The 57,309-nt window shown below is 70.5% G+C and carries 49 protein-coding genes and 7 pseudogenes (1 of these 56 cut by a window edge); 25 read left to right on the forward strand and 31 right to left on the reverse strand.

Annotated features, from left to right (window positions below; translation table 11 throughout):
• Positions 1-54: 54 nt before the first annotated feature.
• Positions 55-1,311 carry a hypothetical protein gene (locus OG352_RS18265; RefSeq protein WP_329223879.1) on the forward strand — a complete coding sequence of 419 codons (1,257 nt, stop codon included), beginning with the start codon at positions 55-57 and terminating at the stop codon, positions 1,309-1,311.
• A 149-nt stretch (positions 1,312-1,460) separates the two neighbouring features.
• On the opposite strand, the gene OG352_RS18270 is transcribed toward OG352_RS18265, so the two are convergent.
• Positions 1,461-1,724: a GntR family transcriptional regulator gene (locus OG352_RS18270; protein WP_329218206.1), complete on the reverse strand. Its 264-nt coding sequence runs from the start codon at positions 1,722-1,724 to the stop codon at positions 1,461-1,463.
• A 148-nt stretch (positions 1,725-1,872) separates the two neighbouring features.
• Here OG352_RS18270 and OG352_RS18275 point away from each other — a divergent pair, with 148 nt between their 5' ends.
• From OG352_RS18275 to OG352_RS18305, 7 genes and pseudogenes are all read left to right on the forward strand, one after another.
• Positions 1,873-2,181, forward strand: coding sequence for a hypothetical protein (locus OG352_RS18275; protein ID WP_329218207.1), 309 nt, complete (start codon positions 1,873-1,875; stop codon positions 2,179-2,181).
• Positions 2,178-2,441 carry a hypothetical protein gene (locus OG352_RS18280; RefSeq protein ID WP_329218208.1) on the forward strand — a complete coding sequence of 88 codons (264 nt, stop codon included), beginning with the start codon at positions 2,178-2,180 and terminating at the stop codon, positions 2,439-2,441. The genes OG352_RS18275 and OG352_RS18280 overlap by 4 nt, the downstream gene beginning before the upstream one ends.
• A 160-nt stretch (positions 2,442-2,601) precedes the next feature.
• Positions 2,602-2,783: pseudogene (locus OG352_RS18285) on the forward strand (hypothetical protein); the annotation flags it as partial.
• Positions 2,784-2,909: 126 nt separating this feature from the next.
• Positions 2,910-3,266, forward strand: a complete 357-nt coding sequence (locus OG352_RS18290; RefSeq protein WP_329218209.1) for a hypothetical protein — start codon at positions 2,910-2,912, stop codon at positions 3,264-3,266.
• On the forward strand, positions 3,263-3,514 hold the full coding sequence (locus OG352_RS18295) for a hypothetical protein (protein WP_329218210.1): 252 nt from the start codon (positions 3,263-3,265) through the stop codon (positions 3,512-3,514). The genes OG352_RS18290 and OG352_RS18295 overlap by 4 nt, the downstream gene beginning before the upstream one ends.
• A 275-nt stretch (positions 3,515-3,789) precedes the next feature.
• The gene (locus OG352_RS18300; protein WP_329218211.1) at positions 3,790-5,385 is read left to right on the forward strand and encodes a serine/threonine-protein kinase; all 1,596 of its coding nucleotides are present in this window, start codon (positions 3,790-3,792) and stop codon (positions 5,383-5,385) included.
• A 79-nt stretch (positions 5,386-5,464) separates the two neighbouring features.
• Positions 5,465-7,600, forward strand: coding sequence for a UvrD-helicase domain-containing protein (locus tag OG352_RS18305; RefSeq protein WP_329218212.1), 2,136 nt, complete (start codon positions 5,465-5,467; stop codon positions 7,598-7,600).
• A gap of 176 nt (positions 7,601-7,776) precedes the next feature.
• On the opposite strand, the gene OG352_RS18310 is transcribed toward OG352_RS18305, so the two are convergent.
• The 5 genes and pseudogenes from OG352_RS18310 to OG352_RS18330 all read right to left on the reverse strand — a co-directional run bounded on the left by OG352_RS18310 (position 7,777) and on the right by OG352_RS18330 (position 13,783).
• Positions 7,777-8,436, reverse strand: coding sequence for a hypothetical protein (locus OG352_RS18310; protein WP_329218213.1), 660 nt, complete (start codon positions 8,434-8,436; stop codon positions 7,777-7,779).
• Between the two features lie 263 nt (positions 8,437-8,699).
• Positions 8,700-9,526, reverse strand: a pseudogene (locus OG352_RS18315) (IS3 family transposase); the annotation flags it as partial.
• A gap of 198 nt (positions 9,527-9,724) precedes the next feature.
• Entirely contained in the window at positions 9,725-11,077 is a 1,353-nt protein-coding gene (locus OG352_RS18320) for a caspase family protein (protein WP_329218214.1), read from the reverse strand.
• A 5-nt stretch (positions 11,078-11,082) separates the two neighbouring features.
• A complete protein-coding gene (locus tag OG352_RS18325; protein ID WP_329218215.1) occupies positions 11,083-11,463 on the reverse strand; it encodes an effector-associated constant component EACC1 in 381 nt (126 codons plus the stop codon).
• Positions 11,464-13,489: 2,026 nt separating this feature from the next.
• Entirely contained in the window at positions 13,490-13,783 is a 294-nt protein-coding gene (locus OG352_RS18330; RefSeq protein ID WP_329218216.1) for a hypothetical protein, read from the reverse strand.
• 188 nt (positions 13,784-13,971) lie between these two features.
• On the opposite strand from OG352_RS18330, the gene OG352_RS18335 reads away from it, so the two are divergent.
• Positions 13,972-15,249, forward strand: a complete 1,278-nt coding sequence (locus OG352_RS18335) for a TolB family protein (protein ID WP_329218217.1) — start codon at positions 13,972-13,974, stop codon at positions 15,247-15,249.
• A 22-nt stretch (positions 15,250-15,271) separates the two neighbouring features.
• On the opposite strand, the gene OG352_RS18340 is transcribed toward OG352_RS18335, so the two are convergent.
• The 5 genes and pseudogenes from OG352_RS18340 to OG352_RS18360 all read right to left on the reverse strand — a co-directional run.
• On the reverse strand, positions 15,272-18,142 hold the full coding sequence (locus tag OG352_RS18340; protein ID WP_329218218.1) for a helix-turn-helix transcriptional regulator: 2,871 nt from the start codon (positions 18,140-18,142) through the stop codon (positions 15,272-15,274).
• 377 nt (positions 18,143-18,519) lie between these two features.
• A complete protein-coding gene (locus OG352_RS18345; RefSeq protein WP_329218220.1) occupies positions 18,520-19,101 on the reverse strand; it encodes a hypothetical protein in 582 nt (193 codons plus the stop codon).
• Positions 19,102-19,431: 330 nt separating this feature from the next.
• Positions 19,432-19,662 carry a hypothetical protein gene (locus tag OG352_RS18350; protein WP_329218222.1) on the reverse strand — a complete coding sequence of 77 codons (231 nt, stop codon included), beginning with the start codon at positions 19,660-19,662 and terminating at the stop codon, positions 19,432-19,434.
• Positions 19,663-19,862: 200 nt separating this feature from the next.
• Positions 19,863-20,807: a hypothetical protein gene (locus OG352_RS18355; RefSeq protein WP_329224189.1), complete on the reverse strand. Its 945-nt coding sequence runs from the start codon at positions 20,805-20,807 to the stop codon at positions 19,863-19,865.
• Positions 20,808-21,050: 243 nt separating this feature from the next.
• Positions 21,051-21,278 (reverse strand): annotated as a pseudogene (locus OG352_RS18360) (helix-turn-helix domain-containing protein); the annotation flags it as partial.
• A gap of 847 nt (positions 21,279-22,125) precedes the next feature.
• Here OG352_RS18360 and OG352_RS18365 point away from each other — a divergent pair.
• Positions 22,126-22,737, forward strand: a complete 612-nt coding sequence (locus OG352_RS18365; RefSeq protein WP_329218223.1) for a DUF4232 domain-containing protein — start codon at positions 22,126-22,128, stop codon at positions 22,735-22,737.
• An 895-nt stretch (positions 22,738-23,632) separates the two neighbouring features.
• On the opposite strand, the gene OG352_RS18370 is transcribed toward OG352_RS18365, so the two are convergent.
• From OG352_RS18370 to OG352_RS18390, 5 genes and pseudogenes are all read right to left on the reverse strand, one after another.
• On the reverse strand, positions 23,633-24,538 hold the full coding sequence (locus OG352_RS18370; RefSeq protein WP_329218224.1) for a hypothetical protein: 906 nt from the start codon (positions 24,536-24,538) through the stop codon (positions 23,633-23,635).
• A gap of 752 nt (positions 24,539-25,290) precedes the next feature.
• On the reverse strand, positions 25,291-26,349 hold the full coding sequence (locus OG352_RS18375) for a hemolysin family protein (RefSeq protein ID WP_329218225.1): 1,059 nt from the start codon (positions 26,347-26,349) through the stop codon (positions 25,291-25,293).
• Complete coding sequence (locus OG352_RS18380) at positions 26,346-27,668, reverse strand: hemolysin family protein (protein WP_329218226.1); 1,323 nt, start codon at positions 27,666-27,668, stop codon at positions 26,346-26,348. Before OG352_RS18380 ends, OG352_RS18375 begins: the two co-directional genes overlap by 4 nt.
• Before the next feature lie 198 nt (positions 27,669-27,866).
• Positions 27,867-28,085 (reverse strand): annotated as a pseudogene (locus OG352_RS18385) (M56 family peptidase); the annotation flags it as partial.
• Positions 28,086-28,225: 140 nt separating this feature from the next.
• On the reverse strand, positions 28,226-28,639 hold the full coding sequence (locus tag OG352_RS18390; RefSeq protein WP_329218228.1) for a BlaI/MecI/CopY family transcriptional regulator: 414 nt from the start codon (positions 28,637-28,639) through the stop codon (positions 28,226-28,228).
• A 141-nt stretch (positions 28,640-28,780) separates the two neighbouring features.
• On the opposite strand from OG352_RS18390, the gene OG352_RS18395 reads away from it, so the two are divergent.
• The 4 genes from OG352_RS18395 (at position 28,781) to OG352_RS18410 (ending at position 30,675) form a co-directional block, all read left to right on the forward strand.
• Complete coding sequence (locus tag OG352_RS18395) at positions 28,781-28,981, forward strand: twin-arginine translocase TatA/TatE family subunit (RefSeq protein ID WP_329218230.1); 201 nt, start codon at positions 28,781-28,783, stop codon at positions 28,979-28,981.
• 10 nt (positions 28,982-28,991) lie between these two features.
• Entirely contained in the window at positions 28,992-29,426 is a 435-nt protein-coding gene (locus tag OG352_RS18400; RefSeq protein ID WP_329218231.1) for a DUF6153 family protein, read from the forward strand.
• Between the two features lie 119 nt (positions 29,427-29,545).
• The gene (locus tag OG352_RS18405) at positions 29,546-30,154 is read left to right on the forward strand and encodes a DUF305 domain-containing protein (RefSeq protein ID WP_329218233.1); all 609 of its coding nucleotides are present in this window, start codon (positions 29,546-29,548) and stop codon (positions 30,152-30,154) included.
• Between the two features lie 86 nt (positions 30,155-30,240).
• Positions 30,241-30,675 carry a MarR family winged helix-turn-helix transcriptional regulator gene (locus tag OG352_RS18410; protein ID WP_329218234.1) on the forward strand — a complete coding sequence of 145 codons (435 nt, stop codon included), beginning with the start codon at positions 30,241-30,243 and terminating at the stop codon, positions 30,673-30,675.
• On the opposite strand, the pseudogene OG352_RS18415 reads toward OG352_RS18410, so the two are convergent.
• Positions 30,656-30,937 (reverse strand): annotated as a pseudogene (locus OG352_RS18415) (MFS transporter); the annotation flags it as partial. The gene OG352_RS18410 and the pseudogene OG352_RS18415 sit on opposite strands and share 20 nt — an antisense overlap.
• 117 nt (positions 30,938-31,054) lie before the next feature.
• Here OG352_RS18415 and OG352_RS18420 point away from each other — a divergent pair.
• From OG352_RS18420 to OG352_RS18430, 3 genes are all read left to right on the forward strand, one after another.
• On the forward strand, positions 31,055-32,029 hold the full coding sequence (locus OG352_RS18420) for an ArsR/SmtB family transcription factor (RefSeq protein ID WP_329218236.1): 975 nt from the start codon (positions 31,055-31,057) through the stop codon (positions 32,027-32,029).
• Positions 32,030-32,209: 180 nt separating this feature from the next.
• Positions 32,210-32,713: a glutathione peroxidase gene (locus tag OG352_RS18425; protein ID WP_329218237.1), complete on the forward strand. Its 504-nt coding sequence runs from the start codon at positions 32,210-32,212 to the stop codon at positions 32,711-32,713.
• 100 nt (positions 32,714-32,813) lie between these two features.
• On the forward strand, positions 32,814-33,692 hold the full coding sequence (locus tag OG352_RS18430) for a MerR family transcriptional regulator (protein WP_329218239.1): 879 nt from the start codon (positions 32,814-32,816) through the stop codon (positions 33,690-33,692).
• Positions 33,693-33,757: 65 nt separating this feature from the next.
• Here OG352_RS18430 and OG352_RS18435 read toward each other — a convergent pair whose 3' ends face one another.
• From OG352_RS18435 to OG352_RS18445, 3 genes are all read right to left on the reverse strand, one after another.
• Positions 33,758-33,946 carry a DUF397 domain-containing protein gene (locus tag OG352_RS18435; protein ID WP_329218241.1) on the reverse strand — a complete coding sequence of 63 codons (189 nt, stop codon included), beginning with the start codon at positions 33,944-33,946 and terminating at the stop codon, positions 33,758-33,760.
• 182 nt (positions 33,947-34,128) lie between these two features.
• Complete coding sequence (locus tag OG352_RS18440; RefSeq protein WP_329218243.1) at positions 34,129-34,986, reverse strand: helix-turn-helix domain-containing protein; 858 nt, start codon at positions 34,984-34,986, stop codon at positions 34,129-34,131.
• Between the two features lie 297 nt (positions 34,987-35,283).
• Entirely contained in the window at positions 35,284-36,039 is a 756-nt protein-coding gene (locus OG352_RS18445; protein WP_329218244.1) for a GOLPH3/VPS74 family protein, read from the reverse strand.
• Between the two features lie 235 nt (positions 36,040-36,274).
• Here OG352_RS18445 and OG352_RS18450 point away from each other — a divergent pair, with 235 nt between their 5' ends.
• Together OG352_RS18450 and OG352_RS18455 are read left to right on the forward strand one after the other, a co-directional pair.
• On the forward strand, positions 36,275-39,163 hold the full coding sequence (locus OG352_RS18450) for a D-alanyl-D-alanine carboxypeptidase (protein WP_329218245.1): 2,889 nt from the start codon (positions 36,275-36,277) through the stop codon (positions 39,161-39,163).
• A gap of 170 nt (positions 39,164-39,333) precedes the next feature.
• Positions 39,334-41,286, forward strand: coding sequence for an MFS transporter (locus OG352_RS18455; RefSeq protein ID WP_329218247.1), 1,953 nt, complete (start codon positions 39,334-39,336; stop codon positions 41,284-41,286).
• Here OG352_RS18455 and OG352_RS18460 read toward each other — a convergent pair whose 3' ends face one another.
• Positions 41,287-42,162, reverse strand: a complete 876-nt coding sequence (locus tag OG352_RS18460) for a hypothetical protein (RefSeq protein ID WP_329218248.1) — start codon at positions 42,160-42,162, stop codon at positions 41,287-41,289.
• Positions 42,163-42,259: 97 nt separating this feature from the next.
• Between OG352_RS18460 and OG352_RS18465 the strand changes: the two genes are divergently transcribed.
• Positions 42,260-43,048 carry an SDR family oxidoreductase gene (locus OG352_RS18465; RefSeq protein ID WP_329218249.1) on the forward strand — a complete coding sequence of 263 codons (789 nt, stop codon included), beginning with the start codon at positions 42,260-42,262 and terminating at the stop codon, positions 43,046-43,048.
• Between the two features lie 136 nt (positions 43,049-43,184).
• Positions 43,185-44,753 carry a sodium:solute symporter family protein gene (locus OG352_RS18470; protein WP_329218250.1) on the forward strand — a complete coding sequence of 523 codons (1,569 nt, stop codon included), beginning with the start codon at positions 43,185-43,187 and terminating at the stop codon, positions 44,751-44,753.
• 32 nt (positions 44,754-44,785) lie between these two features.
• Here OG352_RS18470 and OG352_RS18475 read toward each other — a convergent pair.
• Positions 44,786-45,334: pseudogene (locus OG352_RS18475) on the reverse strand (ADP-ribosylglycohydrolase family protein); the annotation flags it as partial.
• Here OG352_RS18475 and OG352_RS18480 point away from each other — a divergent pair.
• Complete coding sequence (locus tag OG352_RS18480) at positions 45,270-46,871, forward strand: transposase (RefSeq protein WP_329218251.1); 1,602 nt, start codon at positions 45,270-45,272, stop codon at positions 46,869-46,871. The pseudogene OG352_RS18475 and the gene OG352_RS18480 overlap by 65 nt on opposite strands.
• Positions 46,872-46,890: 19 nt before the next feature.
• On the forward strand, positions 46,891-47,421 hold the full coding sequence (locus OG352_RS18485) for a DUF2165 domain-containing protein (RefSeq protein WP_329218252.1): 531 nt from the start codon (positions 46,891-46,893) through the stop codon (positions 47,419-47,421).
• Positions 47,422-47,520: 99 nt separating this feature from the next.
• Here the strand turns inward: OG352_RS18485 and OG352_RS18490 are convergent, their stop codons facing one another.
• From OG352_RS18490 to OG352_RS18500, 3 genes and pseudogenes are all read right to left on the reverse strand, one after another.
• Complete coding sequence (locus tag OG352_RS18490) at positions 47,521-48,102, reverse strand: hypothetical protein (RefSeq protein WP_443072297.1); 582 nt, start codon at positions 48,100-48,102, stop codon at positions 47,521-47,523.
• A gap of 99 nt (positions 48,103-48,201) precedes the next feature.
• The gene (locus OG352_RS18495) at positions 48,202-50,817 is read right to left on the reverse strand and encodes a bifunctional FO biosynthesis protein CofGH (protein WP_329218256.1); all 2,616 of its coding nucleotides are present in this window, start codon (positions 50,815-50,817) and stop codon (positions 48,202-48,204) included.
• 217 nt (positions 50,818-51,034) lie between these two features.
• A pseudogene (locus OG352_RS18500) lies at positions 51,035-51,877 on the reverse strand (LLM class F420-dependent oxidoreductase); the annotation flags it as partial.
• Positions 51,878-52,135: 258 nt separating this feature from the next.
• Here OG352_RS18500 and OG352_RS18505 point away from each other — a divergent pair.
• Positions 52,136-52,942, forward strand: a complete 807-nt coding sequence (locus tag OG352_RS18505) for an SDR family NAD(P)-dependent oxidoreductase (RefSeq protein ID WP_329218260.1) — start codon at positions 52,136-52,138, stop codon at positions 52,940-52,942.
• Positions 52,943-53,083: 141 nt separating this feature from the next.
• Here the strand turns inward: OG352_RS18505 and OG352_RS18510 are convergent, their stop codons facing one another.
• Positions 53,084-53,692, reverse strand: a complete 609-nt coding sequence (locus OG352_RS18510) for an ALF repeat-containing protein (RefSeq protein ID WP_329218261.1) — start codon at positions 53,690-53,692, stop codon at positions 53,084-53,086.
• A 194-nt stretch (positions 53,693-53,886) separates the two neighbouring features.
• A complete protein-coding gene (locus OG352_RS18515) occupies positions 53,887-54,714 on the reverse strand; it encodes an endonuclease/exonuclease/phosphatase family protein (RefSeq protein WP_329218262.1) in 828 nt (275 codons plus the stop codon).
• Positions 54,715-54,797: 83 nt separating this feature from the next.
• Between OG352_RS18515 and OG352_RS18520 the strand changes: the two genes are divergently transcribed.
• A complete protein-coding gene (locus tag OG352_RS18520; protein ID WP_329218263.1) occupies positions 54,798-55,193 on the forward strand; it encodes a nitroreductase/quinone reductase family protein in 396 nt (131 codons plus the stop codon).
• 8 nt (positions 55,194-55,201) lie between these two features.
• On the opposite strand, the gene OG352_RS18525 is transcribed toward OG352_RS18520, so the two are convergent.
• The 4 genes from OG352_RS18525 to OG352_RS18540 all read right to left on the reverse strand — a co-directional run.
• Positions 55,202-55,912 carry a restriction endonuclease gene (locus OG352_RS18525; protein WP_329218264.1) on the reverse strand — a complete coding sequence of 237 codons (711 nt, stop codon included), beginning with the start codon at positions 55,910-55,912 and terminating at the stop codon, positions 55,202-55,204.
• A 25-nt stretch (positions 55,913-55,937) separates the two neighbouring features.
• Positions 55,938-56,147 carry a hypothetical protein gene (locus OG352_RS18530; protein ID WP_329218265.1) on the reverse strand — a complete coding sequence of 70 codons (210 nt, stop codon included), beginning with the start codon at positions 56,145-56,147 and terminating at the stop codon, positions 55,938-55,940.
• Between the two features lie 185 nt (positions 56,148-56,332).
• On the reverse strand, positions 56,333-56,620 hold the full coding sequence (locus OG352_RS18535; RefSeq protein ID WP_329218267.1) for a hypothetical protein: 288 nt from the start codon (positions 56,618-56,620) through the stop codon (positions 56,333-56,335).
• 102 nt (positions 56,621-56,722) lie between these two features.
• Positions 56,723-57,309 carry the 3' portion of an FtsX-like permease family protein gene (locus OG352_RS18540; RefSeq protein WP_329218268.1) on the reverse strand. It continues 1,684 nt past the right edge of the window, so the window shows 587 of its 2,271 coding nt (coding positions 1,685-2,271); the start codon falls outside the window, past its right edge; it ends in the stop codon at positions 56,723-56,725.

Raw genomic sequence — 57,309 nt, forward strand, 5'->3', positions numbered from 1 at the left:
ACCGCGCGCACCCCGCCGACCCTCAACTACGAGAAGCCACTTCGGGAGCGGGCAATGGACAACGAGATTCAGCTGATCAGTGACGGTGATGGATTGGCGGTCATCGGGAACGCGACGGATGTCGAACGCTTCCTCATCTCGGAGGGACTGTCGTCGAAGGACCTCGGACTGCAACGGCTCAAGTCCGCCTTCGGTACCGGGGCTGCAGCCGCGCAGGCAGGTTCAGAGATTGCCGCCAACTCCGGTCGCTGGGTGAAGCTGACCCAGGAGTCCGCGCAGCGTGTCAAGAAGTTCGGGCTGATGGAAAGCAAGACGCCAGGCGTCAGCCACGCGATGGTGGGGAAACCTGGCTCAATCAAGTCATGGCTCCAGATCGAGAAGGGGGCGGGCTCGTTTCTGACCAACCCGGCGCGTCTGGCTGGTGCCGCGGGGATCATGGCACAGCTCGCGATGCAGCAGACCATGGACGAGATCACCGACTACCTCGCCACGATCGACGAGAAGGTCGACGACGTGCTCCGCGCCCAGAAGGACGCTGTGTTGGCCCGCATGATCGGCGTCGACCTCGTGATCGAGGAGACCATGACCATCCGAGAGCAGGTGGGCCGGGTCTCCGAGGTCACGTGGTCGAAGGTGCAGGCCGCGCCGGCGACGATCGCAGAGACCCAGGCGTTCGCGCTGCGTCAACTCGACGCACTCGCGGAGAAGGTGGAGCGCAAGAGCAAGTCCAAGATCGGTGATCTCGCCACGGCGGCCAATGAAGCCGAGTCCAAGGCTCAGGAGTGGCTCGCTGTTCTGGCTCGTTGCTTCCAACTGCAGGACGCGATCGCCGTGCTCGAACTCGACCGAGTGCTGGACGCGGCTCCGGAGGAGCTGGACCGGCATCGCCTCGGGCTTCGGGCTGCCCGACAGAACCGGCTGGATCTCATCTCGCGGAGCACCGAGCGCCTGGTGGCCCGGATGAGTGCGGCTGCTGACACGGCCAACGCGAAGGTGCTGCTGCACCCGACCAAGTCCCCGGCTGTGGTCCAGTCGAGCAACCATGTCGCAACCGGCGTCGGTGACTTCCACGGGCGGCTCGGGATTGAGTCCGGTCGCCAGTCATCGGATGCGAGACGATGGGTGGACGCGGCCGCGGAGGCGAGGAACAAGGCGCTCGAGACAGGAGCAAAGGGCGTCGGTGCCGCCAGAAGCTTCGGCAACGGGACCCTCGACCGGGCCAGCTCCGTGAAGGGCAAGCTCTCCAGCGGGATCGCCGAGCGAGCAAGCCGTTGGCGCGGGAACGAGGAGGACCACGATCAGGAAGGCTGAGTGAACGCCGACCGTCAGCCACGGGCGCAGCCCGACAACACCCTCAGGTCTCAGCCAGCCATGCAAGATGTGGGTGCCCAGTCGCCTGTGCGACTGGGCGCCCACCGGGCGTACGAACGTACGGCTCAGATGGGTGACTGCGGCTTGGGCTAGGCGGAGGGCTCGGGGGTTTCGGGGGAGGGCGGCAGGGGGTCGACGACGAAAGTCCCCAGCCCGACCTCGCCCCGCGTCCACCCCTGCTCCCGCACATGCCGCATCGCCTTCGCCGCCGTCGCGTTCACCACGCCGAACTCCTGGGCGATTTCCAGGGTGGAGGGCACGCGGCTTCCCGGCGGATACGTGCCGTTCTTGATGCGCCGGATGATCTCCGCTGCGATCTGCCGCCACAGCGGGCGTGTGCGGTCAAGCTCCATGACATCAGCGTGGGTGACCACAGCATTCCGTGCATCCGTGGTTATCTGCGGTTATCCACGCTATCTTGGGTTCGCAACACAGAGCGGCCCCGACGGGAAGCGGCTACTTCCCTACCGGGGCCTCAGCCGACTGATTGGGAGTCGACCTATGCGCAGCCTACTGGCCGCGATTCTGAACCTCTTCCTGCCCACCCGCGGAGCCCACCGCTCCGCAGCAGCCCTGCCACTGCCCCTCATCCCCTGTCGGCCCGCTCCGGAGCCCCCGCCCGCGATCACGTGTCGGTACGCGGCGGACGTCATCGCCGCCGACGGCATGCCCCTGGTCCGCCCGTACGTCGTCGAGTGGGAACGCGAGCGCGACGAACGTGACCGGCGGCGTCTTCAGCGCGAGCGGCGCCGGGCGGCGGTCCTGGCGACGCCGGGGCAGGACTACGTTCCGTGGGAGGTCGCCGTATGAGTACGAATGCGTCTCGTCTGCGCAGCCTCGGCGTCGACCCGGCCACCGGCAAGGAGGCCTTCGCGGTCACGCGCCCCGGCGGTCTTCTTGAAGGGCTGGCCGATACGCAAGCGCTGAAGGCCGCCGCCGTCCTGGTGACGGTCGTCGGCGCCGTACTGGAGGCGGGGAAGGCATCGGACGCCGAACTCGCTGCCTTCGTAACGCCGTTGCATGCCGCGCTCGAAGAATGCGTCGGCATCATCGCGACCGACCGGGAGTGACGACGTAGAGGTATTCCACCCGGTGGCGCCCGGAGGGTTCGTCGTGGGCGCCACCGACCCACATCCGCCCCTGCTCCTTGACCCCAGGTCCGTATCCGGTCGGCACCCTTCTCGCACGCGTGGCGCTCGGCTGCCCGCCTCACTCCCGGATGAGACCGCGATGCGCGGCCCACGACCGAGCGGCGGCAATCAAGGGCGCACGGTGCGGAAGTTCAGCTCCACCCCGCGCGGCACGCGGCTCGCCCGGCGGCTTGCCGGGCAGCGGCTCGACGCGTGGGGCATCCCCTACGACTGCGACACGTCGACACGCACCACGCGCTGACGCTGATCGTCGCCGAGCTCGCCCCGGACCGCAGCGCCCGCAAGGCCGCCTGGCGGATGATCCGCCGCGAGGAGGGCCTGGACGACGACGTCTGACTCGTACGCCCCGGCTGGATATGGTGGCCGGGGCACCCTTGGGAGGACATCGTGAGCACACAGCCAGACCACGGCACGGAGCTGGTACCGCGCCCCGAACGTACCCCCGACGCCGTCCGCGTGGCGCTCGCCCGGATTGCTCCTCACCGCCTGGACGAGATGGAAAGGCACAAGGAAGAGGCGCTCGCCGCCGCCATTCGGACCAGCAAGATCGGGCACCTTCAGCACTGGCTGACCCACTGGGCCGCTCAGGTGGAGATCGAGCGTCGGCCCGATCTCTCCGCACGCCGTAGCCGTGCTCTCGCCACGATCCACGGCACGACCAGCAAGGACGATCCCGCGTTCCGATCCGCCATGGACCAGCTGCGTGCCGTCGAGGACATGGCGACGCAGGCGGTGTCCGAGTGACGTGGAGGTGGGAGTACGACCCGAGCGAGGCGTACGTCATCGGCGGAGCACCGCCGGCGTTCGTTGCCGAGGTCGAGAAACGGGCTGACGAGCTGGTGCGGGCCGCTGCGGCCTTCTACCTCGACGGAACACAGTACGAAGGGCTGGGCCCGAAGGGAGATACCGCACATGTCGACAGCGGATTCTTCGTCTACCTCATCGTTCCCCGGCATGAATGCGTGTACGTCCGCCAAGTGACCTGGATCTGATCCGGCGGTCGGCCCCCGCCTCTTCGGAGCGGGGGCGTTTGCCGTCTCGGCCAACCGTGCAGGACGTGGGGCCCCAGCCGCCCGCGCGACTGGACCCCCACGGGCGGAATACGTCCTGTCGGCGGGAGGCTGACCGGCCGCCGCGCCCTCCTGCCCGTCCTCCACCGATCGCCGCGCCCGAGTCCATGTCGCACGCGACCGCTGGACGGCAGATCGACGCAGCGGTCACACTTGACCCCTGACCGTGACTGTTCATCACGCACACCGGGGGCAAGGTGCCGCAGGAGGCGATCTCCGACCGTTACGAACTCCTGGAGGAGCTCAGCCACGGTGGTATGGGCGACGTGTGGCGCGGCTACGACGCCGTGCTCGACCGGCCCGTCGCCGTGAAGCTCATCCGGCAGGCGTCGGTCACCTCACCGCAGCTGGCCGAGGAGTTCGCCAAGCGCTTCCGTCGCGAGGCCCGCATCACCGCGCGCATCCAGCACCCCGGCGTCCCGCAGGTGTACGACGCGGTGCTCGACGCGTCGTACGAGCGGCTGTTCCTGGTGATGGAACTCGTCGACGGCGTACCCCTGTCCGCCTACCTCGACCCCAGCCGGCCCCTGCCCGTCAGCTGGGCGGCCGCCGTCGCCGCGCAGATCGCGACCGTGCTGTCGTACGCGCACGACGTACCGGTCATCCACCGGGACCTCAAGCCGGGCAACATCCTCGTCGCACGCGACGGCACCGTGAAGGTCCTCGACTTCGGCATCGCAGCGATTCTGCGCACCGACGTCACCAAACTGACCGCCACCGGCAGCCCCATCGGCACCCACCAGTACATGTCGCCCGAGCAGGTCCGCGCCGGACGCATCACCCCGCAGACCGACCTGTACGCGCTGGGCTGTGTGCTGCACGAACTCCTCAGCGGACGCCTCGTGTTCGAGGCGGAGAACGAGTATCTGCTGATGTACCAGCACGTCAACGCCGCCCCCACCCCGCTTCGACAGCTGCGGCCCGACGTCCCCCAGGCGCTGGAGGAGCTGGTCCTGCACCTGCTGCGCAAGGCGCCCGAGGCGCGGCCCGCCGACACGCAGGAGGTGTACGCGCGGCTGCTGCCGTTCCTCCCGCCACCAGGCGAAGAACCCGGCACAGCCGATGCCGGGCCGGCCGGCGCACCCGACCCGACAGGCGTGTTCCGTCATCCTTTCGCGCCCCGCGCCCGCGCCCAGGCCCCTGCACCCAGCGGTTCGACGCCGACAGCCGTCCTCCCGGGGGCCCAGCCGGTGCCCGTCCCCGCCCGGCTGCGCGAGGACATCAAGGCGGCGTACGCGCACTCCGACGCCCTGCTGGAGGAGGAGCGGTTCGCGCAGGCCGCCGAGGTGCTCGGCGAGGTCATCGAACCCGCGGCCCTCGCTCTCGGCTCCGAGAACAAGCAGGTCCTGGCGCTGCGCCGCCAGCGAGCAGCGATCCGCCTCCTCGGGGGCGACTACCGGGCCGCCCTGCCCGAGTTCGACGCCCTCGCCGACGCGTACGCCCGCATCGCCGGACCCACCTCCGAGCAGGCCCGCGCCTGCCGCGCCCAGGCGGCCCGGTGCCGCGCCGAACTCGGCCAGGTCACCGACGCGCTCGCCGCACTCCAGGGCGTGCTGAACGTCGTACGGGCCGTCGACAGCGACGTGAGCGAGGAAGCCGTGGAGCTACGGCACAACATCGGGATGCTGCTGCTCGCCCAGGGCCGGACCGCCGAAGCCCGGCAGGTCCTCGAACCGCTCCATCAGGACATGTGCATGGTGTTCGGCCCCGACGACGAGATGACCGTCGAGATCGCCGAGGCGCTGGCCCTGATCCGCCTCGACCTCGACGGCGACGGCGACGCCGCCGGGTAACCCGCTCGTACACCTCGCAGGCACTCGTAGCCACTCCCAGCCACAGGACGCACGCAGCGCACACGCAGAACGGGACACCATGCCACACCTCGCCTTCGACATCGGGTTCTGCGCCCAGCTCGGCAAACTCCAGGGCACTGACAAGCAGGGGGTCTTCGACGCCTGGGAGAAGTTCGAACGCCTCACCCTCGACCAGCTCTTCAAGGACCCCGGCCTGAAACTGGAGTCACTGAAGCAGGCCAAGGACCCGCACATCCGCACGATCCGCATCGCTCAGGGCACCCGCGGCGTCGTACTCGCCCCCGACAGCGGCGACACCTTCGTACTGCTGCGCGTGATGCCGCACGACAAGGCCATCGCCTGGGCGATCAAACAGCGCGCCAGCATCAACACGGTCACCCGCGCCGTGGAGATCCGCGACATCGCCATGCTCGACGAACTGACACCCGCGTATGAGCGGATCGCCGCCGCGCCCGACGAGCGGCTCTTCGCCAAGGTCTCCGACGGTGACCTGGCCGCCCTCGGCATCGACGAGACCACCCTGCGCCAAGCCCGTGTCCTCACCAGCAAAGAGCAACTGGAGGCCTTCGCCCCCTACTTCCCGCAGGACCAGAGGGAAGTCCTGGAGTACCTCGCCGAGGGCTTCACCGTTGAGGAGGTCTGGCGCGACCTGGTATCCGTCAACCTCCCCACCTCCGCGTCCGATCCGGTGGACACGACCGACTACGCGACGGCCATCCGCCACACCCGCACCCGCATCGCCCTCGTCACCGCCTCCGACGAACTGCGCGACATCCTCGACAGCCCGTTTGCCGCCTGGCGGGTCTACCTCCACCCCTCCCAGCACAAGGTCGCCTACCGGGCCAGCTACTCCGGACCGGCGCAGGTGACCGGCGGCCCCGGCACCGGCAAGACCGTCGTCGCCCTGCACCGCGTCAAGCACCTGCTGAAGTTCCTACGCGACGGCGACCGCGTCCTGCTGACGACGTACACCAACGCTCTCGTCGCCGCACTGCGCACCGGACTCGCCACGCTCATCGAGGACGAGGAACTGCGCGCCCGCGTGGACATCACCACCGTCGACGCCCTCGCCAGCCGCGTCGTCTCCACCTCGCGCCGCCCGCTGGGCGGCGGCGAAGAAGAGAGCCTCTGGAAGCAGGCCGCCCGGGCCACAGGATTCACCGGAACGGCCCAGTTCCTGGGCCAGGAGTACAAGCACGTCATCCTGGCCCAGGATCTGCGGAGTGAGAGGGAGTACGAGGCCGCCGACCGGCGTGGGCGGGGCAGCCGCCTCCCGGCCGCCGAACGGCCCCTGGTGTGGCGGACAGTCCGGGAGTTCACCGACCGTCTCGCGGCAGACGGCCGGCGCACCTACCTGGGGACGTGCACAGAGGCGGCCGACCTGCTCCGGGCGAACGGTCCGCTGTACCGGCACATCATCGTCGACGAGGCACAGGATCTGCACCCGGCCCAATGGCGGCTGCTGCGCGCGGCCGCCCCGGCGCGACCCGACGACCTGTTCATCGCCGGCGATCCTCATCAGCGAATCTACGACACGAAGGTCTCCCTGCGGGCCCTCGGCATCAAGGTCGCCGGACGATCCACGAAGATGCGGAAGAACTACCGCTCCACGCACGAGATCCTCAGCTGGTCCACCGCCCTCCTCGTCGGCCGTCCCTTCGAGCAACTGGAGGACGACGCCCGCAACGAGACCCTCCTCGGCTACCGTTCGGCCCTGCACGGCAACGGCCCCGAGATCCATGCAGCCGCGTCGGAGGAAGCCGAACTCGACGCGCTCGTCGACCGGGTACGCGGGTGGACGGAGAACGGCGTGGCTCCGGGCGAGATCGGCGTCACCTCCCGTTTCAACAAAGGCGTCGAGAAGGCGCTCGCCAGGCTGGCGGCCGCCGGTATCCCGGCGGGGAAGTTGAGGGCCGACGCACCGGAAGGGGCGGACGCCGTCCGTGTCGGCACCATGCACTCGTTCAAGGGCCTGGAATTCCGCTGTGTCGCCGTGACCGGCGTGAACGCGGACGCCCTGCCCGCGCCGAAGGCGGTGACACCTGTTGAGGCGGACCGCCTCCAGCACGAAGCGGATCTCCTGTCCGAGCGCTGCCTGCTGTTCGTGGCTTGCACGCGGGCGCGGGACGGGCTCTATGTGTCGTGGACGGGGGAGCCGAGCCGGTTCTTGGCGGAGGCGAAAGCGACTGGCTGACTCAAGGGGGTGCAGGGTCGCGCAGCGAGGCAACAGCAGATGAGTGCGACATGCAAATAACTGAGGAACGATCTTCCCCTACCTGGGAAGGCAGCGCAGAGAGCCCGAATATCCCCAGCTCACTGGACCACCCGGTCACGGTAGGGCTACTCGCCGCGTAACCGGAGACGCGGGTGTCAACGTTCACGCCGCAGCGAAACCCGCACATTCTCATCGGCATCACGATCAAGGAACAGGCCCGACCCTTCAACGCTGGTGAGGTACGGAACGCGCACGCCTGCATCGAGAACCTTCGGCTCCCCTGCGCCAGTCGCCAGGTCCAGCTCCGCGACGACCGCCTCCGAGCCGCTGGCCGCCGCCGACTTCCCCAGGACCGCCCCGTAAGCCGTGCCGTCATCGCGGATCGCGGCGAGCGCAATCGTCTTGCGGTCGCCGTCACCCTCCAGACAGGTGCCCTTGCCTCGCTTCAGATCAAAGACAACTGGTCCGGCTGCCAGGTAGCGGCCGTCCGGCGAAGTAATCACGGGATAGTCGCGAGCTTCATCGGAGGCCGCGACGTCATGCGCACAGATCATGCTGGCCCGGAGCTTGCCTGTTCGCACATCGTGTACCGACCACAGCGGGTCGTTCGGAGCGCCGAACTTGCCGCCCGTCGACCAGCCGACGAGGAGGTTGCCGTCGGCGACGCCGTACGCATCGCCATTCCAGGAACCGACAATGCCTGTCTTCGCTTCGAGGCCGGGCGGGCGCACGTCGTCGCTGAACCAGCGGCCCGGGATGCCGAAGCCTCCGGTACCCATGCTTGCCAGCGGGCCGTCCGGCGTGGCTGCCATCACGCGGGTACTGGAGCACGCCACCGTCGTTGCACACTGGGAAAGCAGCCCGTTCGGCTTCTGGTACAAGTCGACCTTTCCGGTCGCCACGTCCACCGCCGCAGCCGAGCGGGGAAAGGCCTCGTTCCCGCCCCAGGCGACGAGGACCCGCCCACCAGTCGATCCCACACGCACCTCACCGGGGTCCGCCGAGACGGGGACATCGATCTCCCGCAGCGGCTTGACCGAGGTGCCCGAGGCGGTAGCCCAGTCGGGGGCCGACCACCCTTGAGCGCGTCGGTGACCAGTTCCGTGCGCATGTGGCCGGCGATCGACCAGCCCGCCAGGCGTTTGGAGCACAGATCCAACACCGTTGCCAGATAAAGGAATTGGCCGTTGCCCACCGGGAGATAGGTTATGTCGCCCATGGAGCGGCTGTTCGGTGTGGTCGCAGTGAAGTCGCGCTGCAGGAGATCCGGCACCGGTGTCGCCGAGGGCTCGGGGACGGTGGTGCGGACCTTCTTGCGCAGGTGGAACCCGACGATGTGGAACTTCCACATGACGCGTGCCACCCGCTTGTGATTGACGCGCTCGCCGCCGTCCCGGAGCTCGGCGGTGACGCGCGGGGCCCCGTAGGTGCCGTCAGACTCCTGGTGGATTTCGGTGATCCGCTCGGCGAGCCCGGCGTCGCCCCGTGCCCGGTCGGCCCGCGCTTGCGCGCTGGCCAGGTGCCGGTAGAAGCCGGAACGCGAGACCTTCAGCATCCGGCACAGCCGCTTGACGCCGAAGGCGCCACGATGATCGTCGACGAACTGGAAGCGGCTGCTCACCAGCTGGTCTCGGCCGCAAAATACTTCGCGGCCCTCCGCAGGATCTCCCGCTCGAGCTCGAGTTCCTTCACCCGCGCCCGCAGCTGCCGGTTCTCCTTCTCCATCGCGGTGGCCTCCACGGCCTCGGGCCGGGCGGCCTGCTCGGCGTCCCGCACCCACGTACGCAGCGTCTCGTGGTTGACGCCCACGTCCTTGGCCACCGACGCGTACGTCCCACCCGGGCTGGCGTGGTACGTCGCGACGGCATCGGCACGGAACTCAGGCGAGTACTTCGACGTCCCCAACGGGAACTCCTGTCCTATGGATCTTCACGATCCAATGATCAGGGTGTCCACGATCAAGGGGTAGCGCCCCTTCAGCGCGAACCCGAGGGTGCGGTGCCCTGATCCTGGGGGATGGACCCGTGGGTTCGGGGTCAACTCGCGGGGCCGGTCCCGGCAGCCTGCTCCAGCAGGGCCCGTGCGAAGTCGTGAGCGACATGACTAGGTGGGAAGCCTGGGATCCATGTCGACCAGATCACGATGCGAACGAAACAGGGGGCCGCCGAGACGTTCCACGGCCTGGCGCAGCACCACCGGATCGGCATCGACGAAGCGCAGTTTGCAGATCCCGATGTAACCGAAGTCCTGCAGCTCCTGGTAGTTGGCGGGCAGCAGGGAGGTCTTCTCGGGGCGCGGGGCCGTCTGGCGTGGGCGGACCACCAGGACCTCGGATACGGTCTTGCGCCAGCTGCCAGGGGCTGCGCTGCTCCCCGTGTAGGTGAACTGGCGCAGCACGCCGAGATAGTCGATGTCCTGCCACGGAATGTGGCAGGACATGCCGTCGCGGTCCAGGGTTAGTCCTGTTTTGTCGACCATGAGGCTCCGCGGCTTCTCTCGCGCTGCGATGGCCGTTCCGCAGGCGAGGGCCACCAGCAACAGTTCGGGGATGAGCCCACCTGCCACAGCGCTCGGCCGGAGCCACATGGCGTAGCCGAGCCCGCAGGCCAGGAGGGTCCACACGGCGCTCAGACACGCGTACCAACGGCGTTTGCCGGGGCTTATCCGCCTGGTGAAGCGTACCTGTGACGGGCCCGTCGCCTTCTGACTCACCGGGCGTTCTTCGACGGGACCGCTGACCAGAACAAGGTCACTGGCGGCGTTCACCGAACGGCGCTGCGGACGGGGAAGTCCCCGCCCGGCCAGATCGCGGTCCACGTACACGTAGATCTCGTCCAAGGTGAGGGGGCCTGGTGTGCGGAGCGCTCCCAACAGGGCCTCGGTGAAGGCTGTGTACGTGGCGCCCAGCGGTGCGTGCGAGGGAGCGGTGGCGGTCGTGGAGGTGAGGGTGAAGGTGCCGGTCACCTCGAGCTGGCCGGCGACGAGGCTGTCCGGCGTGCTCATCGCTGCTACGGCCCGACCGGAGAAACAGCAGTCGAGCACCAGGACCCTGGCTCTGGCGCGGGCGCGTGACAGCTCGCGCTTGACCACCTCCAGCGGTACAGCGGTGTAGGCGACGTTGTCGGGCTCTGCGTCGGCCAAGGTGAGGTGCAGTAACCCGTCCTCGTCCAGCAGCCCGTGGCCTGCGTAGTAGACCAGCAGTAGATCAGTGGCCTCAAGCCGCGCCACGGCCAGCGCGCTGCCCAGTGTCGCCTTGTCGAGCGGCTGGTCCTGGTCTCCCAGAACCTGGCAGTGGCCGACAGGGAGCAGACCATGCTCCCCGGTCAGGACCTTCCGCAAAGCGGTGAGGTTGTCCCGCACGGCCGGTATCTCCGCAAGGTCCGCGGACCTGTATGTGGGCACGCCGATCAGCACGGCGCGCGAGGCGCTTCCGTCGGGAATCCACGGGTCCGGCATCGGCCTCAGTTGCGGGACTGATCGAGCAGCGCCACGACCTCACCGATGACGTGCTCGGGATCCGCCGCCCGGCGCACATCCACCTCGACGCGGCGTCCGTCCGCCGCGACGACTGACACCTTGACATCCGCACGGCGCTGAATCAGCCAGGTCGACAGTGACCGGGCGAGCACGGCGCCGGCGCCGCCCGAACCCAGCGCCACCGCCACCACGTCGAGGGCCACCCCCATGTGGCCCGACTCGGGCGCGGATCCCCGCAACTCCAGACGGCCACGAAGGACGTCCTCCAGGGCCAGCCAGTCGCGCAGTGCCAGCAAATGCGTCTCGGCATCGTCGCCGGACACCGTCAGTTCCAGCTCAGGAGTCTCCGTATCCGCCTGGGTCATGCCAACCATGATGCCAGGCAGTTACCTCGTGATCCGGGGATTCGACATGATCCCGGCTGCAGCAAGGAAACGTCCCGTTCAGTCAACCGCCCCCAGGCATAGGAGATTTGGACCCACCGCCATACAGCGATCGGTTCCCCAGGCTCCACCCAGAGGCAGCCGAACGGCGAAGCAGCGTCTTCAATCGGACCGCAGATCGTTCCGACAGGCCGAGCAGCCTTCAGGAATCCCGAACTTCCATCACCGGGCTCCGCACCTCCAGAACGCGATGGAGTCTGCCGGCCAAGGGCGCAGGGCCTCATCGAGACCCAGGGGAACTCACGAGATGTCGCACACTACGGCTTTCAAGGCCGGAGTCGCTGAACGACTCGGTAAGCATCGCGACCGCCGGTCGGGCTGTGATCGCCCGCCACCGCAGGGCAGTCCGCATAGCCGGGCAGACAGTGCGGGATGCCGGACACGTCATCGCTCTGGAGCGAGCCCTCCGCCTGGGTGCGAAGCCCCCGCAACCCCGATCGGCGCCCGAGCGGCCGGCAGCAAGTCCGGCACCACGGCAGCAGCCCGGCCCCCGGGATCCACTGGAACCGACCGCGACCCCCAACTGCCCCCACTGCAACCAGCCGATCACCATCGTCACACTGCCGGCCACCCCCCGAAGCCGCCCGCCCCTCGAGGCCATCGTCCGCCACCTAGACCGTCATGCGGCGCAACTGCTGACCGACGATGGGTTCACCGCCTGGGCCCGCACGTTGGCCGAGATCGCCACGGAGCGGGAGTTCCTCGCCCGCCGTCTGCGCGGATGGACCCAGCCGCTACAGAGCCGTGTAGACGGCCGAGGGCTCGATCCCCGATGGGGGCGGGGCCTTTGTCGCCCCCAAGCGGTCTGCGGTGTTCACCGCTTCGGCGACCGCAGCTGACCTCAGCCGACTCCCCCGCACTCGCTCCCACGGCCTCGTGAGGGGCCTCATGGGAACGTCATGGGAACGGAAGGCCGAGCAAAGACAGGGAAGGATCAGACGGGGACGGAAGCCCCCACCTAGTTGACCTGCAGGAACGGTGAACCCCGGGGAAGATCACCACAGAGGGGGACAGCTATAGGGCCTCTCCTAAAGCGGGTGTCGCAGGTTCGAATCCTGCCGGGGGCACCAGTTCAGAAGGGTGCCGCCTCCGAAATTTCGGAGGCGGCACCCTTCTGACATCCAGATCTGGCATCAACGGCGACAGTCACTGACGACCGGGACGCCTCCTGAGCAGCCGGTCCATGTGGCTCATGGCTCCGCGCTGCGTGTCCTGCACGACCGTGGGGCTCGCTCCCCGCCGTCACGAGCGGCGTTCACGACGGGGAGGAAGCCCGGGTTGGTGCCCGGATTCCCTCTCCACGTGGAACGCGCCGCCTTGCAGCTCTGCCTTCAGAAGCGGTGAGGTTCGCTCACCGCCAGGAGGTGACCGCGGCTGGTCGCGACGCGGAGGACGTCCCGCAGAGATCCGGTCAGTACCTTCGCCAACCGTTGCACCTCCTCCGGGTCCGCGTCCTGGTCGTTGAGGGTTTCGTAGGCCTGTTCCAGTAGTTCAGCCGCCGCGCCGAGTTGGTCTGCTCGTTGTTGTCCGCCAGGCGGGACGAGCAGGCAAGGTGCGTACCGATGAAGCAGGCGGTAGACCGGTAGGGGACGACCGAGGCGTCCGTGATGTGCGGCTGTTGACGAGGAGGCATCAGCGGACCCCCGCGAGGGTCGACCAGGCCGCGGCCGACGGATGGAGCTACGACCACCGAACGTGTCCGCAGACGCCTTTCCCAGGCCAGCACGTATGGGCGGACGAGCGCGATGTGCTCACCCGTGAGCGAGTGTCCATGGTCCGCACCGGCGGAAGCCCGCCCCAGGACGACGGCCGACGCGTCAGCAGGCGCAAGGGAAGCGGCCGACGGCCGAACGGGGGTCAAGGGGCGGCGGTGCCTGCCCTTGGGGATGTGCCGCGCCCTGGTGAGCGAGACGGCACGGCGGATACGGTTGAGCACGCTGTTCAGCTCCTATCGCTGATGGCCCGGTCCCCCGACATCGCCCGTCGTGGGGACCGGTTTGCGTACGACCGCCCACAGGGTGCGGCCGTTCAGGCTGGTGGCGAGGAGGCCGAAACGGTCGGCCTCGGCCACCACGTCCAGGACGACCTCCCGCGATGACTCGGCGGAGAGCGCTTCCGGCACCTCCGCTTCGACCGATGTGTGTCGGAGGTGTTCCTCCACTCGCGCGAGAAGCCCGAGGGCGGACAGCCGGGCGTGTTCTTGACCGGGTCGGCAGTGAGAGTGGTGACAACGGCCACGCAAATCCCGTGCAAGGTCCACACGCGCGGCGCGCAGAGCGCGACGCCGAAGTTGTAGGGGGTTCCCTCATGCTTCGGCCGGTCCGACACGGAACGCTGATCCGGGCAACCGGCTGCCGTGGCGGCGAACCGAACAGAAGGACACTCATGAGACGTCTCTCCGTAATCCGCAACGCAGGGCGCGCAGTGCCCGTGTCGGGAATCGTCGCGGCGCTGTTGTCAGGCGGCGTCGCGCATGCCACGGATGCCGAACCGGGGCCGGCAGGCACAGCACCGATCAGCAGCTCAGCCGGTGGACCGTCGATCTCCGCCGACGGCCGCTACGTCGCATTCGCTTCGCTGGCAAGGGATCTGGTGGCCGGCGACACCAACCGAGCGGACGACGTCTTCGTGCGCGACCGGCAGACCGGCGTCATCACCAGGGTCAGCGTCGACTCCGCGGGCAACCAGGCCAACAATGCGAGCCGGAATCCGTCGATCTCCGCCGACGGCCGCTACGTCGCGTTCGAGTCCTTCGCGACGAACCTGGTGGCCGGTGACACCAACCGCTACCGCGACATTTTCGTGCACGACCTGCAGACCGGTGAGACGACCAGGGTCAGCGTCGGCAGGCACGGCGAGCAGAGCGACAGTGAGAGTTTCCATCCGTCGGTCTCCGCCGACGGCCGGTTCGTCGCCTTCGACTCTCCCGCGTCGAACCTGGTGTTCGGTGACACCAACGACATCCACGACGTCTTCGTGCGCGACCGGCAGACCGGTGAGACCAGCAGGGTCAGCGTCGATTCCAACGGTCGCCAGGGCGACGGCATCAGCCAGCTGCCGTCGATCTCGGCAGACGGGCGCTACGTCGCCTTCTCCTCCGGGGCGAAGACACTCTCCCTGTTCCCCGACAACAACCACGCGGACGACGTGTTCGTGCACGATCAGCTGACCGGGTACACCGACCGGATCAGCGTCGGTCCCGGCGGCGACGAAGGCAATTCCGCCAGTCGCACGGCGACCATCTCGGCCGACGGCCGCTACGTCGCGTTCGAATCCACCGCGTCGAATCTGGTGGCCGGCGACACCGGCGGTCCGACTGACACCGACATCTTCCTGTACGACCGGGATACCCGGACGACGACGCAGGTGAACCTTGGCCCCAATGGCCTGAGCGACAGCAGGACCCCCGGCCAGGAGCGGACGACGCTCTCCGCCGACGGCCGCTACATCACGTTCGTGTCCGGCGAGGACAAGCTGGTGACCGGCGACACCAACTCAAGCTGGGACGTGTTCGTGCGAGACCGGGTGACCGCCACCACGACCAGGGTCAGCGTCGCCGATGACGGCTCGCAGAGCGATGGCTACAGCTACAGCCCCTCGATTTCGGCCGACGGCCACCACGTCGCTTTCACGACCAGCGCGACGAACCTGGGCGGTGACGGCACCAGCCGGAAGTTCAACCTGTACGTACGCGACCTCGGCAACTGAGTTGTCGGCCGCCGTGGCGTCCTCAATCACGCGCCGCGGCGGCCCACAGGCCGGCCAGAGCAGTACGACCGGAGACGCCGACCTTTGTGTAGACCCGGCCCAGATGGACTTCGACGGTCTTGGGACTCAAATTCAGCCGGAGGCCGACGTCCCGGTTGGTCAGACCGTCCGAGACCAGGTTGACGATCTCGACCTCACGGGCGGTCAAGTCGAATCGCTCGGCGCCGCTTTCGGGACGGGGGCCGCGCGCGTTCAGGCGCCGCTCCTCGCGCGCGACCTGCGGCAGGAACAATTGCGCATCACACCGGGTGAACAACGCGCGGGCGGACATGAGGTGTGCACGGGCCTGGTCGATCGCCCCGCTGCCGCCGAACGCCGTCGCGGCGAGCAAGTGCGCCCGCCCGGCCTCCACGGCCGCCCCGATCCGGCCGAACGCACCGGCAGCGGCGACAGCGAGCGGTGCGGCTGCCGCCGGATCCGTTGACAGCGTGGCGATCGCACGTGCCCGCTGTGCCATGGCGGTACGCAGCGGAAGATCGAGTTGACCGGCCGCGTCCTCCGCTCGGTCGGCCCATGCCGTGGCCGCGGCAACCCGGCCGGCCGCGACCTCCGCCTCCGTGAGCATCAGGTACACCAATGGCCTGGTGCGGAGGCCCACCGCGGGCAGCTCGGCGCCACCGCCACAGGTGAGCAGCAGCTCGATGCAAGCGTGCGGATCACCCGAGTGCAACATCGCCTGCGCCAGCATCGCCTCGGCCTGGCCACTGCGCCAGGAACTCATGGCCGTCGCCTGGTCGTCGACGACGATGGCCTCCTTACCCAGGCGGATCGCCTCGGCCAGGTCGCCGCGCCAGGTGGTGATCCAGCACCCGAAGGTCAACGCCATGACGCGCAGCTCCTCGCTGCCGGTCAGTTCCGCCGACTCCAGGCTGTCGTCGAAGCAGGTCGTCGCCGCCGCCAGCTCGCCGAGGTAGGCATGCACCATGCCGCGGATCGCGGTCAGCAGCGCGATCTTTTGGGACTGCCTGCTCGCGCGAGCCAGTTGCAGGCCACGGCTCATGTGCCGGCTCGCCGCCGTGAGCCGGTCGGCGGAGACTTCCGACCAGCTCAGCCAGAACGCCGCATCGATATCGCGGACCAGGTCGCTGTCGGGCAGCGCGTCCAGGAGTGCGGCCGCCTCGTCCAGCCGGTCCGCCCGCCGGTCGATGAGCGTTGCGGCCGACAACGCCGTCGCCAGCAGCATCGGATCCCCGACTTCCCGCGCGGCCGCGATCGCCTCGGCCACCCGGTCCTGTCCGTGCTCGCGCTCGACACTTTCACCGGCAACGAGCGCGACGAGCAGGACGGCCGCCGAGTGGGCGTCAACACCTTCGACGCGTTTCCACTCACTGTGCAGCATCGCCCTGGCCTCGGTGTAGCGCCCGAGAATCTGCTCCACCGTCGCACAGGCCCGCGCTGTCTGTGCCCGGATCTGGGTGAGTTCGGCAGGCAGGAGCCGCAGCACCTCGTGCATGGTTTCCCTGGCCTGCCGCAGGTCGCCCGTGGCGCCGAGTGCGTGTGCCAGCCGGCCGAGCAGGATCAGGCGCTGCGGCGTGGCCGACTCCGAGTCGGGAAGCAACCGGATGGCCGCCCGCAGGAAGTGCCCGGCGGTCGTCGGCGTGGTATGCATCGTCGCCTCGGCCGCCTCGGTGAGCGCCGCGACCGCCTCGAGGTCACCGCGGACGGCGGATCGCTCCACGTGCCTGGCGAACTCAGCCGGCGGCGCGCCCCGGCTCCGGAGTGCCGATGCGGCCCGGCCGTGTGCCTGAAGCCGCCAGCCAGGACCGGCGTCCTGGTAGGCAATGCTGCGCACCAGCGGATGCCGGTACCGGAACCGGCCGGTCGCCCCGTCCAGCCGCACCAGGTCACGCTCGGCGAGCCGGTCGAGCGCGGCGAGCACGGACCCGGCGTCCATTGCCGCCGTTTCAGCGAGCGAATCAGCCTCGAAGTCATCACCCACGACTGCGGCGGCGTGCGCGACGACTCGCTCTTGCGGGGTCAACGCGGCCAACTCGGCGGCGAGCACCGCGTGGACCGCCACCGGGATCGCCCCGTCAGGGTGGAGCGCCGCATCACCGACGGCGATGCCCCGCTCACCGGCCCGCACCAGGGCTTCCAGGTAGAACGGGTTTCCGCCACTGGCCTGGTAAAGCTCTTCCCGCCGGGAACGGCCCAGTCTTTCCGGCATGAGGTGGCCGGCATCAGCTTGGCTCAGCGGCGCGAGTTCCAGCAGCTCGGCCACCCCGTCGGTCGCGGCGCGGGACAGCGCGTGCCACAGCCGCAGCGACGTCTGCCGGGGCCTGCCCGCCAATGCCAAGACCAGCCGCGCCTGGGGCGGGTGGCGCAAAAGGTGGTCGAGCAGCTCGACCGAACCCTCGTCCGCCCAGTGCAGATCGTCGAAGACGAGCACCAGCCCGGACGGCTCGGCGAGCAGCTTCAGCAACGCCCGAACCGCCCGGTGCAGCCGGTATCGCTCCGCGTCGACCAGGCCGGCGGGACCGGCGGCGGGAAGCGCCGGAAACATGGTCGCGAGAAGTGCGAGCTGCTGTTGCCCGAGGGCGGCGAGACGCTCCGGGCCCAGCTCGGCGAGCTGGTCGTCGAGCGCGTTGACGAACACACCGAACGGGATGTGGGACTCGAACTCCGCCGCGCGTGCGCTGCGGACCGTCCATCCTGTTGTGTCCGCGAGCTTCCCCAGCTCCGTCAGCAGCCGGCTCTTGCCGATCCCCGGTTCACCGGTGACCGCGACGCACCAGGTGCCACTCTCGCCCGCCAGCACCGCGCGCAGGATCGCGACTTCTCGCGCCCGGCCCGGAAATCCGCCGACGGGCTTCCCTCTCGCTTCGTCAGTCATGCTGGCGTCGACTCACTTTCCATCCGCGACCAGGCGATGGTATCGACTCACGCGCCTTCGGCAGGCGGCCAAGCCGATCACCTCAGTCCACATCGGACAGATGACGTGCTGACCGAAGTCCGCGAATGCCACATGGACGGCGTCTATCGCCCTCAATGCAGCATTCGCGACCAAAGCCGGGCGGGCATGAGCGCAGTCGCGCGACGTTCGACGCCGTGACGGTGATCGAGGAGTGGGCAAGCGTCTCCTGGATGTCCTTCAGCTCAGCCCCGGCCGCGTGGGCTGGCGTTGCGGCACCGTGGTGCAGGTCGTGGAGCCGGACGGGCGGGAGGCCGAGCTCCTCGCACAGCTTGATGAACCCCAGTGTGAATTGGCCTTCACGTCGGGCCGAGTTGAGCGTCGATACGGCTGATCAGCTCGGTGCGGCGGGCGCGCAGCTCGGCCGGGGCACAGGTGTCGGCGATCCGGTGGGCTTCGACCAAGGGGCCGAGCTCCGGTGGGGGCTCGACCACGCCGGAGAAGAGCGGCGCCACCCAGGCGGCTGTCGCCGCCTGCGCCGCCGCTCCGCCGGGCGGGGCGGCCGGGGCGGGCGGGAGGTGGCCGGCCTGTCCGTGGAACATACGAGCAGTGAGGACGGCTGCCTCCCGGACACGCATGCTCTCCAGGCGTACCTGCGAGGCGAGTTCATCGCGTAGCGCACACAGATCGCTCCAGGCCCGCTCATGCTCGCGCAGAGCGGCGCCGCCTCGCCGTACCAGCCAGGCGTACGTCAGCCTGGCCCGCAGGAGGTCACGGCGGGCCGCGGCAGCGCTGTCCGCGTAGGGGTTGTGGGCGACGATCTTCATCGCCACGACGGTGATCGCCAGCACCAGCATCAGCACGGCGACCCAGCCGGGCGCGTAGCGGGCGCCCTCGACCTCCTCCCCACTCCGGTGTCGCGGGCCCGCAGTGCCGCCCACACGGTGACGGTGGACAGTACGGCGGCCAGGTAGAGGACAGGCAGGGCGAGCGAACCGAGCAACGACAGTCCGGGGCGGCGGTCGTGGGGAGCGCGCAGGCGCTCGCGTACCCGGTGCAATGGGGCCGCGATCGCGTGCCCAGACACGGCCCGACGAAGACGTGACCGTCACGGCCAGGAGCCGCGGACTGCTCCAGGTGACGCGTGACGTCGTCGAGCAGCTCGGCCGGGAAGGAGAAGGAGACGGTACGCACCCCGTCCGTAGACTTCGGGCCCTTGTCGAAGAGCCGCCCGCTCCGCAACTCGGCCTGAGCCCGACGAACGGTGACGGTCAGTCCCTCCTGGTCGAGGTCCCGCCGCCGCAGGGCCGCCGGCTCCCGAACCGCGGCGTGGTGAAGGCCGCCAAGAGCACAAGCAGCCGGTAGCGCGGCACTATGGAGTCGGCGACGGCGAAGCCCTCGGGCACCGTGAGGATCGGCCGCTCGGGCGCGTCGTAGCGATCCGCCCCCTTGACGCGGCACGGGTCGCGCCGGATCAGCTCGTCGTCCACGGCCGTGTTCATCAGGGCCCGCAGCAGTTGTCAGGCCTTGACACCACACGGTGGCTTGCGCGCTGCGGGACCTGAAGCAGAACAGGCTCACGAGGTGCGCGGCACCGCCTCCCTTGCCCCGGTCCCGCCCGGATCCCACCTACGGCGGGGACGGCCGGGCCCCTGCCCCCGCCGGTCCTGCTGTCGGACCAGCTGTGCGGACTGTTGCTTCGTCAGTCGCCGGTTTCCGCCTTGTCGTTGGCGGCGGTCATGGGGACCCAGCCACCGGGGTTGCGGTACCAGTAGTGCGGTAGCCCTGTGATGCTGGTGGTGCGGAACGGGCGGCCGTGGTCGTCGATGCGCACCGTGCCGGTTCGACCCTGTGAGGACCAGTCGAGGTCGACGTACCAGTCGCAGGTGCAGGACTCGGTGCGCGCGGCGAGCATCAGGACCTCCGGCTCCTGCAGGGACACCTGGTAGGGGAAGTCGATCGCGGGGGCCGGTCTGTCCGGGTCGTTGCCGGGCATCGAACGGGCCAGGGGTCGGCGCGCGTCGAGGTTCACGGAGAAGTAACGGGGGACGAGGATGGCGCCGCAGCCTTCATACATGGAATAGGCGATGTCCGGGCGGGCGGCGGGGGTGGTGCGGTTGACCACGCGCACGTGCACTGCCTCCAGGACGACGGCGGCGGAGTCGCGTCCCTGCACCGAGATCCGCAGGTTGGTGGTGCGCCCGTGCACCGCCCCCTGGGACGCGGCCCACACCGCGGCGTCCGCCGGGATCGGCGGCGGTGGGACCTCCTGCGGTGGCTTGGCGATGACGTAGTCGTGGGCGCAGTCGAGCTGCCAGAGCTGGGAGTCGACCGTCCAGGTGAGCGGGGCCTGCGGCGGGACCGTGCCGTCGCTCGCCCGGTTCTTCTGCGGGCCGCCGTCGTTGTGCGTGGCCGACGCCGAGGGTTCCGGTGCGGTGCGGGCGGAGGCCGACGACCCACCGCCACCGGAGGAGGGTTCGGCAGCGGATTGCGGGCCGCCGTCGTTGTACGTGGCCGACGCCGAGGGATCCGGTGCGGTGCGGGCCGAGGCCGACGACCCACCGCCACCGGAGAGGGGCCCGGCAGCGGATGTGGTGAGGCCGGCGAGCGCAATGGCGAGCGAGGCCGCCAGCGCTATCGATCGCACGGGCCGTCGTCGGGGGCGCCCGGCATGGGGCAGCCGGTCTGCCGGTGAGGCCGGCCCCGGGCGTGGGTCGGCCGGTGAGGCCGACTCGGGTGCCTTGTCCGCCGGGCTGCTGTGGCTCGCGGATGCGGCCGAAGCCACGGTGCTCGTGGTGTCGTGGGGCGTCGGTGCCCGCCGGGCATCGGATGGGCGTGGTCGTTGCCGTGCCGCGACTGCCAGGATCCACCGGCGGTGCAACTCCACGCGTTCCTCGGGGGAGGCTCCGCAGAGTGCGGCGAACCGCTCGATCCTGGTGAAGTCCATGGGAACCGCCTCACCGGCACAGTAGCGGTGCAGCGTGGAGGCATTCATGCCCAGACGGCGGGCCAGTGCCGCGTAGCTGCGGTCTGTGCGGTCCTTCAGACGCGTCAGCAGTAGAGCGAACTCCGCTACGTCGTCGTGGATTGCATCCATGTGGTCCGTACTCGCATCCATCCGTCGGCCTGTGCCGTCCCGTCATGTCCTGATCCGGGACGGCATCCCCGGCACTCCCCATACCTGCACGTCGATAAGGCTGGGATGGTTGCAGGGTCGCGCCATCCCTCTCCTCGAGACCACCCTCACCCGCGGCCCTGGGGCGCCGCCTTCCGCACCGCCGCCGGCCGGGCCCGCACACCGCATCGGATCACCGCTTCCCGCGGGTGAGCTGCGCGGCCTGGAGGAGTGGGTCGGGGATGGTCGGGGACGTCGACGCACACGACTTGGTAGCGGGCGATCCGGCCCTTGCCGGATCGCCTCTGCCCTCCGGGGTCACCACCGCTGCGCGGGCCGGGCTGCCCCGCTCACCCGGAGCAGCGCTCCCCGAAGGGTCCGCCACCGCCCCCCGCCACCGGCGGCGGGGGCTCTGGGGCAGGGCCGTTTGCACCGTCGCCGGCCGAGGCGGCGGGCGCGGGCCGAGTCCCCCGGGTGTCCGGACGCCGGCCTCAGGGGGTTTCCCATCCCAGACAGGCATCCCAGGCTTCCTTGTCTCTGCAGGTTGTCGGGGGTGGGATCGTCCCACCGTTGCAGGTTGGGGGCAGCCGTTGTCCCAGCCCCACGAGGCATCCGACGCTATGGCTGTCGCACCGGCTGAAGCGGCCGACCGCACGGCAGCGCCACGACACCCCGACTCACCCGTCCACGGAGACACCCGTCTCTTTGGGCACCCGGGTGCAGGGCGCGGACGCTCAAGGGGGCGCCCGACCACCTTCGCCCCCGCCACCGCGGTGCGAGAAGGAGGCGGGTGGTGTGGCAGCGACAGCCCAGCACTCGACCTCATACCGATCAGAAAAGGAACACGCATATGAACGTGAAGTCCCTTGCGGCCCACCGTGTGGTCGTAGCCGCGGGTCTCGTCCTGGCTCTTGGGTGTGGTGTGTCGGCACAGGCCTCCACCACCGGGCCGCGGACGATCAGCGGGAAGGCCAGTGACGCGGTGACGCACCGCTCGGGCGGCAGCGGCGCCAAGGGCACCATCGCCGCCTGCTCCCAGAAGGTCCTCGGGGTGTCCGCCGTGACGGAGCCCGCAGACAGCAAGGACGCCAGGCACCTCCTCCTCACCGTCCAGAACGCCGGCGACAAGAAGTGCAACCTCTACCGCTACCCTCTCGTGCGGCTTGGTGACGGTCGGACCACGGCCCCCGTGATCAAGGAGAGCGACCCGACCCCGGGCGTGCCCGTCACCCTCGCTCCGGGTAAGGAGGCATATGCCGCTCTGCTCGTCAACGGCCCCATGGACGAGTACGAGGCGAAGAGCATCACCCTCAGCCTCCAGGGTCGTGAGCCCGGCAGCCGCGCGGGCAAGCCGATCGATGTCCCCATGCCCGTCGACACGTTGTACGCCAACGACTTTCAGCGTGTCACCTACTGGACGACTGCTCCCGGCTACGCCCTGGATTTCATCATGTCGAAGTGACGGACCTCGATCGGAACCGCCTCCCAGCGGCTGACCAGAACGCTCACGTGGGCTACTGAACACCGGCCGAAGTCGGCCAATGGCGCGGCAGCACCACGACACCCCCACCCGTCATGCACCCGCCCCTGGGACACCCATGTCCTCGACTGCCCAGGACGCGAGGTGAGGCGGGTGGGGTACAGCGAGGCACACGCGTGCGTGATCGGTCGGCGCGCCCGCCGTCGTGGCCGGGTGTCGTCGGCTGAGGTTCGTGCCACAGCCGTGCCGCAGCCGTGCCAGATGCAGAGGTCAGCCACGGTCAACGAGGGTGTCTTACGGTCGCGTTGGCAGCCGCCTCACCCGGTATCGAAGTCCCAGGTCAGCCCGAGAGTTCTCCAACCTCTCCCCTGAAGCGGGTGTCGCAGGTTCGAATCCTGCCGGGGGCACAACGCATTACGCCGCTGACCTGGGATTTCTCCCCCAGGGAGGCGTTCTATTCGGCCCCGGACTCCGCGTCCGGGGCCGTTTTGCGTGAGCGACGGGACTGCTCGGCCGGTAGCGGGTCTGTATGCGCAGGTCTGGACGTCAGGCCCCTTTCCGGTTCAGGCCAGACCGAACTTCTCGGCGTGCACCCGTCGCGCAGGGACCCGCGACCCACAGGTCTCGTAGGCTGGCGAGCACGGCCCTGGTCATGACGGGCGGGCCGTGCCGACCCTGCTCTTCCCGCTCCGCACGGCGCGGGGTCGTGGTGGCCGCGAAAGCGCGACCCGCGGCCGTTCCGCAAGGCCTGCGGCCTCGCACGGGGGAACGGAGAAGGGCCGGCTCGGAGGAGGTCTCTCCTGAGTCGGCCCTTGTTCTTGGTTCGAGCGGGCTTACGGTCGCGGGGCGCCCGCGGGCACCCCGTTGCCGTGCGTGCTCAGTTGCATTCGGTCCCGGCGGGACGGTCCTTCTTCCGGAACGTCATCATCGGCGTGCCGTCGCTCTTGAGCTCATCGGCGGTGCCGTCGATGTAGTTCCCGTACGAGTAGATCCGGTCGTATCCGCGGTCGCGCCACGAAGTGACGTCCACCACGTCCCCACGCTTCCCGGTCGGGTTCCACGTATAGGAATCGACCTTGAAGACCGGATTCACGCGTACCACGCGCTTCATGGGGCTGGCTTCGATCCAGGCGGTCTTCTGCGGGCCGATCTCGATCACATCGTTGTTGGCGATGCTCACCGATTTCTCGATGGCCCAGGAATAGCTGTACGAGGCCTCGGCGGAAACGCCGAACCACGAGTTGAGGGAGGCCTCGGCGCTGGTGGAACCGCCCACGGTGTGCGTGTACGACTTCGAGGTCGAGTATTCGCGGGTCAGTTCCAGACTGTAACCGCTGTCCGTACAGTTGGTGCGGGTCTCGCTGATGGGCCGCCATGCGTCCCGATAGGTCCAGCTGGAGGCCACCGGGTATTCGCAGTGCCCCTCGAAGCGCTCCCACCCCGGCTGCAAGGTCCACTTGCCGTGGTCCTTGTGCCACACGGGCCCCTTGCGCCACGCCGAGTGGTCGCGGAGCTCGCCCGTCGTGACGTTGACGTACCAGTCCTGGTAGTCGGTGTCACCGGCGACGCCGCACACCCGGGACATCATCTCATCGGTGTTCCAGGACTCCTGGCCCCGGATATTGACGGCGCCGTTGGGGCCGGCGGCCTGAGCGGGCTGCGCCAGCATGATGCTCGCGGCGGCGCTCAGCAGGGCCGTACCCACAGCGGCCGCCCGGCGGATACGGGACCTCGACCGCGATGTGTTCTCCGTCACTCGACATTCACCTTTCTTCGCAGCCATGGCTGCTTTTGTGCACTCACCGGCATACCAAGTGGCACATTCGGCATCCGCGGCAAAACGTGAAAGGCGCCGCGTAACCGTCGGTGATCAATATCGATTTCCTGTGCGTTCCTGTCAAACGCTCAGATCAAACGCGCCCAATCAGGCAGAAACGGTCACGCGGGGTTTGCGTTTTCCGTGCGGACAGGGTGGAGGGATGGTGTTTTTCTCCGACCGCCACCAGGAGAGATGACGAGGCGTCACGTCGGCGCTACATTCCGGCACCCGCATGAGTGCGACATCGAAAGCAAAGGGAATATCCGGAGGAAAATCGGGCAATGCAGGGTCCGCTGTTACAGTCCTGGGACACTCTCGCGACTCCGTCACCGTCACGGATTGTCCAGATTGAGTGCCGATCACCAGGTTGCGTGAAGCGGCTCAGCCCTGCTGTGTGCGCAGGGTGCGATCTGTGTCTCCAGCGCGTCGATGTCGGCCCTTTGCCGCAAGCCGTGCTCAACCACGGTCAACCGTCTGCCGCCCCCTGAACGCCCACCCCACCCCCGGCTCCAGCACGCACCGGAAGGTCCGTCGGACGGTCAGGTAGAGGGGGTCCAGGAGACTGATGTCGCGGCCCGGGGCGTCGTCCGTGAACGCGTCTCGCTGCGGGGCCTGCCCAGCGTCTGTACCGATGCCGAGGCGTGAACCGACACCGATGCCGATGCCTACGCCTTCCCGAAGCCAGGGCCGGGACACCTGTCCCGGCCCTGGCCCTGCTAACCGCCTTCCGTTCCCGTATACCTGCCGCCGGACGCCGTCTGCGGGTGCAGCAGGCGGGCCAGCAGGTCGTCCAGGGTGACCAGGCCGGTGAGCCGGCCCGTGTCGTCGCGGACGACGGCGAGGGTGGCGCGGCGGCGGCGCAGGTGTTCGATGGCCTCGCCCACGGTGTCGTGCGTCGCCAGCTCGGGCACCGGCCGGGCGAGGTCGCGGGCGGTGACGGCACGGCCGCGGGCGCGGGCGACCAGGGCGTCGCGGGTGTGGACGGAGCCGACGACCGTGTCCGCGTCCGTGTCGCGCACCAGCAGGCGGCTGTGGTCGTGCGCGGTCGCGAGGGCGAGGATCTCCGCGACGTCCGCCCGCGCGGGGACGAAGTTGATCCGCTCGGCGGGCAGTTGCAGGTCGCCCACCGGCGTCTGGGGCTCGGTCAGCGAGTTGGTGATCAGCTCGGAGTCGTCCTTGCTGATCAGCCCCAGCCGCTCGGACTCCTCGACGAGGTGGGTGAGCTGCTCGCGGTTGTGGACGGAGGCCAGTTCGTCGCGCGGGGTGACCCGGCACAGCCGTACCAGGGCGTTGCTGATCGTGTTGAGCACGCTGATCAGCGGGCGTACGGCCTTGACGACCGCCCGGAAGGCCGGGGAGAGCAGCATCGCCGAGCGTTCGGGGTGGGCGATGGCCCAGGACTTGGGGGCCATCTCGCCGATGACCATGTGCAGGAACACGACCGCGATCATCGCGACGGCGAACGCGACGCCGTAGCTGACCGCGCTGGGCAGGCCCAGGTCGTGCAGCAGCGGGTCGAGCTCGTGGGAGATCGCGGGCTTGGAGACCGAGCCCAGGCCCAGCGTGCACACGGTGATGCCGAGCTGCGCGCCGGCCAGCATCAGCGACAGCTCGCGCATTCCGGCGAGGGCCGCGCCCGCGCCGCGCTGCCCCTCGGCCGCCGCCTTCTCCATGCGGTGCCGTTTGGCAGCGACGAGCGCGAACTCGGCGGCGACGAAGAAGCCGCTGCCGATCAGCAGCCCGGCGGTGACGAAGAGCGCCGTCGGGAAGCTCATGACCGCTCACCTCCCAGAAGTGCGATGCGCACCCGGTCCGGTACGTGCCGGTCCAGGGTGCGTACGTCGATCAGCGCGCGGCCGCCGCCGGGCAGGTCGACGGTGAGGCGGTCGCCGATGGTCGGGAAGCGGCCGAGCCGGTCGACGATCAGGCCGGCCACGGTGTCGTAGTCGTCCTCCTCGGGCAGTACGACGCCGGTGGCGCCGGCGACCTCGTCGAGCCGCCGGCCGGCGTCCACCAGCCAGCCGTCGCCGTCCGCGACGGCGATCTCGGTGACGCGGTCGGTCTCGTCGGCGATGTCGCCGACGAGTTCCTCGGCGATGTCCTCGTAGGTGACGATGCCCGCGACGCCGCCGTGCTCGTCCAGGACGACCGCGAACTCGTCGCCCCGGGAGCGCATCTGCTCCACCGCGTCGGGCAGCGGGAGGGTGTCCGGCAGGAGCAGCGGGGTGCGGGCGGCGGCGCCCGCGGTGGTGTCCGTGAAGCGGTCGGCGGGCAGCGCCGTCAGCTCGCGCACGCCGAGGACGCCGGTGACGTCGTCGGGGTGGTCGCCGAGGACGGGGTAGTTGGAGTGGCCGTGCTTGGCGATCAGCTCGACCGCCTCGGCGAGGCTGGCGTCCCTGCGGACGAAGACGGCGTCGGCGCGCGGCACCATCACCTCGTCCAGGGTGCGCTCGGAGAACTCCAGGGCGTGGTCGAGGAGTTGGGCGGTGCCCTTGGGGAGCTGGCCCTGCTCGTGGGACTCGCCGATGAGGTGGCCGAGTTCCTCGAGGGTGGCTCCGTGGTGCAGTTCCTCGACCGGCTCGATGCCGATCCGGCGCAGGAGCCGGTTCGCCGCGCCGTCGAAGACGTGCACGACCGGCCCGACGACCTTCAGGTACGCCAGCGTGGACCCGGCCAGCGACTTCGCGAGCCGCTCGGGCACGGCGATGGCGAGGTTCTTCGGGGCCAGCTCGCCGATCACCATCTGGACGACGGTGGCGAGGACGAACGCGAGCACGACGGAGATGCCGGAGACGGCTCCGTCGGGCAGGCCGAGGCCGGAGAGGACGGGCCTGAGCAGCGTGGACACCGACGGCTCGGCGATGAAGCCGACGACCAGACCGGTGACGGTGATGCCGAGCTGGGCGCCCGACAGCATGAACGACAGCCGCTCGAGCACCGTGAGCGCGCGGGCGGCCCTCTTGTCGCCCGCCTCGGCCTCACGGGCGAGGGCGAGCCGGTCGGCGGACACGTACGCGAACTCCTGGGCGACGAAGTATCCGGTGCCCAGGGTCAGGAGCAGGACGGCCAACAGGCCGAGAACGGCACTCGTCATCGGACACCACCCCGCCGCGTGCCGTGCGTGCCGTCCTCGCCCTGGTCGGGAGAGGACTGGCGGGGTGGTCGGGGACTGTGCCCCGGGGAGTCCGTCGATCTGGCGGACACAGGGTGGCTCCTTCACTAGAACGTTCGCCTTGGCAACGATTCTGACGGCATCCGTGTTCCCGGGCACGCCGCCGCCCGGTGAGCCGGTTCACAGGGGTGTGGCGGCGTGCAGGATGACGAGCATGGTGACGGCGGAGTTCGCCGACGACATGGCCGACGCGGCCGTCCCCGCGGCGGCGCCCCGCACCGCGAGGCCCACGGTGGTGAACACCGGCGGCCAGCGCCGCACCACCGGCGCGGGACCGAGCAGGGCCGTCACCCGCCGCGGCACGGGCCCCGGCGCGGCGAAGCCGGCGAGTGCGGCGATACCCGCGAATGCGGGTTCGGGCGGCGCGCCGTGGGACGGGTCGCGGTGCGCGGGTGCAGATGCTGTTCGGCGAGGCGGGCGACCGGCCACGCGGTGAGCGGCAGGACCAGCGGCGGAAAGACGAAGACGCCCATGAGCCCTCAGTCTTCGCCGTCGTGGTCGCCGCCGAGCGGGCCTTCGTCGCGGGGCCGACCCAGCAGTTCGCGCAGCAGCCGTTCGTCGTCGGGGCGGAGGCCGGTGACGAAGCTGGCCAGTACGGCCTCCCGGTCGCGTTCGGCGTCCAGCACCCTGCGCATCCGGTGGGCGGCCAGTCCCGCCTCGTCCGACGCGGGCAGCCACGCGAACGACCGTCCGCTGCGCTCGCGGGTGACCGCACCCTTGGCCAGCAGCCGGGTCAGGATCGTGATCACCGTCGTATAGGCGAGGCCGCCGCCCAGGCGCTCCTGCACCCACCCGGCCGTGGCCGGTCCGTCCGCCTCCCTCAGCGCCGACAGGACCAGCACCTCCAGCTCGCCCCGCCTCCGCCGCCTGGGACGCTGCCGGTGATCCGTCACGCCCTGTCCCCTCTCCGCTCTCCGCCGCCCTTTTTCCCGGTCGGCCATCGTATACCCCCTCTACAGTGCTGTAGATTCAGCATCGCTGCGACACCTGCGAGAACCCGACGAATCCACCGACACCCCAAGGGCGGGACCCACATGTTCGGAATAAGCGAACTGGCCATCATCCTCGTCGTCGTCATCGCGATCCTCGCGGCGAAGAGACTCCCGGAACTGGCCCGCTCGGCAGGCAAGTCGGCCCGCATCCTCAAGGCGGAGGCACGCGCCGCGAAGGACGACGACACGGGAACCGTCACCGGCACGGGAACCGGAACCGGTACCGACGGCGGCCGGGTCTAAGCTGGCCCCGATGAACGGACCCGAGCAGCAGCGCCTCGCGCCACCGCCCGTGCGGCGGTGGCGGGCGTTGCTCGTACTCGGGCTGCTGGCCGGGCTGTTGGGCATGCACGCCCTGGCTCCCGCCGGTGCCGTTCACGAACACGCCGGGCCGCGGCACATGCGGACCGTCGCGGCCGACGCAGCCGCGGTCAGCGCCGTCGCGGTCAGCGTTGACGAAGACTGTCCCGGAGGCGACGGGCACTGCGGTGGCGGCGGCCACCTCCAGCACGCCGACCCGACCTGCGTGGCCGCGTCGGTGAGCGGCGCACCGGCTCAACCCGCCCTGGTTCCCGACCCGGTGGCCGTCCCAGTGCGCGCCGACGCCGTCCGCCCGTACGCGGTCGTGGCCCCGGACGGCGCACGCGCGCCACCCTCTCTGGCGGAACTCCAGCTCCTGCGGATCTAGAAACCGCGCCGCACCGCGTCCCCGGCACGACGACACGGTGCGCCTCGGCACGTCCGGAACATCCGGAACATCCGGATCCCCTTCGCAGAAGCACCCACCAGCACAGCAGGAGTTCCAGCATGCGCAACACCCGTACCCTGACCCGCCGTGCCGTTCTCGCGGCCGTGTCCGTCACCGCCGCGCTCGCTCTCACCGCCTGCGGCAACGACGACGGCCACCACTCCACGTCGTCGTCCGCGGCGGCGAGCGCCGACGCCACGGCCGCCGCGCACAACGCCCAGGACGTGTCCTTCGCGCAGGGCATGATCCCGCATCACCGGCAGGCCCTGGAGATGGCGAAGCTCGCCGCAGACCGGGCCTCCTCCGCCCAGGTCAAGGATCTCGCCTCGCGCGTCGAGAAGGCGCAGGACCCGGAGATCAGGACCATGAGCGGCTGGCTGACGTCCTGGGGCGAGGAGCCGATGCCCGGCATGGACCACTCCGGCGGTTCCGCGATGCCCGGCATGATGGGCGGCTCGGACATGGGCGAGTTGGAGAAGGCGTCCGGCACGGACTTCGACACCATGTTCCTGACCATGATGATCGAGCACCACCAGGGTGCCGTGGCCATGGCGACCACCGAGAAGACCAAGGGCGAGTACGGCCCCGCCCTCTCCATGGCCGACGACATCGTCACCGCCCAGACCACCGAGATCACGGACATGAACAAGCTCCTCGGCAAGAGCTGACCGTCCCGGTGGGGTGAGGCGGGGCCGGTACGGACACCGGCCCCGCCGTTAGGCTTCCCCTCATGGGGAGAACCGCAGGTGAACAGATGGGGGTCGTGACCGCGTTAGTGCGGTCGGCGTTCCTCGTGGACGCCGTGTACGCCGAGTCGAGCCGGGCCTACGGCATCACCCCGCAGCAGGCGCAACTGCTGTGCGTGCTGATGCCGCAGCCGTACGGCATGAGCGAGCTCGGCGAGATGCTCGGGCTCGCCAAGTCGAGCCTGACCGGGCTGGTGGACCGGACGGTCCAGCGCGGGCTGGTGCGGCGCGAGCCCGATCCCCGGGACGGGCGGGCCGTACGCGTCGGGCTCACCGAGGAGGGCGACCGCCTCGCGCACGAGTTCTACGACGAGACGTGCCGCCGCGTCGAGAACCTGCCCTCGGGCCTCAACGCGAACGAACGCGACCGGCTGGCCGCGCTCCTCGCCCGCGTCGTCGTCGACAACAAGGTGCCCGAGGTCTTCACCGAACCCGACGCCTGACCCCCTGAGCCGTCGCTGCGTGGGCGGCGGCCCGCCCTTCCGGGCCGGTTCGCGCGGCGAGCGCCAACGCCGAGGTCACCGTGATCGACGCGACCGCCATCACCGTCATCGCCGTTGCGGGTGACGTGAGTTGGGCGGCCGTGCCGGCCAGGGCCGCGCTCACGCCCTGCATCGTGAGCATGCCGGCCGAGTGCAACCCCAGGGCGTGGCCGCTGAGTTCGGGCGGGGTCAGGGCCATCAGCCGCTCCTGCTGGACCAGAGCTGTCGGTAGGTGTGGCCGGTCATGTGCGGAGTGTGGGGCGGGCCGGGGAGGGGTGGTTATTGTTTCGCGGGTGCGCGAAACGTCGTGCGCGCATACGGGGTCGGGGGGCGGACGGTCGTGGGCTGGTGGCAGGTCAACGCGGACACCCTGGCCCGTAGCCGCTTTGTGCTGTCGCCCCTCGCCGAGACCTTCGCGAGCCTGAAGCTGCTGCACGCGGGCGCGGGGACGCATCCCGGCGAGCGGGACTGGCTGCACGCCCGACTCCCCGGCTACCGCGCCGTACTGGCGGCCGACCCGGTGACCGCGCCGCTGGTGCGGGCCGGGATCGGGCGGGACTGGATCGCCGACTTCCTCACGCCCACGCCGAGGGACGGCGAGAGCTTCGAGGAGGGCGTGGCCCGGGTGCGGGCGGCCCGTCCGGCGGAGGCCCGCGCCCATCTGCGGACGTCCCTGGCCGGCCCGCTGCCCGCCGCCCTGGACCGCGACGACCTGCCCGAGCGGGCGGCCGAGCTGCTGGAGTACGTGTGGGAGGCGGCCGTACGGCCGTACTGGGAGCGGCGGCGGCGCGTCCTTGAGGCGGACGTCGTGGCGCGGACCGCGCAGGTCAGCCGGGGTGGCTGGGCCGCCGTGCTGGACTCGCTGCGGCCGGGGACGCGGTGGCTCGGCGAGAGCCGGTTCCAGGTCAACCTGCACGAGTATCCGCCCCGCGAGATCTCCGGTGCCGAGCTGGTGTTCGTGCCGGTCACGCCGAGGACCGGGTGGGTGTCGTGGGAGGGACGGCAGCGGTACGCCGTCGTCTACCCGTGCGCGGGGGTGCTCGCCGAGGACCCCCGGGAACGCGCCCGCGCCGTACCGGCCGCGCTGGCCGCGCTGCTGGGCCCCGCGAGGGCGGCCGTCCTCGTCCTGCTCGGCGAGGGCCCCCTGAGCACCACCCAACTGGTCGCCCTGACCGGCCAGCCCCTCGGCTCGGTCGGCCGCCATCTGCGCGTGCTGCTGGACGCGGGGCTGGTGGAGCGGCGGCGCGCGGGGCGGTCGGTGCTGTACTCGCGGACCGCGGCGGGGGAGGTCCTGGCCGGGTCCGCCGCCGGGTAGGTGCCCTGGGAAAAGGTGACACTCGACCCCGGAAGTGTCACGTTTCTGGCGCGATGGGTCCCGGGGAGGGTGGGCACGGGGCGGCGGGGCGCGAGGCGGCCGGCCGGAACCGGAAGCGGGGAACGGCCCCGGAAGGCCCCGGAAGGGGTGGGGTCATCGCCCGGGACTAGCATCCGAGGCATGACTACTGATGGCGCTACCTCTCCCCTCGACGTCCGGATCGGTGCCCTCAAGGGCGGTTCCGCGGAGCTCTCGCAGTACGCGGGCAAGGCCGTGCTGGTGGTGAACGTGGCCTCCAAGTGCGGCCTGACCCCGCAGTACACGGGCCTGGAGAAGCTCCAGGAGCGGTACGCCGACCAGGGCTTCACCGTCCTCGGCGTGCCCTGCAACCAGTTCCTCGGGCAGGAGCCCGGCAGCGCCGAGGAGATCGCCGAGTTCTGCTCGGCGACGTACGGCGTGAGCTTCCCGCTGACGGAGAAGGTCGAGGTCAACGGGGACGACCGGCACCCGCTGTACGAGCGGCTCGTCGGGTTCGCGGACGGCGAGGGCCACGACGGCGACGTCCGCTGGAACTTCGAGAAGTTCCTGATCGGCCGGGACGGCTCCGTCGTCGCCCGCTTCTCCCCGCAGACCGAGCCGGAGGCCGCCGAGGTCGTCGCGGCCATCGAGGGCCAACTCGGCTGACCCGGCTTGACCTTGCCCCTGGGGCAAGGCGCAGCCTCCTCGTCGCCGGGCGGAAAACCCCGTCCGGCCACGGAGGACGGCGGGGACGACGGGGTGCGGGATGAACGTGAGGGACGACGACGCCGGCGAACTGCTCACCATCGGCGCGTTCGCCGCACGCGCCCGCCTCTCGGCCAAGGCGCTGCGGCTGTACGACCGGCTCGGACTGCTCGCCCCGGCGCTCACCGACGAGGCCAGCGGCTACCGCTACTACCGCGCCGACCAGGTGGAACGCGCCCGGCTGGTGGCCATGCTGCGCCAGCTCGACATGCCGCTCGCGCGGATCGCCGAGGTGGTGGAGACCCCCGACGGCTTCGAGGCCGGGGACCGGCTCGCCGCCTACTGGGACGACGTCGAGACCCGTTTCGCCGCCCAGCGCACCCTCGCCGCCTACCTCCGTGCACGGCTGTCGGGGAGGAGCTCCGAGATGTACGAGAAGTTCGAGGTCCAGTTGGTCGACGTGCCCGAGCAGGTGATCATCACCGAGACCCGGCACACGCTCGCGGACGAGCTGCCCGTCTGGATCCCCGCCTCACTGGGGCGACTTGAGCAGGCGGCCGGGGAGTGCGGAGGGATCGTCGGCGCGCCGTTCGTCGTCTACCACTCGGCGGTGTCCATGGAGAGCGACGGCCCGGTCGAGTCCTGCGTACCGGTCGCCGACGAGGCCGCGGCCCGCACCTGGGCGGCGACGGGCGACCGGGGCAGGCAGGCCGGCGTACGGATCGAACCGGCCCGCCGCCTCGCGTACACCCGCATCACCAAGGCGCAGGTGGCGCACCCACAGATCCTCGCCCCCTACGAGGCGGTGGAGGCGTGGATGAAGCGGGAGGTCTGGGACTACGACGGCCACTGCCGCGAGATCTACTTCGCCGACTGGGACGCGGCCGGAGCGGAGGACCCGGTCTGCGACGTGGCGTTCCCGGTGAAGCGGGGGGCCTGAGCAAAAAGCCGAACCCCCTCGGCAAGGACGGCGATCCTGTCGAGAGGGTTCTGTCGGTGGTGCTCTCACACCTTGATGGAAGCGACAAAGGCGCTCCAGGCGTCAGGCGGGAACGCCAGGCGGGGACCGTCGGGAACTTTGGAGTCCCGCACGGCGAGCTCCCAGGTGGGGGACTTCACCTCCACGCACGCACCGCCCCCGTTGGTGTACGAAGACGTCGTCCATGCGTCGAGGCCGCCCTGAAGAATTGCCACGGTTCACTCCGGTGGAGAGATGTTGAGTAGTGCCGATCACGCCAAGATCTGTGCTCCTTGGCGTGATCGACGCTACTCGTCAACTCCCCCAAGCGGATCAGTGATTCACTCGTCCGGATGGCATATTCCAGGTAGGTCTTCCGCCCGGGATTGCTCAGGGTGTAAAGTCCCGCCGCTCTTGCTCAGCGGGCGTAGGACTTCGCCATGTCCTCGATGAACTGACGCGACTGCTCCACGCTCAGCGCCTGCGCCCGAAGGTGCTCGTACATCACGCCGTACTTCTGCACGTCGAGCGCCTTCTCGAGGTAGAGATCGCTGGTCACGCCCTCGATGTACACCACGCTCGAATCGGCCGCGTCGGAGAACTCCAGGATCGTGTACTGGCCGTTGAGGCCCGGGTGCGCACCGACGTCGAACGGCAACACCTGAACGGTGACCTGCGGAAGCCGCATCATCTCGGTGAGGTGTTCCAACTGCTCACGCATCACCTGCCGGCTGCCGACCAGGCGACGCAGCGCCGCCTCGTCCAGCACCGCCCACAGCCGCAACGGCTTCTCGTCGGCCGTGATGCGCTCCTGCCGCTTCATGCGCACCTGGACGCGCTTCTCGATCTCGGTCTCCGAGGTCTCGGGCAACGCGCCCTGGATGATGGCCTCGGCATACGCCCGCGTCTGCAACAGCCCGGTGACCACCTGGGGTTCGTACACGCGCAACGACTCCGCGTCCGTCTCCAGACCGATGTACACGCTGTACGGGATGTCCCCGAAGGCATGCCACCAGCCCTGCTGGCGGGAGTCCTTGGCCATTTCCATCAGGGCTTCGACCAGCCGCTGGTCCTCGACCTCGTAGACCCCGCACAGGTCGCGGACGTCACGCTGACTGATGCTGCGGCGGCCGTTTTCGAGGCGGCTGATCTTCGACTGGGAGACGAGCAGACGTTCGGCGACCTGCTCGGCCGTCATGTGCTTGTCCTCGCGAAGTTTGCGCAGCTCCTGGCCCAACCGGCGCCGTCTGACGGTGGGATTGACATTGGACGTCACGGAACGTGCACCTCCGGCTGCATGCCTGTAACTGACACTTTGCGTATCTGCTGTTGAGCAGACTGCCACCAAGGTGCCTTCTACCGCTGGAAAACGGTGGATATGCGGCTGGTACACGCCAGTTCGGGTCAGCACCCTGGAGAATGCCCCCGGCATACCCCGACATGCGTCCGCGCGGGGCGGTGACTTCACCACCCCGCGCGGGCCGCTGCGGCTCCCGAAAGGGTCCAACGGGTCCTGCGTTGCGCGGTCTTGCGTGTGCGCGGCCTTGCGTGTGCGCTGTCGTGGAACTGCGGCTCAGTGGGCCACGACACGCACCATGGGACCGCGGTGCGGCTGCGCCGGAACGCCACGGGCGGGCTCCGGAGCGGGCCTGGCCCCCGGTCCGGCCTGGCGGCCGGCGGGTGCCTGCTGACGACGTGGCTGTGCCGCCGCGCCGTTCTGGACGTCCATCACGGCGTGCGCCACGAGGCCGCCCATCGGGTCGTGCCTGATCAGGTCCCGCAGCCGGGAGCGGGACGAACGTCCCTCGTTCCCCGGATACAGGTGCTTGCCGAGGCCGACCGCGTGCGCCAGTGCGGCGAGCGCCGCGGTCCGCGGGTCCGGCGGGACGCCGGTGCGGATCGCGGAGTCCAGCCGGGCCTTGATCTCCCGGCTGATGTCGTTGTCCGTCGCCTGATAGCGAGTCGTCGGCAGCACTCCGCACATCTGACCCGCCACGGCGGCAACCATGCCGCAGCGCTCCAGATGCGAGAGGTAGGTCTGGCGCAGCCCGAGTCGCGGCCCGCCGATCCAGTGGACGGCACGTACAGGAGCGCCACGCCTTCGCAGCAACTCCAACGCGCAGTCCAATGTCGGATCTCCAGTCGGCCGTGGTGCCACCACGGCGATACGATCCCCGTCAGGGGCTATCCGTCCGGCCAGCGCCAGCTCCACTAGCTGCGCTCCGGCCAGACCAAGGTCGAGCGACTGCGGCTGTGCGGTGGTACCCGTGGTCGGGTCCAACGCCAGCAGCAACAACTCTTCCGGAAGAGTTCTGCGGCTCCTGCCCATCCATGCCTCCCCGCGTGGATGAATGACAGGGTGACCCCTCTCACATTGGTCTGTCGAGGGCGCGTGACCTGTTTGTAGTGGAACCAGTAGGTATGTCGTTCTCGTCTACCGCAGAAGCCAAGCCCTCCACACAGGACACTGGTACATGGTTCGGAAGCGCCGTGGGGCGGGTCCGGGGCGGGCGTTGACGGTTCGGCAGGCGCGCGGACGGCGCGCGGCACATGAGGAGGCATCGGTGGCGGGCGAGTCCCCCGACAGGTCGAAGCAGCGCGAGTCGTCGGCAGAACCGACGTCGGGGAGCGCGGGCACGGTTCCCGAAGCACGCGAGCCCCGCGACCCGCGGGTCGCGGCGGCGCGCGACACCGAACCGCCCGCGCCCCGCGGCGGCGTGGACACGGCGACCCGGGTGTTCTCCGTACGAGACCTCAAAACCGAGGAATCCGAGAACCCCGGCTCCCCCGAGGAGTCCGCCGCGGCGGCGACAGCCGCAGAGCCCGGCGAGACCGGCGAACCCGACGATGCTGCGGAGACCGGACGGTCGGCGGCCCCCGGCGAGTCCGGGAAGATCGCGGGAGCCGACGACGCCGGGAAGCCTGAGGGGACCGGCGAGTCCGGGAAGCCTGCGAAGGCCCGCGACCCCAGGACTGCCCCCCAGACCGGCAAGGCCGGGCCTGTCGGCGCGATCGAGAAGGCCGGAGCCGCCAACGAGACCGGTGGGGCCGCGAACGAGGACGCCGAGCGCGACGCGGTCGACGTCGAGGACACCGCGAGCGCCCCGGAGGCCGCAGGAGCCGCGAAGGCCGGCGAAGCCGCCGAGACCGGGAAGGCTGCGGAGACGGCGGAGGCCGGGAAGCCCGAGCGCGGCGCAGAGGCCCGGAAGGCCTCGGCCACGCGCACGACCGGTGCAGCCGGGGAACCCGGCGAGCCCGAGGACCAGGACGCCGTAAGCGCCCCGGAGGCCACGGAAGCCGCCGAGACCGGAAAGGGCGCCGGGACCGGGAAGCCTGCGAAGGGCGACGCCCCCGGGGCTGCCACCCAGACCGGCGAAACCGGGTCTGCCGGTGCGGCCGGGTCTGCCGGTGCGGCCGGGAAGTCGCCGAAGACCGACGCGACCAACGCCGCCAAGAAGCCCGCCGAGCCCGCCGACACCGAAGACGCCGGCAAGGTCGAGGACGCCGTACGTGGTGCGGATGGCGTCGAGGATGCCCCGCGCGCCCCGGAAGCCGCTCAGGGCGGCTCTGAGGGCGTCGAGGACGTCGAGAGTGCCCCGGAGACGCCCGCGAGGGCTCCCGGGGGCCGTGATGACCTCCTGCGGGCCGCTGTGGCCCAGTGGGTGGCCTCGGCGGACGCCGACACCGACGGCCACGCCGAGGCGAAGGAACGTTCCGAGAGCGACGCCGGGGCAGCCGGCAAGTCCGGTGACGAGCCCACCGACGCCGCACCGCGACCCGCCCCCAAGCCCGCCCCGAAGTGGGCGTCCAACGCCGACAAGGCCGAGCCGGACGAGGACCGGGACGAGGACGACGCGGCGGCCGACGGTTCCCCCGTCGATCAGCCCACCGCCGTCTTCAAGGCACCCCGGCCCAAGCCCGCCGTCGACCAGCCGACCACCATGCTGAAGCTGGGCGACGCCACCAAGCCCAAGCCGGACGAACCCGACGCCGAACCCGACGCCCAGCCGGAGACTTCCGCCTCCGCTCCCGCCGAGCGGACCAGCAAGTTCGTCGCGCTCAAGCCGCTCGACGAGCCCCGCCCGCCGAAGCCCGCCGCCAAGACGCCCGCCGACGTCACCGCGCTCGTCCCGCAGATCGGGCCCGAGCGGACCACGCAGCAGCCGCTGCCGCCGAGGCCGCCGCTGGACCTGCTGGCGGAGCTGACGAACACCCCGCCGCCCCCGCCGACCCCGATGCGTTCGCTCGGCCGGCGGATCAAGATCTGGACGCCGCTGGTCGTCCTGCTGCTGGTCGTGTTTGCGATCGCGCAGGCCGCACGGCCGTTGCCGGCGACCGCGTTGGCCCTCACCGCGAAGGACTCGTACACCTTCGCGGGCGGCAAGACGCAGTTGCCCTGGCCGAGTGAGGGGCAGGGTTGGATCGACGCCGACGGCGTCGGCACGGTGGGCAGTTTCGGCAAGCAGACGCCCGTGGCCATCGGCTCGGTCGCCAAGACCATGACCGCGTACATCATCCTCAAGGACCACCCGATGAAGTCCGGGGAGGAAGGCCCGGAGATCGAGGTCGACGCGACGGCGGAGAAGGAGGGCAGCTACGACGTCTCCGGCGACGAGTCGACGCTCAACACCGTCAAGGCCGGCGACAAGCTCACCGAGAAGCAGGCCCTGTCGGCCGTCCTGATCCCCTCCGCCAACAACATCGCGCGGCTGCTCGCGCGCTGGGACGCGGGTTCGGAGGCGGCGTTCGTGAAGAAGATGAACACCACCGCCAAGGAACTGGGGATGACGAACACGACGTACACCGACCCCTCGGGCCTCAAGGAGACCACCGTCTCCACGGCCGAGGACCAGGTGAAGCTCGGCCGCGCGTTCGTGAAGGTCCCGGCCCTGGTCGACATCTCCAGCGCGGCCAGTTGGACCGACCCCTCCGGCAAGTACTGGACCAACTACAACACGCTGCCCTACCACATCGGCGCGATCGGCATCAAGACCGGCAGCACCACCGCGGCCGGCGGCAACCTGCTCTTCGCCTCCCGCAAGAAGGTGGACGGGCAGACGGTGACCCTCGTCGGCGCGGTCCTCGGCCAGCACAAACCGAAGATCCTCGAGACGGTCAACGCGGTCAGCCAGACGGCGCTGCTCGCCGCCCAGGACGCGCTCACCTCGGCGAAGATCCTGAAGAAGGGCGATGTCGTCGGATATGTGGACGACAAGCTGGGCGGCCGTACCCCCGTCGTCATCACCAAGGACGTCTCGGCGGTCGGCTGGGCGGGCATGACGGTGAAGCTGTCCTTCGTCTCCGGCGACGTACCGCACGCCGCGAAGGCCGGCACCCAGGTGGGCACGCTCACCGTCGGGGACGGCTCCGGCAGCGCGGTCAAGGTGCCGGTCGCCCTCCAGACGGACCTGGTCGAGCCGGGCTTCTCGGACAAGCTGACCCGCGTCGGCTGACCCACCGACCTCGCACGCAGCCTCCGTCACACCGCCGGGCAGCCGCCCGGCGGTGTGCGTGCTAGCGTCGCGAAACGGGACAGGCCGTCGGTCGCAAGGGCGCAGCCGTGAAGCGGGCGCGAACGGGAAGCGGCCGGGAGCAGAAGACGGGACACGGGGAGTGCCTTCAGGTGGCCACTGCGGAGCCGACACGCGCCGACGAAACCGGTCCGGACCCGGACCCGCACGTCGGCTCGCGGACGAAGCTGCCCGCCCCCCAGTCGGGCGACCACGACCGTGACCCGGTCACCGAGTCGGCGGCACGGCCGGTGGTAGACGTCGAGCGGGGCAGCCTCCCGGACCGAACCGACCCGCCGCCGCCCCCCACAAAGTCCCGCGTCGGAGCCCTCAGCGCCGTCCGAACCGCCCTCGACCCCCTCCGCGGCCGGCTGCTCCGCCACCTCGTGCTGTCCATGACGGCACTGTCCGGCGGTCTGCACCTCCTCTGGTTCTTCACTTTCGCGAACAGTGGTGGCGATCTCGCGGCGCAGGACGCGTGGGCCGAGTTCGTCGGCCGGCACCCCGACTCCGCGTACAACCTCGCCTGGTACGGCGGCATGCACCCGGTGTCGTACAGCATGGTGTCGCCGTATCTGATGTCCGTGCTCGGCGTCCGCACGACGATGATGATCGCCGGGACGCTGTCCGCCGGACTTCTCACCCTCGTCCTGCTGCGCTGCCGCCCGGTGCGGAACCCGGTGTGGCCGGCGCTGGCCGGTGTCTTCGCGCTGCTGTGCAACGCCGCTTCCGGGCGGGTGACGTTCGGGCTGGGCAACATGTTCGCGCTGGGCGCGGTCGCCGTCGTGTTCTGCTGGCCGCACCGCTGGCGCTACAAACGGTGGGCGAAGGCGTTGTGCGCCGCGCCGCTCGCCGCGCTCGCCACGATGGGCTCGCCGGTGGCCGGCCTCTTCGTGGGCATGGTCGCCGTCGCGCTGTTCCTGCAGAAACGGCGGCCGGGCGCGTGGGCGCTCGGTCTCGCGCCGACGGCCGTCGTCGCCGTCTCCGCCTGGCTGTTCCCCTTCTCCGGCACGCAGCCCATGTCGTTCGGCTCGGCGTCGCTGCCGCTGCTGTTCTCGGCGGTCGTCTTCGCCGTCGTCCCGCGCGACTGGAAGACCGTACGGATCACGGCGGCGGTGTACGGGCTCGGGGTGCTGGGGGTGTGGCTGATCAGTTCGCAGATCGGCTCCAACATCACGCGGCTGGCGATGCTGGTGTCGGGCGTGGTGCTGATGGCGGCGCTGCCGTTCGCGGTGCCGCGCAGCCGCAGGTGGTACGTGATCGTCCTGTCGTCCGTGCTGTTCGTGGGCTGGATCGGCTTCAAGTCGGTGGACGACGTCGTACGGACGACCCCGGCGGCCTCCTGGGCGCGTGAGCTCGCGCCGCTGGTGAACGAGTTGCAGGGGGTCGGCGCGGAGAAGGGGCGGGTGGAGGTCGTCCCGGCCCGCTCGCACCGCGAGGCGTCCGCGCTCGCGCCGTACGTCAACCTCGCCCGGGGCTGGAACCGGCAGGCCGACATGGAGCGCAACCCGCTCTTCTACGACGACACCCTGAACTCCGCGAACTACCACGACTGGCTCCAGCGGTGGGCCGTCCACTTCGTCGTCGTCCCCAAGGAGGCGCTGGACGGCGACGGTGGCGAGCGGGAGCGGGAGCTCGTGCAGCGGGGGCTGCCGTATCTGGAGCAGGTCTGGGGCGACGCCAACTGGCAGCTCTTCAAGGTCACCGACCCGGCTCCGCTCGCCGAGCCGAACGCGGTCGTGCAGCGGGCCGAGCAGGGCGAGATGACGATCGACGTGAAGAAGGCGGGGCGGATCCTGATCCGGATCCCGTACTCGCCGTGGCTGAGCATCGTCGACGCGCAGGGCAAGAGCCTCAAGGCCCCGCAGGAGACGGACGCGTCCAAGGACCGGGCCGAGGGGGAGCCGAAGACGTACGACAACGTCAACGGGTGCCTGTTCGAGACGGAGGAGGACGCGGAGGGCGACAAGTGGACGATGCTGGTCGCGCCGAAGACGGGAACCTACCGCCTGGCCGCGCCCTACCAACTCCCCCGTGGAACCCCCTGCCCCGACGAACTGAAGTAGTCAGCGAAGCTGGTTCACGTACGTGTCCGTGCCCGGCACCGTCGGGATGAAGGGCGCGACCAGCTCCACCCTGCCGAGCCCCGATGCGGTCACCGGCGTGGCCAGGTCCGCGAAGTGTTCCGCCCAGCACTCCCGGGGATCCGCCTCCAGGAACCACAGCAGCGTCAGCCGGGTGTCGACCCCCTCGACCTGCTTGACGTAGGTCATGCGGTCGCCGGGGAGGGGGGTGGGCCGGAAGACGGTGACCATGGCCGCCGGGGAGCCCGCGATCCGTTTCGGGAGGTGCCGGGCGCGCAGCCACTCCAGCAACTCGGCGCGCTGCTCGGTGGATTCGGCGTCGACGACCTCCAACACCAGCCCGGCGTAGGGATGGTCGAGGGCGTGGTAGTCCCGCGGGCCGGCCACGCCGTCCCGGTACACCGTGGCCTCGTGGTCCTGGAACGCCGTGAAGACGTGGGTACGGTCCTGGTAGACGCGGCCGTCGCGGTTGAGGCGTTTGTTGATGCCGACGGTCCACTTCATGTGCTCGTCGTAGCGGCCCTCCGTGACCCAGTACGTCGAGAGGTAGCAGCCGGCGGTGACGGGCTGGGCGATCGCCGACTTCTCGGGGTGGCGCAGGAGTTGGAGGTCGCGGGTGGCGACCCAGCGCCGTCCCGCGTACATCCAGGGCATGGCCATCGCGCCGGCGTAGTAGTGGTCGTCCTCGTACCAGCGGTTGTAGGCGTGTTCGTGGCCGGGGTGCGGCTCCACCATGGTGATGAGCGCGTGGCCGGGGCGGACGCCGTAGGGGCCTACGGCGGCCAGTTCGGCGTACGTCTCGCTGCGGGTCTCCCGGTTCTCCCGGATCTCCCGGGCCTCACGGGTCTCCTCGGACATGGGAACTCCCCTTCCCTTCCGTTTCCCTTCCGTCCTCCTGCGGTCGCCCCTACTCTGACGCACCGTCAGAAAACGTGCCAGGGCCAGGAGGTCACCCATGTCACTGCTCACCGGCAGGACCGTCGTCGTCTCGGGTGTCGGGGCCGGGCTCGGGCATCAGGTCGCCGCCGCCGTCGTACGGGACGGCGGGAACGCGGTGCTGGGGGCGCGCACCGAGGCGAATCTCGCCAAGAGCGCGGCCGAGATCGACCCGGCGGGGGCGCGTACGGCGTACCGGGTCACCGACATCAGGGACGAGGGGCAGTGCGAGGCGCTGGCGGAGCTGGCGCGGGAGCGGTTCGGCGGGATCGACGCGGTGGTCCAGGTGGCCGCCTGGGACTCGTACTTCGGCGGGGTCGAGGACGCCGACTTCGCCACCTGGCAGTCGGTGATCGACGTGAACCTGCTGGGCAGTCTGCGGATGGCGCGGGCGTGCCTGCCGGGGCTGAGGGCGGCGGGCGGCGGGGCGGTGGTGTTCATCGGGACGCAGTCCGCCGTCGCCGCGCCCTCGCAGGTGCGGCAGGCGGCGTACGCGGCGTCGAAAGGGGCGTTGACCAGCGCCATGTACTCCCTCGCGCGGGAGCTCGGGCCGCACCGGATCCGGGTCAACACCGTGCTGCCGGGGTGGATGTGGGGGCCGCCGGTGCAGGCGTACGTGCGGTTCACCGCACAGGCGGAGGGGGTGGCGGAGGAGGAGGTGCTGGGGCGGCTCACGGGGCGGATGGCGTTGCCCGGGCTCGCCACGGACGGGGATGTGGCGGACGCGGCGGTGTTCCTGGCGTCGGACCGGGCGCGGGCGATCACCGGGCAGTCGTTGCTGGTCAACGCCGGGGAGCTGATGCGGTGAGTTCACGTAGGTGAACTCGGAACACCATGGCGAATTCCTTTACCTCTCCTTGGCCTTACGCTTACTTGTCGTGTTCATGCGACAGCGCCCACGATGAGCCGGGTCGAACGCCGGGCTGAACCATGGGAGGGCGCGCATGAACGGTCTCGACTGGGCCGTGTTGATCGGCTACTTCGGCGTGATGGTCGCCATCGGCGTCTGGTCGCACAAGCGCGTCGACAACGTGAGCGACTTCTTCACCGCCGGCGGCAAGATGCCCTGGTGGCTGTCGGGCATCTCGCACCACATGTCGGGCTACAGCGCGGTGATGTTCACCGGGTACGCGGGCATCGCCTACACCTACGGCGTCACCTCCTTCGTCACCTGGTCCTTCCCCATCGCGCTCGGCATCGCCATCGGCTCGAAACTGTTCGCGCCGCGCATCAACCGGCTCCGCTCGCGGCTGCACGTGGCCTCGCCGCTGGAGTACCTGAAGAACCGCTACGACCTCAAGACGCAGCAGGCGCTCGCCTGGTCGGGGATGCTGCTGAAGATCGTGGACGTGGGGGCCAAGTGGGCCGCCATCGCGACCCTGTTGTCCGTCTTCACCGGGATCTCCCTCAACCAGGGCATCCTGATCACCGGCGCGATCACCGCCGTCTACTGCACGATCGGCGGCCTGTGGGCGGACGCGCTGACGGAGTTGGGCCAGTTCGTCATCCAACTCCTCGCCGGCGTCGCGATGTTCGTCGCCGTCGTACTGAAACTGAACGACAAGGGCATCGGCTTCTTCGGCGCGTGGGACGAGCCGGAGCTCCAGGGTCACGGGGAGCCGCTCGTGGGACCGTACGGCACGGTGTTCCTGCTCGCGTTCCTCTTCATCAAGCTCTTCGAGTACAACGGCGGCATGCTCAACCAGGCCCAGCGGTACATGGCCACGTCCGACGCGCACGAGGCCGAGCGGTCGGCGCGGCTGTCGGCGGCGCTGTGGCTGGTGTGGCCCGTGGTCCTGTTCTTCCCCATGTGGATGTCGCCGCTGCTGGTGGAGTCGCAGAAGCCCGACGGCTCCGACTCCTACGGCCTGATGACCGAACAGCTCCTGCCGCACGGCCTGTTGGGCCTGGTCATCGTCGGTTTCTTCTCGCACACGATGGCCATGTGCTCGTCCGACGCCAACGCCATCGCCGCCGTCTTCACCCGGGACTGCGCGCCGGTGGTGTGGCGCAGGGCACGGACCTGGAACGAGGGGCAGGGGCTGCGCGTCGCCCGGATCACGACCGTCGTCTTCCTCGGGCTGTCCATGGCGGCGGCCACGCAGGTCAACTCTCCCGCCTTCAAGGACATCATCACCGTCGTCATCAAGTGGGTGGCCGGGCTGATGGGCCCGATGGCGATCCCGATGATGCTGGGCCTGCTGCGCCCGTTCCGCCGCTCCGGCCCGACGGCCGCGCTGACCAGCTGGTCGATGGGCCTGCTCGCCTTCTGGCTGGTCAACTACCCGATCAACTGGAACGTCGACGGCGGCGTCCCGCTCCAGTACCAGGTGTCGATCCCGCTGGCCGTGTCGCTGGTCCTCTACATCCTCATCGGCTTCCTCAAGCCCGAGGACACCCCGGAACGGCTCGCGATCATCGAACGCATCAACACGGACGGGGACGGCGGCGCTTCGGCGGCGGCGGAGGTACCGGGGGCGCGGGACGAGGTCCCCACCGCGGTGAAGGACTGAACTCCCGTGGCGTCCGAGGTATCCGAAGGGGACTAACTCCCCCTCGGATACCTGGCCAGCCACCCCGGCGAAGCCCCGGCAGGACCGTGCAACGCCGGCCCCTGGGTCATCTCCATGGCGAAGTCGTCGGCCAGTTCCAGGATCGTGGGGCGGCCCTCCAGCTCGGCCAGCCAGGCCGGCGGGAGGGCCGTCTCGCCGTGCTGCGCGCCGAGGAGGCCGCCGGTGAGGGCGGCGGTTGGCGCGGAGGGGGCCCCGTGGTTCACGGCGAGCCGCAGCCCGTGCCGGACGTCCTCGGCGACGAGGGCGCAGTAGACGGCACCGGCCAGCACCGCTTCCGCCGTCCCCTCCCCCGCCAGCTCCTCCACCCGCCCCGGCCCCGGCAGCCCCTGCCGTACGGCCCCCAGCGCGCGCTGCAACGCCTCCGCCACCGGCTCGTGTCCCGGCCACGCGGCGAGCAGGGCGAGCGCCCGCTGCACCGCGCCGTCGAGACTCTCGCCGCAGGCCAGCGCGTGCACGGTGACGGCGTACGCGGCCGCCGAGAGGTACGCCGTGGGGTGGCCGTGGGTCTGCGCCGCGCACTCGGAGGAGGTGCTGCGGCTGGTGGGCGCGCATCTCGGCTCGCTGGCCTCGCGTGACCTGAAGGCCCGCTGCGCGGATGCTCTGGCGCACGATGGCGAGAGGTGGGCGGCGCGCAAGCGGGAACTGACACCCCTGTCCTCCTCACGCTGGGCGGGAGCGATCACCAAGGCCAGCCACGACCAGTGGGCCCTGTCCCGCCGGTGCCAGCTCGCCCACATCCAGAGCCTGGAAGCCGATATCGGCACGATCAGGCACCGGCTGTCCCTGCCGCTGCGGGAGAAGGGCAGCAGGCGCGCGCCTGGCGGCTACCGCTCCCGGCGGGAGTGGCACGCCAAGACCCGCCGCCTGCACATCCTTCAGGACCGGCTGGAGCAGGCCCGCTCCGACCGTGAGGCCGGGATCGTGCACGTCGTACGGGGCGGCAAGCGCCTGGCCCGCACCCGCCACCACCTGGCGGACGCGCAGCTCACCGAGGCCGGGTGGCGGCAGCGGTGGGAGGCCGAACGCCGGTTTTTGCAGGCCGACGGCGAGTCCGGGAAGCGGTACGGCAACGAGACGATCCGCGTCAGCCCGGACGGCGAGGTGAGCATCAAACTCCCCGCCCCGCTGAAGGAGCACGCGAACGCCCCGCACGGCCGGTACGTCCTCGCCAGCCAGGCCGGCTACCCGCACCGGGGGCAGGAGTGGACGGACCGGGTGGAAGCCAACCGCGCGGTCGCCTACCGCATCCACTACGACACGGCCCGCGGCCGCTGGTACCTGACCGCGTCCTGGCAGATCCCGGTCTCCCGGACCGTCCCGATGGCCGCGGCCCTGGCGGACGGCGTGATCGGCGTCGACATGAACGCCGACCACCTCGCCGCCTGGCGCCTCGACACCCACGGCAACCCGACCGGCCACCCGCGCCGCTTCTTCTACGACCTGTCCGGCACCGCACAGCACCGTGACGCCCAGATCCGCCACGCCCTCACCCGACTGCTGCACTGGGCCCAGACCTGCGGCGTCACAGCGATCGCCGTCGAAGACCTCGACTTCACCGCCGGGAAGACCCGCGAGAAACACGGCCGCAAACGCCGGTTCCGGCAGCTCGTCTCCGGCATGCCCACCGGCCGCCTCCGCGCCCGCCTCACCTCCATGGCCGACCGCACCGGCATCACCGTCATCGCAGTCGACCCGGCCTACACCAGCCGCTGGGGCGCCCAGCACTGGCAGAAGCCCCTCACCGGCAACACCCGTAAGGCCACTCGCCACGACGCGGCAGCCGTGGCGATCGGAAGGCGCGCCCAGGGATATCCGATCCGGCGACGGACGGCACCGCCCCGCACTCACCAGAGCGATGAGTGCGGGCATCGGACCGTCCAGGCCCGACCGGAGATCCCTGGGCGTGAGGAAACCCGCCCCCGCATCCCCGGACCACGCACACGATGCGTGCCACCGGACTGCGGAACGAACGCGGGCAACCAGAACGCCCAAAACCGCTCGGGGCGCTCGGCTGAGCATGGATCCTGGCAACAGGACTCACTCCCACTCAGTCTTTAGGAACGGTAGGGACACCGTCATGACCACCCCCACCTCACGTATCTCACACGCCACACGCGTGCTTCCTCTTACCGCCGCTCTTCTCACCGGAACGGTCGCGCTCTACACGCTTCTCGTCGCGTTCGGGAACATCACCGACTTCGGTACGAACCAGCAGTTCGTGCGGCATGTGCTCGCGATGGACACGACGTTCAAGGACGACGACCTGATGTGGCGGGCGGTGACGAGCAAGGGGCTGCAGGACGCGGCGTATGTCGCGATCATCGCGTGGGAGACCGTCGCCGGGCTGGTGCTGGCCGCCGGGACGTGGTTCTGGGCGCGGCGGGACTTCATACGCGGGCGGGCGCTGGCCAGTTACGGGCTGCTGATGCTCATGCTGCTCTTCGGCGCCGGGTTCATCGCGATCGGCGGGGAGTGGTTCGCGATGTGGCAGTCGAAGAGCTGGAACGGGCTGGACGCCGCCACCCGGGCGTTCCTGTTCAGCGGGGTCGTCCTCATCGTCAACCACCTGCCGATCGGCCAGGAACGGGACGTCGAATCCCGGGTGTGACGCCGGGACTTGAGGGACCGACAGGACCCGCGGGACTTGCAGGACCCGCGGGACTTGCAGGACCCGCGGGACTGACAGGACCCGCGGGACCGACAGGACCTACTCGACGACCCTGACCCTCGTCCCCGTCTCGCCGAAGGCCCACAGCGCCGTCCCGTCCGCCTTGGGCATCCGGATGCCGCCTGTCCGGGTGCCGGTGGCGGCCGGGGGCGGGGAGGAGCCGTCGACGGCGTTGGAGAAGGCGATGTTCACGCCCGATGTGGCGGAGAAGTAGATGACGTGCTCGATCGCGACGCCGTCGGAGCCCGTGACGGCGTCCCGGCGCAGCGACACCGTGTAGCTGCCGGCGACCGGGTTCACGGTGCCCGGCCAGACCGTGAACGTGCGGCGGGCCGTGTCGTCGGCGTCGACCAGCCAGACCCGGTGCTGTCCCAAGGAGTAGACGATCCGCCGGCCGGTGCCGGAACTGCCGGGCACCGCGGCCGCCTTCGGGGGAGACGACGGTTTCGGCGAGGCCGAGGGGCGCGTGCCCGGGGACGCCGAGGCGCTCGGGCGGTGCGCCGCCGTCGGGTGCGGGCCGTTCTCGGCCTGCGCCGTCAGGGCGACGACCGCGGCGATCGCGCCGACCGTCAGGCCGGTGACCCAGGCCCAGGAGGGAAGCCGTCGGGCAGGCACGGGCACGCATCTCCTCAGCTACGGGACCCCTCCGTCAGGAGGGGTCCGATCATCGTACTGTGGGGATCCTGTCGAGCTGTCCCGCGGCCTTCCCGCAGCGTTCTTTCAGTCGAGCACCGGCAGCAGTTCCGGCAGGTGGCCGTCGGACGCCGTGGCCGCGCGCTGCCGCTCCTGCGGCACCTCGCCGTACAGCGTCGTACGCGGTCGGGCCGGGCGGCCCGCCGCCTCCGCTACGGCGATCAGGTCCTTGACGGACTTGTACGAGCCGTACGACGAGCCCGCCATCCGCGAGATCGTCTCCTCCATCAGGGTGCCGCCGACGTCGTTCGCCCCCGAGCGGAGCATCTCCGCCGCGCCCTCGGTGCCCAGTTTCACCCAGCTCGTCTGGATGTTGGGGATGTGCGGGTGGAGGAGGAGCCGGGCCATCGCGATGACCGCCCGGTTGTCCCGCATGGTCGGGCCGGGCCGGGAGATGCCCGCCAAGTACACCGGCGCGTTGGTGTGGATGAAGGGGAGTGTGACGAACTCCGTGAAGCCGCCGGTCTGTTGCTGGATGCGGGCGAGGGTGCGCAGGTGCCCGAGCCAGTGGCGCGGCTGGTCGACATGGCCGTACATCATCGTCGAGGACGACCGGATCCCGACCTCGTGCGCCGTCGTGACGACCTCGATCCAGGTCGCCGTCGGCAGCTTGCCCTTGGTGAGGACCCAGCGGACCTCGTCGTCGAGGATCTCGGCCGCCGTGCCGGGGATGGAGTCGAGCCCCGCGTCCTTCGCCGCCGTCAGCCACTCGCGGATCGAAAGGCCGGTGCGGGTCGCGCCGTTGACCACCTCCATCGGCGAGAACGCGTGGACGTGCATGCCGGGGACCCGCTCCTTCACCGCCTTCGCGATGTCGAAGTACGCCGTGCCGGGCAGGTCCGGGTGGATGCCGCCCTGCATGCAGACCTCCACCGCGCCCAGTTCCCAGGCCTGTTGGGCGCGGTCGGCCACCTGGTCGAGGGAGAGCGTGTACGCGTCGGCGTCGGTGCGGCGCTGCGCGAAGGCGCAGAAACGGCAGCCCGTGTAGCAGACGTTGGTGAAGTTGATGTTCCGCGTGACGATGTAGGTGACGTCGTCGCCGACGGCTGCGCGGCGGACGTCGTCCGCGATCCGGCACAGGGCGTCGAGGGCCGGGCCGTCCGCGTGGAGGAGGGCGAGCGCCTCGGCGTCGGTGAGCTTCGTCGGATCGTCGGCGGCCGTGCGCAGGGCTTCGCGTACGTCGGTGTCGATGCGCTCCGGGACCATGCCGGGGGCGGCGGCCTCGCGCAGGGCGGCCCAGTCGCCGTACACCTCGTCGAAGTCGTCGCGGCGGTCGGACGTGCGGCCGTCGGTGTCGATGGTGCGGTGCAGGTCCGTACGGCCGGACGGCACGAACACCTCCTCCGGCTCCTGCCAGGGGCGGCCCTCGACGACTGCGTCCGCCGCGGCCAGTCCCGTCCGCGGGTCGGCGAGCGCGCGGACGTGCGGGAGCAGCCGCGGGTCCAGCCAGGGCTCGCCGCGGCGGACGAACTCCGGGTACACGCACAGGCGTTCGCGCAGCTCGAAGCCGGCCGCCGCGGACTTCTCGGCGAGTTCCTCGATCTGCGGCCAGGGGCGTTCGGGGTTGACGTGGTCGATGGTGAGCGGGGAGACGCCGCCCCAGTCGTCGACGCCCGCGCCGATCAGCCGTTCGTACTCGCTGTCGACGAGGTTGGGCGGGGCCTGGAGGCAGGCGCTCGGCCCCATGATCAGGCGGGCGACGGCCACCGTGGCGACGAGTTCGTCGAGTTCGGCGTCCGGCATGCCGCGCATCGCGGTGTCCGGCTTGGCGCGGAAGTTCTGGATGATCAGTTCCTGGACGCCGTGGTAGGCGCGGGCGATCCTGCGCAGCGCGAAGAGCGACTCGGCGCGTTCGCCGTCCGTCTCGCCGATGCCGATCAGGATGCCGGAGGTGAAGGGGACGGAGGAGCGGCCGGCGTCCTCCAGGACGCGCAGGCGGACGGCGGGTTCCTTGTCCGGGGATCCGTGGTGGGGGCCGCCGGGCTCGGACCACAGCCGGGTGGCGGTCGTCTCCAGCATCATGCCCATGCTGGGCGCGACGGGCTTCAGCCGCTGGAAGTCGGTCCAGGACATGACTCCGGGGTTGAGGTGCGGGAGCAGTCCCGTCTCCTCCAGGATGCGGATGGAGATGGCGCGGACGTAGGCGATGGTGTCGTCGTAGCCGTGCGCGTCGAGCCACTCCCTGGCCTCCGGCCACCGCTCCTCGGGCTTGTCGCCGAGGGTGATGAGGGCTTCCTTGCAGCCGAGGGCGGCGCCGCGCCGGGCGATGTCGAGCACCTCGTCCGGGGACATGAACATGCCGTGCCCGGCGCGGCGGAGCTTGCCGGGGACGGTCACGAAGGTGCAGTAGTGGCACTTGTCCCGGCACAGCCGGGTGAGGGGGATGAAGACGCTCTTCGAGTACGTGATGACGCCGGGCCGGCCGGCCTCCGCGAGCCCTGCGTCCCGCACCCGGGCGGCGGACGCGGCGAGGTCCGTCAGCGCCTCGCCGCGCGCCTGAAGCAGCACGACCGCCTCGCCGACGTCGAGCGCGACGCCGTCCCGAGCCCGTTTGAGAGCGCGACGCATGGAGTTCTCGGTGGGGCCGGGGGTCGGGCCGGGGCCGGTTCCGGGGCCGGTTCCAGAGGTCTCGGAGGTCGTCATCCTTTGAGCATACGTTCGGGCTGATCAGAGCCGGCGGGGTGCCCGATTCCTCCCGCCGGCGCGGCCGTTACACGGTGTCACTTGTACCGGTGCCGGTGCCGGTGCCGGTGCCGGTGGCCGTGCCGGTGCCGGTCGCCGTGCCGGTGCCGGTCGCCGTGCCGGTGCCGGTCGCCGTGCCGGTGCCGGTCGCCGTGCCGGTGCCGGTGGCCGTGCCGGTCAGGTACCCGCTGTACCCGTCGAGCAGGCCCAGCACCTCCGCCTCCCCCACCGGCGGCAACTGCACCACGACCTCCTCGATGCCCAGCTCCGCGTAGTACGCGAGCTTGCCAGGGGACGGCTGGACGGCGTACGGCACGACCTGGAGAGCGGACGGCTCGCGCCCCGCGTCCGCCCACGCGGCGCGCAGCGCGGGGAGCGACCCGGAGAGGCCGCGGCCGCCGATCGGCAGCCAGCCGTCGGCGTACTCGCAGATGTGCGAGAACAGCTTCGGGCCCGCGGCTCCGCCGACGAGGGTGCGGGGGCCGGTGACCGGGCCGCGCGGCTTCTGCACGGGCTTGGGGTGGGCGGTGCTGGCGCGCACGCTCCCGTACTCCCCGTCGTACGCCGTCGGCTCGTCCGCCCACAGGGCCTGCATCAGCCGCATCCGGTCCCGGACCAGTTCGCGGCGCGTACGCCATTCCACGCCGTGGTCGGCGGCCTCCTCCACGTTCCACCCGTAGCCGAGGCCGAGGGTGAACCGACCGCCGGAGAGGTGATCGACGGTCGCGATCTGCTTGGCGAGGTCGATCGGGTCGTGCTGGGCGACGAGCGTGATGCCGGTGCCGAGCCCGAGTCTCTCGGTGACGGCGGCGGCCTGGCCGAGGGCGACGAAGGGGTCGAGGGTGCGGCCGTACTCACGCGGCAGGTCGCCGCCGGCCGGGTAGGGGGTGGTCCGCTCGACCGGGATGTGCGTGTGCTCGGGCAGGTAGAGCCCGGCGAACCCGCGCTGCTCCAGCTCACGGGCGAGGCGGATGGGGGTGATCGTCTCGTCGGTGAGGAAGATCGTGACGGCGATGCGCATGGCGGGCCTTTCGCTGCGTACGGCTCTTTCGACGGCGGCGTAGCGGGTGAGGTTCTCGGGTGAGGTTCTCGAGTGGCGTTCTCGGGTGCCGTTCTCATCTGTACCGGGAGAGGGGACGACTGTCCATACCGACTGGTCGGCATCGGGGGGTGGGTCCCGTCCGGGAAAGCAGGTTCGCCGCCGACCCAGAATCGGCATGGGTCCTAGACTGGGTGGATACACACCACAAAATTCGCATTCTCGACGAGGAGATGCGTCATGAGCGTGTACGACCTGACCGGACGCAGGGCGCTGGTGACGGGCGGTGCCCGGGGACTGGGCGCCGGGATGGCGCGGGCCCTTGCGCAGGCCGGTGCCGCCGTCGTGATCGGCGATGTCCGGGAGGAGACCGGCAAGGCGACGGCCGAGGCCCTGAGGGAGTCCGGGGCCACCACCGGGTTCGTGCGGCTCGACGTGACCGAGGACGCGGACTGGGAAACTGCCGTGGCGCAGACGATCGCCGAGTTGGGCGGCCTGGACATTCTCGTCAACGACGCCGGGGTCGAGCTGTCCGGTCTGCTCGTCGACCTCGACCCGGCCGACCTCCGCCGGATGCTGGAGGTGAACGTCGTCGGCACGGCGCTCGGCGTCAAGCACGCGTTCCGCGCGATGCGGCCCGGCGGCCCGGCCGGTGACGGGGGCGCGGTCGTCAACGTCTCGTCGGTCGCGGCGAACATCCCGTTCCCAGGCGTCTCGGGCTACTCCGCGTCGAAGTCGGCGGTCGACCGGCTCACCCGGGTGGCCGCGCTGGAGTCCGGAAAGCTCGGCTACGGCGTGCGCGTCAACTGCATCTACCCCGGCCTCGTACCGGTCACCGCGATGGGCACCAAGGTCATGGAGGACATGGAGACCCTCGGCCTGTGGCCCAGCGCCGAGGCGGCTCTCGGCGACGTCGTCGCCCTGACCCCGCTCGGCCGCCTCGGTGAGGTCGCCGACATGGCCGACGCCGTCGTCTTCCTCGCCTCCGACGGCGCCCGCTTCATCACGGGCGCGGGGCTGGCGGTCGACGGCGGCATGGGCATGTGACGCCCTCCCGGCACGCCGGGTCCCCGGTAGGTGCGGTGCAGAAAGGTGACACTCGCGCACCGAAGTGTCACCTTTCTGCGCGGACCACCCCCCGAGGGGGCAGGCACCGGGCAGAGAGCCTGCCCCGCCCGAGTCCGCGCCCTACACGCCCTGGCCGTTCACCTCGTACCGCCCGACCTCCAGGAAGTACCGCAGCTCCTCCGGCGTACCTTCGATGGCCTGCCCGGCAGCCACGCGGAGGGCGTCGCTGATGGTCGGGTCGGCCAGGATGCGGGCGATGGCGACGCGGTCGTCCTCGGCCCGGGCCAGGCGGAAGCCGGTCTCCAGGAAGGCACGCAGGGCCTCCGGGGTACCGATGTCCAGGGCCCTGTTGGCCTCCCGGACGACCCCCCTGCCGGAGTCCTTGGCCCCCAGGATGCGGACGACGGCGACAGCGTCGTCCTCGGCCCGGGCCAGGCGGAAGCCGGTCTCCAGGAAGGTGCGCATGTCGTCCACGGTGCCGTCGAGGGCCTGGTTGGCCTCGCGGACGACCCTCTTGCCGCTGTCCTCGTCCGCCAGGATGCGCAGGATCGCGATACGGAGGTCGTGCTCTGACATCTCGTCAACCGGCGTCTCGGACACCGCCGTCGCTGTTGCCGTCGCGGTTACCGTCGGGCTCGTCGGGGCTGTGGCGAACGCCGGGGTCGTGAAGAGGATGGCCGGTGTCACGGCGATGGCCGCTACGAGCAGGGCGGTGCGGTGCTGCCTCATGGGTGTCCCTCCGTTGTTTAGCAGCCAGTGTGAAGATCCTCTCCGTGGTGCGCCAACGAATTCTCCGCCGCCAGTGGGATGGGCCAACTCCCCTGCGTGCTATGAGTGTTCATGTGGGGAGGGATCTGGTTTGGCGACCGGCATCACGTCTACGAGGACAGTCTCGCCGTCGCCAGGGACTCGTCGGGCACGGCTCAAGCAATGGCCTCCGTCAAGTCCGCCACGACCGCCGCGTGGTCCGAGGGCCAGACCCCGTCCACGGGGCCGTGGCCCGCGCGCCGTACCGCCCGTACGTGCCCCTCGCCCGCCGGGCCGGGCAGGCCCACGTGGATGTAGTCGATGCGGGCGGGTGGTTCCAACAGGCGGGCGGCGTAAGGGTTTTCGGGGGTCCAGGTGACGGCGGGGGCGGTCGGGTCGGCGTAGTCCCAGGCGTCGCGGAGGACCAGGCCGGGGACGGCCGGCATCGTCCTCGTACCGCCGAGGAGGCGCACCTCGTCGGAGTCCGGCCAGGCGTTGAAGTCGCCGGTGACGACGGGCGGGAAGGGGGTGCCCGCGCGGTGCCGGGCGACCAGTTCCGCGAGGGCCGTGACCTGGGCGCGGCGCACCGCCGACGCGTGCGCGGCCGACGTGAGGTGAGTGGTGAAGAACGGGACGTCGAAGGCGGGGGCGGCCACGCGCGCATAGAGGGCCAGGCGGCCGTCGGCGAGGTCGGGGGGCGCGGGGAGCAGCAGCGTCTCCTGTTCCGTCACCGGCCAGCGGCTCAGCACCGCGACGCCGAAGTCGGCCCGGTCGGAGTCCGCGGTCCGGCTCCGCCAGCGTTCGGGGGACGGCGACGGGGCCCACGTCCAGTGCAGGCCCAGTTCGTCGGCCAGCCACTCGGCCAGGTTCTCGGCGTCGGCCGCCCACACCTCCTGCAGGCCGACCACGTCGGGGCGCAGCTCGCGCAGCACCGCCAGGATCGCCTTCTGGCGTTCCCGCCAGGGGCCGAACCTCCACCACAGGTTCCAGGTCACCACGCGCACGTGCAGCCACCCGCTCTCGTCCCGCCGACGGCGTCGGGGACCATTGAAGCAACAGCGCCACGTGCGAAGGAGCCCCACGGACGATGTCCAGTCCCACCGATCGCCGTTTCCGTGCGACCACCGCCTTCCAGCGGTACGTCGCGAACCCGCTCACGCGCCGCCTGCCGTTCCACACGCTCCTGGAGACCACCGGCCGCGTCTCCGGCCTGCCCCGGCGCACCCCGCTGGGCGGACGCCGGGTCGGCGACTCCTTCTGGCTGGTCTCGGAGTTCGGTGAGCGCTCGCAGTACGTCCGCAACATCCAGGCCGATCCGCGGGTGCGGGTGCGGCTCGGCGGGCGGTGGCACACCGGCACCGCCCACCTCCTCCCCGACGACGACCCCGTCGCCCGGCTGCGCACCCTGCCCCGCGCCAACAGCACGGCCGTACGGGCCCTGGGCACCCAACTGCTCACGGTGCGCGTGGACTTGGCCGACTGACGCTGCTGCTAGGAGAGGGCGTTCGGCCTGCGCGGCGGCGGGAGGGCCCGCAGCAGTTCCCACAGGGGACGTGAGCCGGACGCCCACGTTTCGAGGGTGTGGCGGTCGACCACGTGCAGCCGTTGCTGCCTGGCGAAGGTCACGGCCGGCGCGGTCACCCGGCCGTTCGTCACGATCACCGCGACGTCGGCGCCGTGGACCTGGCGTGCGGTTCCGTTGAGTACCTGCAGGTCCGGTGTGCCCACCGCGGAGCCGGCGAGGCCGTTGCGGCGGTGCTTGCACTGGATCACCCAGTGCCGTCCGTAGGGGTCGGTGGCCTTCACGTCGGCGCCCAGGTCTCCGCCGCCCCCGACGCGGACGGCGTCCCGGCAGCCGTCACGGCGCATCAGGTCCCGCACCGCCTCCTCGAAGCGGGCGTGATGCAGGGCGTCCAGTTGGGGCAGCCCGTACCGCAGGCCCTGTGCGCGCACCGCTTCCCACCGCGCGCTCTGCTGCTTCTGGTGGAGCCGGACGCCGCCGGCCAGCGCCGCGAGCGCGCCGATGACGACCAGGACCCACCAGTGGGCCAGCAGCCAGTTGACGACGGCCACGACCAGGGCGATGGCCAAGGCCGCTGCCACGAGGAGACCGACCAGCCGGTCGTCCGCGCGCCCACGCCCACGCCCGCGCCGTCCGCTCGGCCTCCGGGTACGCCGCCGGGCCGGCGGACGCCTGGTCATCGCCGCCCCTCGCGCGCGCGGCGGCTCATCGGCCGGCCTGGGTGACGCCGCTCGCGAGCTGCCCGAGGACGTTCAGGACTCCCTGCCCTGCCGGGGTGGGAGCGATCAGGATCCCCAGCGCCAGGACGATGACGACGGTCAGCTTCTCGTCAGTGCGACTTCGGGACTCCGTACGCCGACGCAGTCGCCATACGACGACGACTGCGAGCAGCACCGTCACGTTGATGGTCAGCAACCGTCCAGGCCTCCCCCGACACCGAGCCGGCACACCGTGCGTGCGGGCGGGCGGCATCGCACCGCCCAGCCCTCTTGTGTAGTCGGGCGTCGATGATGTCGGAGGCAGGTTGCCGACGAATGGCACGAAGCGATCGGACCTGGCCGGATACCGTACCGGCGACTATCAGCCGTCACCCCACAGGATCAGCCGCCGGCCTCGGCGACGTTGTCGGCGCCGGCCCCTTCGTCCTGGGCCGCCATGCCGAGGAAGCGCCGGACCGCTTCGACCGGCATGTCGAGCCCTTCGGACGCGGACTGCTCGTCGCCGAACACCTGCACCGCCTCGGTGACGGCCACGGCCAGTTCGACCTCCGCCCTGCGGGCCTTGGCCTCCGCCTTGTCCACCATGTCGACCACCGCCAACTGGCGGCGCTGCTTCTCCTGAAGCCGCTGCTTACGAGAAGGGGTCTTGTCAGAGTTCTGCACAGACATGACGAAGATCATAATCAGTCGGGCGCGCACCCTCGAAATCAGCAACTCGCCTGTCCTCAAGGGTGTTCGCGGCTCCAGGGCCCGGCATCGCAGCCGCCGTCCTCAGTCGCGGCGGATCAGTTCCGGGTCGATGCGGCGGCCCACCAGCGGAAGCGAGCCGAGCGCTGCCGCCGCCAGGACGCCCGTCGTGGCGAGGGCCAGCAGGGGGATGCCCTCCACGTCCCAGCGGATGGCGCCGCCGCCGGTGATCAGGTAGCTGGACTCGGCGAGCTTGCCCGAGACCAGCGCCAGTGCGAGTCCGATGCCGAGCGGCAGCACCACCTGGGCGCACTGCACCGCCCGCATGGTTCTGGCCCGCGCGCCGATCAGGGTGACGGCGGTGACCTGGGAGCGGCGTTCGACGGCCCGGTCGGTGACGGACACGAGGAACGCGGCCACGCCGATGACCAGGCCCATGATCATGCCGAGAGCCAGGAGGGTCTCGACCACGGAGATCTGCTCAAGGCCCTGGACGTTCAGTCCCACGAGTTCGATCTCGGCGATCGGGGCGACAGCGGCGATGCCGTCGAGGACCGAGCGGACCTGGCCGGGGTCGGAGCCGCTGGCGAGCAGGAGTTGCGCGTCGCGCGGGCGGGCGTCGGCGGGCAGTGCGGACGGGGGGACGAGGAGCGCGGTACTGGCGATCATCG

This window comes from Streptomyces sp. NBC_01485 (assembly GCF_036227125.1).
Classification (GTDB): domain Bacteria; phylum Actinomycetota; class Actinomycetes; order Streptomycetales; family Streptomycetaceae; genus Streptomyces.

Excerpts from the sequence above, each read along its gene's own strand:
- OG352_RS18265 (WP_329223879.1), top strand. The coding sequence starts at position 55 with ATGGACAACGAGATTCAGCTGATCAGTGACGGTGATGGATTGGCGGTC.
- OG352_RS18270 (WP_329218206.1), bottom strand. The coding sequence starts at position 1,724 with ATGGAGCTTGACCGCACACGCCCGCTGTGGCGGCAGATCGCAGCGGAG.
- OG352_RS18275 (WP_329218207.1), top strand. The coding sequence starts at position 1,873 with ATGCGCAGCCTACTGGCCGCGATTCTGAACCTCTTCCTGCCCACCCGC.
- OG352_RS18280 (WP_329218208.1), top strand. The coding sequence starts at position 2,178 with ATGAGTACGAATGCGTCTCGTCTGCGCAGCCTCGGCGTCGACCCGGCC.
- OG352_RS18305 (WP_329218212.1), top strand. The coding sequence starts at position 5,465 with ATGCCACACCTCGCCTTCGACATCGGGTTCTGCGCCCAGCTCGGCAAA.
- OG352_RS18320 (WP_329218214.1), bottom strand. The coding sequence starts at position 11,077 with ATGCCGGACCCGTGGATTCCCGACGGAAGCGCCTCGCGCGCCGTGCTG.
- OG352_RS18325 (WP_329218215.1), bottom strand. The coding sequence starts at position 11,463 with ATGACCCAGGCGGATACGGAGACTCCTGAGCTGGAACTGACGGTGTCC.
- OG352_RS18340 (WP_329218218.1), bottom strand. The coding sequence starts at position 18,142 with ATGACTGACGAAGCGAGAGGGAAGCCCGTCGGCGGATTTCCGGGCCGG.
- OG352_RS18350 (WP_329218222.1), bottom strand. The coding sequence starts at position 19,662 with ATGAACACGGCCGTGGACGACGAGCTGATCCGGCGCGACCCGTGCCGC.
- OG352_RS18365 (WP_329218223.1), top strand. The coding sequence starts at position 22,126 with ATGAACGTGAAGTCCCTTGCGGCCCACCGTGTGGTCGTAGCCGCGGGT.
- OG352_RS18370 (WP_329218224.1), bottom strand. The coding sequence starts at position 24,538 with ATGGCTGCGAAGAAAGGTGAATGTCGAGTGACGGAGAACACATCGCGG.
- OG352_RS18375 (WP_329218225.1), bottom strand. The coding sequence starts at position 26,349 with ATGAGCTTCCCGACGGCGCTCTTCGTCACCGCCGGGCTGCTGATCGGC.
- OG352_RS18380 (WP_329218226.1), bottom strand. The coding sequence starts at position 27,668 with ATGACGAGTGCCGTTCTCGGCCTGTTGGCCGTCCTGCTCCTGACCCTG.
- OG352_RS18395 (WP_329218230.1), top strand. The coding sequence starts at position 28,781 with ATGTTCGGAATAAGCGAACTGGCCATCATCCTCGTCGTCGTCATCGCG.
- OG352_RS18400 (WP_329218231.1), top strand. The coding sequence starts at position 28,992 with ATGAACGGACCCGAGCAGCAGCGCCTCGCGCCACCGCCCGTGCGGCGG.
- OG352_RS18405 (WP_329218233.1), top strand. The coding sequence starts at position 29,546 with ATGCGCAACACCCGTACCCTGACCCGCCGTGCCGTTCTCGCGGCCGTG.
- OG352_RS18410 (WP_329218234.1), top strand. The coding sequence starts at position 30,241 with ATGGGGGTCGTGACCGCGTTAGTGCGGTCGGCGTTCCTCGTGGACGCC.
- OG352_RS18425 (WP_329218237.1), top strand. The coding sequence starts at position 32,210 with ATGACTACTGATGGCGCTACCTCTCCCCTCGACGTCCGGATCGGTGCC.
- OG352_RS18430 (WP_329218239.1), top strand. The coding sequence starts at position 32,814 with ATGAACGTGAGGGACGACGACGCCGGCGAACTGCTCACCATCGGCGCG.
- OG352_RS18445 (WP_329218244.1), bottom strand. The coding sequence starts at position 36,039 with ATGGGCAGGAGCCGCAGAACTCTTCCGGAAGAGTTGTTGCTGCTGGCG.
- OG352_RS18460 (WP_329218248.1), bottom strand. The coding sequence starts at position 42,162 with ATGTCCGAGGAGACCCGTGAGGCCCGGGAGATCCGGGAGAACCGGGAG.
- OG352_RS18465 (WP_329218249.1), top strand. The coding sequence starts at position 42,260 with ATGTCACTGCTCACCGGCAGGACCGTCGTCGTCTCGGGTGTCGGGGCC.
- OG352_RS18470 (WP_329218250.1), top strand. The coding sequence starts at position 43,185 with ATGAACGGTCTCGACTGGGCCGTGTTGATCGGCTACTTCGGCGTGATG.
- OG352_RS18485 (WP_329218252.1), top strand. The coding sequence starts at position 46,891 with ATGACCACCCCCACCTCACGTATCTCACACGCCACACGCGTGCTTCCT.
- OG352_RS18495 (WP_329218256.1), bottom strand. The coding sequence starts at position 50,817 with ATGACGACCTCCGAGACCTCTGGAACCGGCCCCGGAACCGGCCCCGGC.
- OG352_RS18505 (WP_329218260.1), top strand. The coding sequence starts at position 52,136 with ATGAGCGTGTACGACCTGACCGGACGCAGGGCGCTGGTGACGGGCGGT.
- OG352_RS18510 (WP_329218261.1), bottom strand. The coding sequence starts at position 53,692 with ATGAGGCAGCACCGCACCGCCCTGCTCGTAGCGGCCATCGCCGTGACA.
- OG352_RS18520 (WP_329218263.1), top strand. The coding sequence starts at position 54,798 with ATGTCCAGTCCCACCGATCGCCGTTTCCGTGCGACCACCGCCTTCCAG.
- OG352_RS18525 (WP_329218264.1), bottom strand. The coding sequence starts at position 55,912 with ATGACCAGGCGTCCGCCGGCCCGGCGGCGTACCCGGAGGCCGAGCGGA.
- OG352_RS18535 (WP_329218267.1), bottom strand. The coding sequence starts at position 56,620 with ATGTCTGTGCAGAACTCTGACAAGACCCCTTCTCGTAAGCAGCGGCTT.